60 protein-coding genes (1 of these 60 cut by a window edge) are annotated in these 54,473 nt (G+C 70.6%); 30 read left to right on the forward strand and 30 right to left on the reverse strand.

The annotated features are described in order from the left end of the window. The 3 genes in view from ABD268_RS19485 to ABD268_RS19495 are tightly spaced (at most 31 nt apart) and all read right to left on the reverse strand, a layout consistent with a single transcriptional unit that may run on beyond the window. Positions 1-360: the 5' portion of a TerD family protein gene (locus ABD268_RS19485; RefSeq protein WP_344156348.1), read on the reverse strand. The gene continues 207 nt to the left of window position 1, outside the view; 360 of the gene's 567 nt are visible here — the first part of the coding sequence; it begins with the start codon at positions 358-360; the stop codon falls past the left edge of the window. A 31-nt stretch (positions 361-391) separates the two neighbouring features. Beyond that, positions 392-1,159 (reverse strand): DinB family protein, encoded by a 768-nt coding sequence (locus tag ABD268_RS19490; protein ID WP_344156350.1) that lies wholly within the window; start codon positions 1,157-1,159, stop codon positions 392-394. A 16-nt stretch (positions 1,160-1,175) separates the two neighbouring features. Continuing rightward, a complete protein-coding gene (locus tag ABD268_RS19495) occupies positions 1,176-1,532 on the reverse strand; it encodes a VOC family protein (RefSeq protein WP_344156352.1) in 357 nt (118 codons plus the stop codon). Positions 1,533-1,649: 117 nt separating this feature from the next. On the opposite strand from ABD268_RS19495, the gene ABD268_RS19500 reads away from it, so the two are divergent. After that, a complete protein-coding gene (locus ABD268_RS19500) occupies positions 1,650-2,063 on the forward strand; it encodes a VOC family protein (RefSeq protein WP_344156355.1) in 414 nt (137 codons plus the stop codon). Between the two features lie 20 nt (positions 2,064-2,083). Here ABD268_RS19500 and ABD268_RS19505 read toward each other — a convergent pair whose 3' ends face one another. Together ABD268_RS19505 and ABD268_RS19510 are read right to left on the reverse strand one after the other, a co-directional pair. Continuing rightward, on the reverse strand, positions 2,084-2,533 hold the full coding sequence (locus ABD268_RS19505; protein WP_344156358.1) for a hypothetical protein: 450 nt from the start codon (positions 2,531-2,533) through the stop codon (positions 2,084-2,086). Positions 2,534-2,618: 85 nt separating this feature from the next. Beyond that, a complete protein-coding gene (locus ABD268_RS19510) occupies positions 2,619-3,278 on the reverse strand; it encodes a class I SAM-dependent methyltransferase (RefSeq protein ID WP_344156363.1) in 660 nt (219 codons plus the stop codon). A 75-nt stretch (positions 3,279-3,353) separates the two neighbouring features. Here ABD268_RS19510 and ABD268_RS19515 point away from each other — a divergent pair, with 75 nt between their 5' ends. Both ABD268_RS19515 and ABD268_RS19520 read left to right on the forward strand, forming a co-directional pair. Then, the gene (locus ABD268_RS19515) at positions 3,354-4,139 is read left to right on the forward strand and encodes a methyltransferase domain-containing protein (RefSeq protein ID WP_344156366.1); all 786 of its coding nucleotides are present in this window, start codon (positions 3,354-3,356) and stop codon (positions 4,137-4,139) included. Positions 4,140-4,158: 19 nt separating this feature from the next. Further along, positions 4,159-5,163 (forward strand): serine hydrolase domain-containing protein, encoded by a 1,005-nt coding sequence (locus ABD268_RS19520; protein WP_344156369.1) that lies wholly within the window; start codon positions 4,159-4,161, stop codon positions 5,161-5,163. Between the two features lie 8 nt (positions 5,164-5,171). Here the strand turns inward: ABD268_RS19520 and ABD268_RS19525 are convergent, their stop codons facing one another. Further along, the gene (locus ABD268_RS19525; RefSeq protein ID WP_344156371.1) at positions 5,172-5,966 is read right to left on the reverse strand and encodes a class I SAM-dependent methyltransferase; all 795 of its coding nucleotides are present in this window, start codon (positions 5,964-5,966) and stop codon (positions 5,172-5,174) included. A gap of 39 nt (positions 5,967-6,005) precedes the next feature. Between ABD268_RS19525 and ABD268_RS19530 the strand changes: the two genes are divergently transcribed. Then, positions 6,006-6,752 carry a class I SAM-dependent methyltransferase gene (locus tag ABD268_RS19530; RefSeq protein WP_344156374.1) on the forward strand — a complete coding sequence of 249 codons (747 nt, stop codon included), beginning with the start codon at positions 6,006-6,008 and terminating at the stop codon, positions 6,750-6,752. 43 nt (positions 6,753-6,795) lie between these two features. Here the strand turns inward: ABD268_RS19530 and ABD268_RS19535 are convergent, their stop codons facing one another. From ABD268_RS19535 to ABD268_RS19550, 4 genes are all read right to left on the reverse strand, one after another. Next, positions 6,796-7,155 (reverse strand): hypothetical protein, encoded by a 360-nt coding sequence (locus ABD268_RS19535; protein WP_344156377.1) that lies wholly within the window; start codon positions 7,153-7,155, stop codon positions 6,796-6,798. Between the two features lie 146 nt (positions 7,156-7,301). Beyond that, a complete protein-coding gene (locus tag ABD268_RS19540) occupies positions 7,302-7,712 on the reverse strand; it encodes a hypothetical protein (RefSeq protein WP_344156380.1) in 411 nt (136 codons plus the stop codon). 321 nt (positions 7,713-8,033) lie between these two features. Then, positions 8,034-8,324, reverse strand: coding sequence for a hypothetical protein (locus ABD268_RS19545; protein ID WP_344156383.1), 291 nt, complete (start codon positions 8,322-8,324; stop codon positions 8,034-8,036). 225 nt (positions 8,325-8,549) lie between these two features. Further along, on the reverse strand, positions 8,550-9,092 hold the full coding sequence (locus ABD268_RS19550; protein ID WP_344156386.1) for a CG0192-related protein: 543 nt from the start codon (positions 9,090-9,092) through the stop codon (positions 8,550-8,552). A 995-nt stretch (positions 9,093-10,087) separates the two neighbouring features. Here ABD268_RS19550 and ABD268_RS19555 point away from each other — a divergent pair. Then, the gene (locus tag ABD268_RS19555; protein ID WP_344156389.1) at positions 10,088-10,717 is read left to right on the forward strand and encodes a hypothetical protein; all 630 of its coding nucleotides are present in this window, start codon (positions 10,088-10,090) and stop codon (positions 10,715-10,717) included. Positions 10,718-11,490: 773 nt separating this feature from the next. Here ABD268_RS19555 and ABD268_RS19560 read toward each other — a convergent pair. The 4 genes from ABD268_RS19560 to ABD268_RS19575 form a co-directional block, all read right to left on the reverse strand. Next, the gene (locus ABD268_RS19560) at positions 11,491-12,372 is read right to left on the reverse strand and encodes a hypothetical protein (RefSeq protein ID WP_344156392.1); all 882 of its coding nucleotides are present in this window, start codon (positions 12,370-12,372) and stop codon (positions 11,491-11,493) included. 198 nt (positions 12,373-12,570) lie between these two features. Next, the gene (locus ABD268_RS19565) at positions 12,571-13,014 is read right to left on the reverse strand and encodes a VOC family protein (protein WP_344156395.1); all 444 of its coding nucleotides are present in this window, start codon (positions 13,012-13,014) and stop codon (positions 12,571-12,573) included. Between the two features lie 106 nt (positions 13,015-13,120). Next, on the reverse strand, positions 13,121-13,708 hold the full coding sequence (locus ABD268_RS19570) for a GNAT family N-acetyltransferase (RefSeq protein WP_344156398.1): 588 nt from the start codon (positions 13,706-13,708) through the stop codon (positions 13,121-13,123). 178 nt (positions 13,709-13,886) lie between these two features. Next, positions 13,887-14,051 (reverse strand): hypothetical protein, encoded by a 165-nt coding sequence (locus ABD268_RS19575; RefSeq protein WP_344156401.1) that lies wholly within the window; start codon positions 14,049-14,051, stop codon positions 13,887-13,889. A 75-nt stretch (positions 14,052-14,126) separates the two neighbouring features. Between ABD268_RS19575 and ABD268_RS19580 the strand changes: the two genes are divergently transcribed. The 4 genes from ABD268_RS19580 to ABD268_RS19595 all read left to right on the forward strand — a co-directional run bounded on the left by ABD268_RS19580 (position 14,127) and on the right by ABD268_RS19595 (position 17,329). Further along, on the forward strand, positions 14,127-14,402 hold the full coding sequence (locus tag ABD268_RS19580) for a hypothetical protein (protein WP_344156404.1): 276 nt from the start codon (positions 14,127-14,129) through the stop codon (positions 14,400-14,402). A gap of 1,327 nt (positions 14,403-15,729) precedes the next feature. Continuing rightward, positions 15,730-16,164 carry a hypothetical protein gene (locus ABD268_RS19585; protein WP_344156407.1) on the forward strand — a complete coding sequence of 145 codons (435 nt, stop codon included), beginning with the start codon at positions 15,730-15,732 and terminating at the stop codon, positions 16,162-16,164. 188 nt (positions 16,165-16,352) lie between these two features. Continuing rightward, positions 16,353-16,739 (forward strand): hypothetical protein, encoded by a 387-nt coding sequence (locus ABD268_RS19590; RefSeq protein WP_344156410.1) that lies wholly within the window; start codon positions 16,353-16,355, stop codon positions 16,737-16,739. Between the two features lie 293 nt (positions 16,740-17,032). Next, positions 17,033-17,329 carry a PKD domain-containing protein gene (locus ABD268_RS19595; protein WP_344156413.1) on the forward strand — a complete coding sequence of 99 codons (297 nt, stop codon included), beginning with the start codon at positions 17,033-17,035 and terminating at the stop codon, positions 17,327-17,329. A gap of 92 nt (positions 17,330-17,421) precedes the next feature. Here ABD268_RS19595 and ABD268_RS19600 read toward each other — a convergent pair whose 3' ends face one another. Further along, a complete protein-coding gene (locus ABD268_RS19600; protein ID WP_344156416.1) occupies positions 17,422-18,306 on the reverse strand; it encodes a phosphatase PAP2 family protein in 885 nt (294 codons plus the stop codon). A gap of 694 nt (positions 18,307-19,000) precedes the next feature. Between ABD268_RS19600 and ABD268_RS19605 the strand changes: the two genes are divergently transcribed. From ABD268_RS19605 to ABD268_RS19620, 4 genes are all read left to right on the forward strand, one after another. Next, positions 19,001-19,405: an NUDIX domain-containing protein gene (locus tag ABD268_RS19605; RefSeq protein WP_344156419.1), complete on the forward strand. Its 405-nt coding sequence runs from the start codon at positions 19,001-19,003 to the stop codon at positions 19,403-19,405. A gap of 77 nt (positions 19,406-19,482) precedes the next feature. Then, a complete protein-coding gene (locus ABD268_RS19610; RefSeq protein WP_344156422.1) occupies positions 19,483-19,929 on the forward strand; it encodes a hypothetical protein in 447 nt (148 codons plus the stop codon). Between the two features lie 295 nt (positions 19,930-20,224). Beyond that, positions 20,225-20,671 carry a hypothetical protein gene (locus ABD268_RS19615; protein ID WP_344156425.1) on the forward strand — a complete coding sequence of 149 codons (447 nt, stop codon included), beginning with the start codon at positions 20,225-20,227 and terminating at the stop codon, positions 20,669-20,671. A 56-nt stretch (positions 20,672-20,727) separates the two neighbouring features. Continuing rightward, positions 20,728-21,216 (forward strand): GNAT family N-acetyltransferase, encoded by a 489-nt coding sequence (locus tag ABD268_RS19620; RefSeq protein ID WP_344156428.1) that lies wholly within the window; start codon positions 20,728-20,730, stop codon positions 21,214-21,216. A gap of 32 nt (positions 21,217-21,248) precedes the next feature. On the opposite strand, the gene ABD268_RS19625 is transcribed toward ABD268_RS19620, so the two are convergent. From ABD268_RS19625 to ABD268_RS19640, 4 genes are all read right to left on the reverse strand, one after another. Next, positions 21,249-22,094, reverse strand: coding sequence for a phosphotransferase family protein (locus tag ABD268_RS19625; protein ID WP_344156431.1), 846 nt, complete (start codon positions 22,092-22,094; stop codon positions 21,249-21,251). 30 nt (positions 22,095-22,124) lie between these two features. Beyond that, entirely contained in the window at positions 22,125-23,249 is a 1,125-nt protein-coding gene (locus ABD268_RS19630; RefSeq protein WP_344156434.1) for a patatin-like phospholipase family protein, read from the reverse strand. Between the two features lie 68 nt (positions 23,250-23,317). Then, on the reverse strand, positions 23,318-24,487 hold the full coding sequence (locus ABD268_RS19635; RefSeq protein WP_344156437.1) for a GDSL-type esterase/lipase family protein: 1,170 nt from the start codon (positions 24,485-24,487) through the stop codon (positions 23,318-23,320). Positions 24,488-24,539: 52 nt separating this feature from the next. After that, on the reverse strand, positions 24,540-24,944 hold the full coding sequence (locus ABD268_RS19640; protein ID WP_344156440.1) for a VOC family protein: 405 nt from the start codon (positions 24,942-24,944) through the stop codon (positions 24,540-24,542). 71 nt (positions 24,945-25,015) lie between these two features. Between ABD268_RS19640 and ABD268_RS19645 the strand changes: the two genes are divergently transcribed. Together ABD268_RS19645 and ABD268_RS19650 are read left to right on the forward strand one after the other, a co-directional pair. Continuing rightward, a complete protein-coding gene (locus ABD268_RS19645; RefSeq protein ID WP_344156443.1) occupies positions 25,016-26,023 on the forward strand; it encodes a hypothetical protein in 1,008 nt (335 codons plus the stop codon). A 33-nt stretch (positions 26,024-26,056) separates the two neighbouring features. Beyond that, positions 26,057-27,028, forward strand: coding sequence for a magnesium transporter CorA family protein (locus tag ABD268_RS19650; RefSeq protein ID WP_344156446.1), 972 nt, complete (start codon positions 26,057-26,059; stop codon positions 27,026-27,028). A gap of 3 nt (positions 27,029-27,031) precedes the next feature. On the opposite strand, the gene ABD268_RS19655 is transcribed toward ABD268_RS19650, so the two are convergent. Further along, positions 27,032-27,913, reverse strand: a complete 882-nt coding sequence (locus ABD268_RS19655; protein WP_344156449.1) for a MaoC/PaaZ C-terminal domain-containing protein — start codon at positions 27,911-27,913, stop codon at positions 27,032-27,034. A 1-nt stretch (position 27,914) separates the two neighbouring features. Continuing rightward, positions 27,915-29,657 carry a 3-oxosteroid 1-dehydrogenase gene (gene kstD, locus ABD268_RS19660; protein WP_344156452.1) on the reverse strand — a complete coding sequence of 581 codons (1,743 nt, stop codon included), beginning with the start codon at positions 29,655-29,657 and terminating at the stop codon, positions 27,915-27,917. A 26-nt stretch (positions 29,658-29,683) separates the two neighbouring features. Here kstD and ABD268_RS19665 point away from each other — a divergent pair, with 26 nt between their 5' ends. Genes ABD268_RS19665 through ABD268_RS19705 form a run of 9 tightly spaced genes read left to right on the forward strand, consistent with a single transcriptional unit; the run spans position 29,684 to position 37,235 of the window. Beyond that, positions 29,684-30,481 carry a 2-keto-4-pentenoate hydratase gene (locus ABD268_RS19665; RefSeq protein ID WP_344156455.1) on the forward strand — a complete coding sequence of 266 codons (798 nt, stop codon included), beginning with the start codon at positions 29,684-29,686 and terminating at the stop codon, positions 30,479-30,481. A gap of 49 nt (positions 30,482-30,530) precedes the next feature. Beyond that, entirely contained in the window at positions 30,531-31,448 is a 918-nt protein-coding gene (locus ABD268_RS19670) for an acetaldehyde dehydrogenase (acetylating) (protein WP_344156457.1), read from the forward strand. Next, positions 31,445-32,515 (forward strand): 4-hydroxy-2-oxovalerate aldolase, encoded by a 1,071-nt coding sequence (dmpG, locus tag ABD268_RS19675; RefSeq protein WP_344156459.1) that lies wholly within the window; start codon positions 31,445-31,447, stop codon positions 32,513-32,515. The genes ABD268_RS19670 and dmpG overlap by 4 nt, the downstream gene beginning before the upstream one ends. A 37-nt stretch (positions 32,516-32,552) precedes the next feature. Next, positions 32,553-32,936: a VOC family protein gene (locus ABD268_RS19680; protein WP_344156461.1), complete on the forward strand. Its 384-nt coding sequence runs from the start codon at positions 32,553-32,555 to the stop codon at positions 32,934-32,936. Between the two features lies 1 nt (position 32,937). Further along, complete coding sequence (locus tag ABD268_RS19685) at positions 32,938-33,540, forward strand: DinB family protein (protein WP_344156464.1); 603 nt, start codon at positions 32,938-32,940, stop codon at positions 33,538-33,540. A gap of 34 nt (positions 33,541-33,574) precedes the next feature. Next, complete coding sequence (gene hsaA / locus ABD268_RS19690; protein ID WP_344156467.1) at positions 33,575-34,741, forward strand: 3-hydroxy-9,10-secoandrosta-1,3,5(10)-triene-9,17-dione monooxygenase oxygenase subunit; 1,167 nt, start codon at positions 33,575-33,577, stop codon at positions 34,739-34,741. A 1-nt stretch (position 34,742) separates the two neighbouring features. After that, positions 34,743-35,663, forward strand: coding sequence for a 4,5:9,10-diseco-3-hydroxy-5,9,17-trioxoandrosta-1(10),2-diene-4-oate hydrolase (hsaD, locus tag ABD268_RS19695; protein ID WP_344156470.1), 921 nt, complete (start codon positions 34,743-34,745; stop codon positions 35,661-35,663). Further along, positions 35,660-36,559 carry an iron-dependent extradiol dioxygenase HsaC gene (hsaC, locus tag ABD268_RS19700; protein WP_344156473.1) on the forward strand — a complete coding sequence of 300 codons (900 nt, stop codon included), beginning with the start codon at positions 35,660-35,662 and terminating at the stop codon, positions 36,557-36,559. Before hsaD ends, hsaC begins: the two co-directional genes overlap by 4 nt. A gap of 34 nt (positions 36,560-36,593) precedes the next feature. Beyond that, the gene (locus tag ABD268_RS19705; RefSeq protein WP_344156476.1) at positions 36,594-37,235 is read left to right on the forward strand and encodes a flavin reductase family protein; all 642 of its coding nucleotides are present in this window, start codon (positions 36,594-36,596) and stop codon (positions 37,233-37,235) included. A gap of 2 nt (positions 37,236-37,237) precedes the next feature. Here ABD268_RS19705 and ABD268_RS19710 read toward each other — a convergent pair whose 3' ends face one another. Genes ABD268_RS19710 through ABD268_RS19720 form a run of 3 tightly spaced genes read right to left on the reverse strand, consistent with a single transcriptional unit; the run spans position 37,238 to position 40,018 of the window. Continuing rightward, the gene (locus ABD268_RS19710; RefSeq protein ID WP_344156479.1) at positions 37,238-37,621 is read right to left on the reverse strand and encodes a cupin domain-containing protein; all 384 of its coding nucleotides are present in this window, start codon (positions 37,619-37,621) and stop codon (positions 37,238-37,240) included. A 1-nt stretch (position 37,622) separates the two neighbouring features. Further along, positions 37,623-39,122, reverse strand: a complete 1,500-nt coding sequence (locus ABD268_RS19715; protein WP_344156482.1) for an amidase — start codon at positions 39,120-39,122, stop codon at positions 37,623-37,625. Next, complete coding sequence (locus ABD268_RS19720) at positions 39,122-40,018, reverse strand: AMIN-like domain-containing (lipo)protein (RefSeq protein WP_344156485.1); 897 nt, start codon at positions 40,016-40,018, stop codon at positions 39,122-39,124. The genes ABD268_RS19715 and ABD268_RS19720 overlap by 1 nt, the downstream gene beginning before the upstream one ends. 156 nt (positions 40,019-40,174) lie before the next feature. Between ABD268_RS19720 and ABD268_RS19725 the strand changes: the two genes are divergently transcribed. Beyond that, positions 40,175-42,316 (forward strand): MMPL family transporter, encoded by a 2,142-nt coding sequence (locus tag ABD268_RS19725; protein ID WP_344156488.1) that lies wholly within the window; start codon positions 40,175-40,177, stop codon positions 42,314-42,316. A gap of 60 nt (positions 42,317-42,376) precedes the next feature. On the opposite strand, the gene ABD268_RS19730 is transcribed toward ABD268_RS19725, so the two are convergent. Genes ABD268_RS19730 through ABD268_RS19745 form a run of 4 tightly spaced genes read right to left on the reverse strand, consistent with a single transcriptional unit; the run spans position 42,377 to position 47,110 of the window. Then, the gene (locus ABD268_RS19730) at positions 42,377-43,375 is read right to left on the reverse strand and encodes an acyl-CoA dehydrogenase family protein (protein WP_344156491.1); all 999 of its coding nucleotides are present in this window, start codon (positions 43,373-43,375) and stop codon (positions 42,377-42,379) included. Further along, positions 43,375-44,379 (reverse strand): acyl-CoA dehydrogenase family protein, encoded by a 1,005-nt coding sequence (locus tag ABD268_RS19735; protein ID WP_344156495.1) that lies wholly within the window; start codon positions 44,377-44,379, stop codon positions 43,375-43,377. Before ABD268_RS19735 ends, ABD268_RS19730 begins: the two co-directional genes overlap by 1 nt. After that, positions 44,376-45,554 (reverse strand): acyl-CoA dehydrogenase family protein, encoded by a 1,179-nt coding sequence (locus ABD268_RS19740; protein WP_344156498.1) that lies wholly within the window; start codon positions 45,552-45,554, stop codon positions 44,376-44,378. The genes ABD268_RS19735 and ABD268_RS19740 overlap by 4 nt, the downstream gene beginning before the upstream one ends. Beyond that, complete coding sequence (locus ABD268_RS19745) at positions 45,554-47,110, reverse strand: FadD3 family acyl-CoA ligase (protein WP_344156501.1); 1,557 nt, start codon at positions 47,108-47,110, stop codon at positions 45,554-45,556. Before ABD268_RS19745 ends, ABD268_RS19740 begins: the two co-directional genes overlap by 1 nt. A gap of 54 nt (positions 47,111-47,164) precedes the next feature. Here ABD268_RS19745 and ABD268_RS19750 point away from each other — a divergent pair, with 54 nt between their 5' ends. The 4 genes from ABD268_RS19750 to ABD268_RS19765 are packed head-to-tail and all read left to right on the forward strand — an operon-like array spanning position 47,165 to position 50,977. Further along, on the forward strand, positions 47,165-48,376 hold the full coding sequence (locus ABD268_RS19750; protein ID WP_344156504.1) for an acyl-CoA dehydrogenase family protein: 1,212 nt from the start codon (positions 47,165-47,167) through the stop codon (positions 48,374-48,376). Next, on the forward strand, positions 48,376-49,194 hold the full coding sequence (locus ABD268_RS19755; RefSeq protein ID WP_344156507.1) for an SDR family oxidoreductase: 819 nt from the start codon (positions 48,376-48,378) through the stop codon (positions 49,192-49,194). Before ABD268_RS19750 ends, ABD268_RS19755 begins: the two co-directional genes overlap by 1 nt. Positions 49,195-49,230: 36 nt before the next feature. Next, positions 49,231-49,821 carry a TetR/AcrR family transcriptional regulator gene (locus tag ABD268_RS19760; RefSeq protein WP_344156510.1) on the forward strand — a complete coding sequence of 197 codons (591 nt, stop codon included), beginning with the start codon at positions 49,231-49,233 and terminating at the stop codon, positions 49,819-49,821. Continuing rightward, positions 49,814-50,977 carry an acetyl-CoA C-acetyltransferase gene (locus tag ABD268_RS19765; RefSeq protein ID WP_344156513.1) on the forward strand — a complete coding sequence of 388 codons (1,164 nt, stop codon included), beginning with the start codon at positions 49,814-49,816 and terminating at the stop codon, positions 50,975-50,977. The genes ABD268_RS19760 and ABD268_RS19765 overlap by 8 nt, the downstream gene beginning before the upstream one ends. Positions 50,978-50,997: 20 nt before the next feature. Here ABD268_RS19765 and ABD268_RS19770 read toward each other — a convergent pair whose 3' ends face one another. Continuing rightward, positions 50,998-51,768 (reverse strand): maleate cis-trans isomerase family protein, encoded by a 771-nt coding sequence (locus ABD268_RS19770; protein ID WP_344156516.1) that lies wholly within the window; start codon positions 51,766-51,768, stop codon positions 50,998-51,000. A 291-nt stretch (positions 51,769-52,059) separates the two neighbouring features. Here ABD268_RS19770 and ABD268_RS19775 point away from each other — a divergent pair, with 291 nt between their 5' ends. After that, positions 52,060-54,099: a M4 family metallopeptidase gene (locus ABD268_RS19775; RefSeq protein ID WP_344156519.1), complete on the forward strand. Its 2,040-nt coding sequence runs from the start codon at positions 52,060-52,062 to the stop codon at positions 54,097-54,099. A gap of 88 nt (positions 54,100-54,187) precedes the next feature. Here ABD268_RS19775 and ABD268_RS19780 read toward each other — a convergent pair whose 3' ends face one another. Further along, positions 54,188-54,442: a hypothetical protein gene (locus ABD268_RS19780; protein ID WP_344156522.1), complete on the reverse strand. Its 255-nt coding sequence runs from the start codon at positions 54,440-54,442 to the stop codon at positions 54,188-54,190. Positions 54,443-54,473: the final 31 nt, after the last annotated feature.

Genomic DNA, 54,473 nt, shown 5'->3' on the forward strand with positions numbered 1-54,473 from the left:
CTCCAGGCTGTGGCCCTGGTAGCTGCTCACGAGGAACACGATCGTGTCGACCTTCTCGTAGACGCGGCCCAGGTCGACGGCGAGGACCTCGTCGTCACCCTCGCCCCGGCCGGTGAGGTTGTCACCCAGGTGGATCACCGACCGGTCACGGGTCTGCAGGTTGTTGTAGAACGCGAGATCGAAGAGCTGGCCACCGGCGAACTCCACGGCCGTGGCGTCCAGGTCGACGTCGGGCGCACCCGTGCCGATGAACCCCGCGGTCCGTTCCTTGTCCCAGCCCAGACCCATCTGCAGCCGGGTCAGCGGCTCTCCGTCCTCGGTGGCCAGAGCCAGCTCCTGGCCTTCGGTCAGCTCGATCACGGTCGGCCCTCCCGTCGGTGGTCCTTCGAACCTACCCGGCCAGGACGGCGAGGTCCCGCTCAGCGAACTGCCGATGGTGCCACTCCTCGTTGAGGACGATGAGCAGGCACTCGCGCACCGGGAAGCTCCGCGGCGGTGGCCAGCCGGCCCCGTCGACCGGCTCGGTCTGGGCCGCGAGCGAGGCGTCGGTCAGGCCGTCGACCAGCGTGCGCACTGTCGCCATCCGGTCGCGGCGCAGCGCCACGACCTCGTCGAGCGACGGGCGCACCTCGCGGTCCCGCGGGATCCCCGGGGTGTCCGGCATCCCGTCCCACGGCAGGTCCAACGGGTCCCAGGGAGAGGGATCGCCGAGCACGGCCCGTCGTACCCAGGCGTCGGTGGCGAAGGCCAGGTGGCGCAGCGTCTCGATGAACGACCACTCGCCGTCCACGGACTCGTGCAGGAGCTCGGGGGCGAGGCCGCGAGCCCGCGCGAGCGTGCCGTCCCAGAGCCGCTCGACGATGTCCCAGGCCTCCCGGAAGCCGGCGGGGTCGGTGGGGCGCATCCGGGCCCGGTCGGGGTCACGCCGATCGAGCTCGGCCTCGACCAGCGGCGCCACGTCGACCCCGTTGACCACGAGGTGGTGGATCTCGCCGTCGATCTGCGCGTCGACCAGCTCGACTCCGCGCATGACGACTCCGGTCAGGTCGACGTCGCGGAGCCGGGCGCGGGACAGGTCGACGTGGCGGAGCTCCGCACCGGTCAGGTCGACGCGCTCGAAGCGCGAGCCGGTCAGGTCGTCGCCCGTGAACTCCGCCATGACGCCCGCCCGCCGCTCAGTCCAGGCAGAGGCAGAAGGGGTGCCCCGCCGGGTCGAGGAACACCCGGAACGACGTCCCGGGCTGGTGCTCGTGCCTGGTCGCGCCGAGGGCGAGCACCGCCGCCTCGCCGACATCGAGGTCCTCGACGTTCACGTCGAGGTGCATCTGCTGGGGCACCTCCTGCCTCGGCCAGTCGGGCGGGGTGTAGTCCGCCACCTGCTGGAAGGAGATGCACTGGCCGTAGTCCGCGCGCACCTCGGCCCAGTCGGAGGAGATGTCGACCTTCCAGTCCAACATCGCGCCGTAGAACGTCGCGAGAGCGCCCGGGTCGGGGCAGTCGATGACGATGCTCGGGAATCGTGCGATAGCCATGCGGGCACGGTACGCGTCATTGCGGACGATCCACGTCCGAATCGGCGGTCGTGCCGAGCACTCGCCGTACCCTGAGCGGACGCCGTTACGGGCGCGTCGGAGAGGAGCCGGTCTTCCATGGGTGAGTACCCGCAGCTGCTGCACACCGCCATCGACACGACGGACGCGCGAGGGCTGGCGGAGTTCTACCGTCGGCTCCTGGGGCTGGGGTACCGACCCGGGGACGAGCCCCCGGCCGCCGGTGTCCCGGACGTCGCGGACTGGCTGGTCCTCGTGGACTCGAGGGGTGCGCGCAGGCTGGCGTTCCAGCAGGTGGAGCGGCTGGAGCGGACGACGTGGCCCGAGCCCGGCGTACCGATGCAGATGCACCTCGACTTCACGGTGCCGAGCTCCGAGGAGCTGCAGCGGCACCGCGAGCGGGCCGAGTCGCTAGGAGCGCAGCTCCTGCTGGACCGGACGGAGGACCCGAACGAGCCCCTCTACGTCCTGGCGGACCCCTCGGGGCATCCGTTCTGCCTCTTCGTCGCCTGACCGCCGAAGAGTCCGCGCCGTCACCCGTGCTCGATCAGGCGTTGCACCCTCCTGGGCAGCGACCGGAACGACGTCAACGGGTCGCCAGGCACGTAGATCACGTCGCGGGGGTAGCCCTCGCGGGCGAGCGCCTGGCTGCCCGGGATGCCCTGGATCCGCCGGAGTGTGGCCGGCCCCGGTTCCTCGGGGCTCCCACAGGTGCGCCCGGCGGAGTCGTGGTCCTCGCACTCCCTCTGGACTCCGGTCCGAGGCTGCCCGACCAGGTCACGGTCCAGGTCGTCGGCGAGGGTCCAGCTCGTCCACGGGCGGCCCCCGACGGTCAGCACGTCGGCGCAGGACGCGTGGCCCGTGACCGCCGCCCCCTCGGCACACCGGTCACCCGGGCCGAGCTGGGAACCCCAGACGAGGGCCACGAGCGTCAGTGCGACCCCGAGGGCCTTGGCTGCGGTCGTCGAGAAGATCCCCCTCATGGCGACAGCATCGGGCGCGGGGTGCAGCCCACGGCGAGACCCGGGGCATCCGTGACGAACTCGTGACGTCTCCGTCCGCGCCCGTTCAGGCCGGAGCGCGCGGTCCGAGCTCGGCGACCAGGTATCCCTGGGGCTGCTGCTCGTCGGGATCTGCGGGCCTCTCCGCCCAGAAGACGACCCGGAACCCGGCGTCGGTGAAGCGGCTCTCGACCTCGTGGCGGGACATCCAGTAGATGTCGAACCCGATTCCCAGATCGAGTGAGCGACCTCCGCGGCGAAGAGCGTCGTCACCCATCTTGAAGGCCATGGCCACGTGGCCACCCGGCTTGAGCACGCGCGCGAGCTCACCGAAGGCAGCGCCCCTGTGCTCCGGCGGGAGGTACATGAGCGAGTACCACGCCACCACGCCGTCCAGGCTGGTGTCCTCGAACGGGAGTGCGCGCAGGTCGGCCACCTGGAAGGGGAAGCCCGGATAGTCCCGCTGCGCGACCCGGATCATCTCCGGTGACAGGTCGACTCCGCGCGGCGACAGTCCCCGCGTCGAGAGGTACGGCGCCAGGCGGCCGGTGCCGCAGCCGATGTCGCCGACGTCGGTGCCCGTGCCGCCCTCGCGCACCAGGTCGGCGAACAGTCCGAGGACCGCTCGTTCGATCGGCATCTGGTCCAGGATGTTCGCCAGGCGGTCGACGTACACGGCTGCCAGCACGTCGTGGGCCTCGCGCAGCTCCTCGGTCCTCGGGTCCACGGCGGCACCATACCCAGCCCGCGTCGGCCGTGTGTTGCGATCGGAGGACCCTGCCGGCAGGAGAGGGTGGGGACCGTGGACAAGCACCCTTTCGACGAGAAGCTGGCTCAGTGGCAGGCATGGTGTCAGGCGCCGTGGGGACGCCTCCGGTTCGCGGTCGTGCGCGAGACGCTGCGTCGCCAGGCCGAGGCGATGGGTGCGGCCCGCGGTGGACTGCGGGTGCTCGACGTCGGTGGCGGTGACGGCCGCGACGCCGTGGCGCTCGCCGAGGCCGGACACCAGGTCACGCTGCTCGACCCGGCGCCGTCGTGGTTGGTCGAGGCCCGGCGTAGGGCCGAGGAGGCCGGGGTCTCCGACCGACTCCGCACGGTCGAGGGGTCGATCGACGACCTGGCGCGAGGAGGGGCCGACTACGACCTGGTCCTGTGCCACTTCGTCCTGCACTACCGTCCGGCGGACGCCGGCGACGTGGACCGCCTTGCCGCTGTGGTCCGGCCGGGCGGCCGGCTCTCGGTGATGGCTCCCAACGCGGCCGCCCGGGTGATCATGCGGCTGACACGGGAAGGCCCCGAGGCTGCTCTGGCCGAGCTGGAGTCGGATGCGTTCGACTCGGCGACCTTCGCCACCGCCGGGCGGAAGGTGAGTGCCGAGGAGGTCGAGACGGCGATGTCCGACGCGGGGTTGGTGGTGCTAGGCCGTTACGCGGCCCGGGTCGCCAACGACTTCGTCACCGACGACACGCTCAAGGACGACCCCGACTACTACTCGGCGCTGGAGAGGCTCGAGCTGGCGCTGTGCGACCGGGAGCCGTTCGTGCGGCTCGGAGGGATGTGGCAGCTCGTCGCAGAGCGCCCCGGGTGAACCGGGTTAGGTTCGGTGCATGCAGTCGCTCCAGGACGCGGTGGCCGAAGCGGCGGACCGTGATCGGTTCTCCGGCGTGGTCCGGCTCGATCGCGCGGGGGCGACCGAGCTCTGCGCGGCCCACGGGTTCGCCGACCGCGCTCACGGGGTCCTCAACACCGAGGAGACCCTGTTCGCCACTGCGAGCGGGACCAAGGGCCTGACGGCACTGACGGTCATGAGCCTGGTCGAGCGCGGGACCCTCGAGCTCGGCACGACCGCCCGTTCGCTGCTCGGCGAGGACCTGCCCCTGATCGCCGACGACGTGACCGTCGAGCAGCTGCTGGCCCACCGGTCCGGGATCGGCGACTACTTCGACGAGGACGCCATCGACGACGTCGGCGACCACGTGCTGCCGGTGCCGGTGCACGAGCTCGCGACGACCGAGCAGTTCCTGCCGGTGCTGGACGGCCACGAGACCGTGTTCCGCGCCGGCGAGCGGTTCGCCTACAACAACGGCGGGTACGTCGTGCTCGCACTGCTGGCCGAACGGGCCAGCGGCGTGGACTTCCCGCAGCTGGTGCGCACGCTGGTCTGCGAGCCCGCGGGCATGGTCGACACCACGTTCCTGCGCTCCGACGAGCTGCCGGGTCGCGCCGCCCGCGGCTACCTCGCCGCCGACGGCCTGAGGACGAACGTGTTCCACCTGCCCGTGCTCGGCAGCGGCGACGGGGGCATCTACTCGACTGCTGCCGACTTCCGGGCCTTCTGGGACGCGCTCTTCTCCGGACGGATCGTTGCGCCGGAGCTGGTCGCCGAGATGGTGCGACCCCGCAGCGACTGGCCGGAGGAGTCCAAGCGCTACGGCCTCGGGTTCCACCTCCACGCGACGAACGACGGGGTCTGGCTGGAGGGGTTCGACGCGGGCGTGTCCTTCGCCAGCCTGCACCAGCCGTCGACATCGATCACCTACACCGTCATCTCGAACTGGTCGCGTGGTGCCTGGCCGATCGTCGGGCTGCTCGACGCCCGGCTCGGCACCTGAACGGCCGGCTACACGACCCGTGCCATCCCCATCATGTGGTTGGTCAGGTCCCGGACGCCGGGTAGGTGCCCCACCGCACGCACGATCCGCAGCGCGGCCTGGTGCAGATCCTCGTCGACCTCGCGCAGCTGCTCCAGGGCGAGGCCGTCCGGTCCCTCGATCGCGCAGACACTGACGTCGACGAGGCCGGCCTGCCGGAGCTCCTCCTCGAGCTCCTCTGCCGTGTGGAAGTGCGCGCCGGGAAAGCGCCCCCAGTCGGGCGGATCGCCGTGCTCCAGCAGCGAGACCCAGCCAGGGGGATAGGGATGTGGGACGCCCTCAGCCCGGGTCAGGACGGCATGGCGTGCGAAACGAGGGATGGCCGCCGCAAGGACCCAGCCCTCAGGGCGCACCACACGCCGTGCCTCGCCCAGGGCCAGCAGCCGGTCCTCCCGCGTCGCCAAGTGGTACAGCGGCCCGAACAGGAGCGCCGCATCGAAGGAGTCGTCCTCGAGCTGCAGGTCCCGGGCGTCTCCGACGACAGCCTCGAACGTCCCGTGACGGAGCGCCTCTTGCACCTGCGCCGGCACCGGGTCGATCAACACGACCTCATGGCCCAGCGCCGCCAGGGCCGCGGCGTGCACTCCGGTCGCCCCGCCGACGTCGAGGATCCGCGACCCCGTCGGGACGTGAGCAGCGATCAGCTCCTGGACCCGCTCGAACTCCAGGCGACCCTGGGCAGAGCGCGCTGTGAGGCGGTCCGCCTCGACGAAGTGGTGCGCGTAGTAGGCCTGGATGCGAGCGCCCAGGTTCGCCTGGTCCATGCCGGGCACAGTAGCCGGGCGAGTGGGAGGGTGTGCGGCATGACGCCGATCGACATGAGTCGCGCACTGGTCTTCGGACGGACCGCCGAGACCTATTCCAGGTCGCGCCCGACGTACCCCGCCGAGGCCGTCGCCTGGCTGGTTCCCGGCGCTGCCGGGCGAGTGGCCGACGTCGGGGCCGGCACGGGGCAGCTGACCGGGTCGCTGCTCGAGCGAGGTCTGGCGGTCGACGCCGTGGAGCCGGACCCGGCCATGCTCGACGTGCTGCGTCGCCTCCACCCCGGAGCCACCGCGCACTGCGCACCGTCCCATCGACTCCCGGTGGTGGACCACAGCCTGGACGCGGTGCTCGTGGCCGACGCGTGGCACTGGTTCCCGTTCGACGAGACGGTCGCCGAGGTACGTCGAGTGCTCAGGCCCGGCGGGAGTCTCGGGCTCGTCTGGAACAAGGTCACACCGCGCCGGCGCTGGGAGCTCGAGCTGGCGGGGATCGACCCGGACCTGAAGGGCACCGGCGACGACCGTCCCGTCGACCTACCCTTCCCCGCTGATGAGGCGCAGATCGCCTCGTTCCCCCACGTGTGGCGCGTGACCCCGCAGCAGTACAGGGACTGCCTGTCCACGAACTCCGCCGTCATCCTGATGACTGACGAGGAACGCAGTCACCGGCTCGACAGCGCCGAGGCGCTGCTCGCGGACGTCTGCCGCCGCGAAGGCACCGCGACGGTGGACCTGCAGCAAGAGGCCTTCTGCATTCGCTGGACCCCCGGATCTCCCGGGTCCTGAGGTCAGAGCACCCGTTCCGCCGTCATCGCCCGCGCGACACAGCTCAGAGCGCGCGGACCTCGAGGATGAGCTCGGAAGGCTCCTGCTCGTCGTTCCCCCAGACCGTCAGGAGCACGTTGCCCGGATCGACGCCGGCTGCTTCGTACTCGCGGTTGTAGACGTCGCGGATCGACAGCATCCCCTCAGTTTCGAGGGTGAACTGACCAAGCTGATGCAGGTCGTCGCGTGCTGTCTCAAGAGCGAAGCCTGCGAGTGTCGGCGCATCGTCGACACTCACCACGCCGATCGCGACGCAGTCCGTCGTCGAGGCGCAAGCCATACCGTTGAAGGTTGAGGGAGGCGTGAAATGCTCCCGGCCCACGACAAGGAGCACCGAGTTGGGCGGTTCGATCAGCGGGGCCACTCGCGAATCCTTGCACCATGTGCCGCCCACTGCGGCTGACGCCACCAATCGCTCATCACCGGGACCGAGCGGATCCCGTCATGACAGTGCGTCCTACGACGTGTACTGCTTGCTCCCGTCACGGTAAGTCCAGGGGACGTACCGGATCAGCCGAGCGGCCTGACGTCCAAGGTCAGGACTGTCGCCTCGTCTCGGCTGTCTCCGAGCTGGTTGACCGTCACGGCGTAGCCGTTGACCTCGCCGGTGGCGCTGCACAGGGCCACCCGGGCGAACCTGTTCGGACGCGGCTGGCAGTCACCGTGTGGTTGCAGCGCCCAGCCGGACGCGGTCATGAGGCCTTCGAAGGCGGTCCGGTCGATTCGGGACGGGAGGTTCCAGCTCTTGAAGAGGCTGGGGCACGGGCTCCCGCCCAGGCAAAGGAGTCTCCTGGGCGTCGCACGCTCTTCGAGCGGGGCGGCGTCCGGCGGTGCTCGGAACTGTTCGGCCACGGATCGGACGCCGGAGGAGCCGAGCGGAACACAGGCGGCGACCAGGACGCCGAGCACGATAAATGCCACGAGGGTGAGCCAACGTCCCATACCGCCATCCCCTGGGTCCGTGAAAGTCGTCGCCGAGCGTAGACCGGGAGTTCGTGCGGTAGCGGACGAAGTTCCCGAATTGCTCCACGCGCCACACGCGAGGGCAAGGGCGAGGGTCCGAGGGCGCTCTCGAGCTAGTCAGACACCTCATCCCGGCACTCTTGGAGCGAACTGCTTGATACTTCCCAAGCGCGGAATGCGGCAATGGCGTGCGCCTGGCGGCGCCCGGCTCGCGGCTGGTCGGAAACTACGCCCCGACAGCGGCATGATCCGTTCACCGGCCATTGCCGGTGCTGCTGGTCAATCCCCCGTAGGCATGTGCTGCAGAACGACCCTGGCGTAGTCGGCTGCCAGCGTTATCTCGCTGACGGCGACATATGCATCGCTAGGGTGCGGCGCAGCTGACTCAGAACCCGCCAGCCAGGCCCACACTGAATCAGGCAAGGCTCCAACAGCCTCTACGAGTTGGCGGAGCGAGTCCGGGTTCGCTGTCTCGATCGCCAGGCCAAGGTCATAGTCGTCGCCGATCGCCCAGCCTCCGAAGCCCGCGAGAAGGGAGTTGACCGCCGCGTCGTGTTCATCCTCAGCCATGCTCACCTCCCAACAACGCGAGGCCATAGTTCCACGCATATCGACCCGAACCGATGTTCAGTCTCGACATCAGCACGATTCGATCCGTCCTCAACTCGGCAGAACCGCGCGATCAGCGGCATGAGCGTGCACATCCAGTTCGACCAGGGTTGCGCTGCGGTCAGTCTTGAGTCCTGCGAGCGCCGCGTCGGAGAACGCACCAGCGCGACCCGGAACGGTCCCGCCTCAGCGCGCGGCCACTACTGCCTCCCCATCCCGCCAGGTCGCCACCAGCGTCTCGCCGCCGTGGAACACCTCGTCCAGTGCCTGCACCAGTCGGAGACTACCCACGGCTGAGGCGGCGTCCACTCGACGGTGAATCCGGACAGTCGGCTCACGGCGGGCAATGAGGTCGTCACCGTCGTAGAGGTCCAGGGTCGCTTGCTTCTGCTGACCCGACAATGCCCGGGCGAAGCACGCCACCGCCACCGGGTCGTTGATGGCTTCATAGATCCACCGTTTGCCCAGGACCGAGTGGTCCATGGTCCCGATCAGGTGTGCCTCCGCGCCGTCGAGTGCAGCGCCGCGATAGGTCATCGGCACGTGGAAGAGGCTCGATCCCCGGCTGACGATCAACGCCTCCACACCGACGGCGCCCTCAGGGTCATCGAACCGATAGCTCCCGATCACCTCGACCTCACCCACACCACCCCACGACTGCCGGTCGAGCCAACATGCGACGAGCTCAGTCTTGGTGGGTGTCACCGTTGCACGATGCAGGATCGCCATTGCCACAACCTAGATCACGAGCCAGGTCCGCGCGGATCGCGGCAATTCAGGACATCGAACTACTGCTTTCGCCTCATCTTGTTCCAGCGGATTGCCGAGACAACAGCCAGCACGGCGAACCCTGCTGCTAGTAGCCAGTCGACGGCCGAACCACGGCTCAATGCCAGAAGGGTCTGACTCACAGTTAGAGCGGACCAGAGGAGAGCCATGACCGCATAGAAGCGAGACGACTGGCTCAATGGCATGACGGGAGTCTAGGGACTCACGGTGCGCTCGTCGGCTGGAGTGCACTCGCTGCGGCAAGAGCGTGCGTTGCGGTTCTGTCACTTCGCTCTCAGGCGGGCCCGGGACGTAGTAGTACTCAGGACATGGCTGTGGGGTGGCGACGGTCAACGACCGTCACCGTGCTGGTGTTCGGGGTGGCAGCCATGCCCCTTGCAGGGTGCAGCGACGCGTCGCGACGAGCGAGCGCTCCACCCTCGCATCCGGCGCCCACAGGCTTTGCCAGCTGCAACGACCTTGCCCCTCAACGTGCCGACGGCTTCGTGGTCATCGGCTCGGACTGGTCCGGTGAGCAACACGCTTACGGGGAGGAGGCGACGGTGTTTGCCTGCGTCTACCCGCCCGCGGGAGGCGTTGTCAGGCTGGTGGTGTCGGGACAGGCAATCCACGTCCACCCACTGCGCGAGCGGGTCAGCGCCTTTCCGAGTGGCGTAGTCCCCTTCCGCGTGCGGGTCGACCCTGGTGGCTCCGGGGACATCGACGTGCGACAAGACATGACCAGGGGCAGCTACTCGGCCGCTTCTGGTCCGACAATCGAGTCCGGGGACGACGGCTGGCGCTTCATCTGGGATGACAGCCACTAGCCCGCACATCGGCTGATCCGAGCGGATCCAGTCATGTCCGGACGCCTTGCCGGCCTTTCGCTGATGGAACCAGCCGGTCGCGCCTAGGGTCCAACCATTCACCTGGAGGTGCACCGATGGAGGTCAGCGATGCAACGACTCGTCCTGCTGAGCATCAGCGTTGCGCTGGTCGTGCCCCTTGCCTCGTGTGCGGGAGGTGAAGGTGTTGCCTCGGCGCCCGCGCAGCCCGTCAACGCTCAGGGCGTCGGCGACGACGAGACCGAAGTTCGCGGAAACCCAACAGCAGGTCACACCGGCCCTCTTCCGGCCGGGGGTGCTGCCTCTTGTGTCGAGTCATACGCACCCAAGACCCTCGCCGGCCGGGCGTTCGCTTTTGACGGAGTGGTGCTGGACATCGGTGCCTCCGTCTCCGACCGAGGCGACGACGCCGACATGAAGCTGCCGGGAGTGACGTTCGAGGTGCGCGAATGGTTCTCCGGCGGCCGGGGCGACACCGTCGCAGTGGACATGCAGCCGCCCACCACAGGGTCGAACAGCGCGGAAGACCCCGGGGATGCCTACGGCATCGGTTCACGCCTCCTCGTGAGTGGTGAGGCACGGTGGGGCGGCTCACCACTGAATTCGCCCATCGCTTGGGGCTGCGGGTTCAGTCGCTACTACGACCCTCAATCGGCGACGGCTTGGCGCGACGCCTTTGCCCGAAGAGCGCCAGCCAAATCGGACGCGGCACACGGGCATGTGTCCTCCTCGCGGCAGTAGCGTGCGTCAGCGAGCACGCGCATTGCGGCACAGGAAGACGTCGAGCGGGCATGACCTCGCGCCATGAGGTCGGTGGACAAGTATCCGGCGGAGCGGCCCGCCGCGCCCGATGGAGCTTGGCGTGGACGCTACGCCGAACTGGCCGCCCAGCTGCAGCAGGCTCTGGGATCCACATGGCTCGTGGAGCACGTCGGCTCGACCTCAACATCGTCACCGCCGAGCAGCGGCCGGAGGCCCATGTGCGACTGTTCGCGGACTGGTTGCGTGCGCACCGTGTCGACCGGGACAGGTACGCCGCCTTGAAGATGAACCTGGTGGCCCGGGGTGGTGGGGCACCGACAACACGAGCGCCAAGGCAGTGTTCGTCCTCGAGATCGTGAAAGAGCCCGACGGGCACATGGGCTACCTAGCCTGTCGAACCTCAGCTCACATCGGTGCGCGATCCGCGGACAGCGGCACATCCGTGAATCGCTGGTTTCTTGCATCGCCCAGGATCAGACTGGCTCCATGACTCCTGGAGCCGCGGCAGCTGTGCTGGCCTTTGGCTCGCTGCTGTTGGCGCTCATGGCTCTCACGGCAGCTGGAGAGCGCCGGAGAGGCGGGGGCGTCGTTGTCGCAGCGCTGGCGGGGTTGTGCTTCCCGTTCACATGGACGGTCTGGTACCTGAGAGACGAGCATCCCTACCGGGACCCGCACCGCGCTTGAGATCGCATCGTGACGGACCGCCACCCTTTGGCCGCCATCCCAAGCGCTCGCCGACGCGAGTGCTTGCCTCAACCGCGCCGTGACGCGCTGACACCAACCACGCGCGGCAGCTCAGCAGGCGAGGCGGCGGCATGAAGCCCCGTTCCTCCGGGAGGCCTGACGGTGACGTCGTCGCGCACGTCGAAGGTCCAACCACCGGGGCTCAGTACGGCAGTCACGTGGCCCGAGACATCCCCGAGGAGGCCGCAGTACGGCAAGAGAAGGACGCGGTCGGAGTCGCTCCAAGCGAGGGTCTTGGCACTTCGCACGAAGCCCTTGGATGTGCAGAACGCAACTGCTTCATCACTGACAGCGATCACTTCGCCGGTGGCGCGATCGGCGATCTCGAGCCGGACCCGGCCCCAGCCGTCATCGGCGGTCAGTCGGTAGACCGCGCGGGCGCGGTGTCGCCGGTCGGGGCTGGCCTTCCATGCGCTGTGCCAGTGGTACGTGAAGTCTTGTTCCAGAACGTGCTTGTAGCAGCTCTGGAACTGGGCGGGGTCCCAGTCGCGGTAGCTGGCCAACTGCCGCACGGCCGTGTGCACCACCTCCAGCACCAACCGTGCCCGGTCCCGGGCGTTGAGCCTCCCCACCGACGAGGACGCGTGAATCGCGCCCATCTCGCCCGGAAGGTCGGAGGGCTTCTCGGGCCATACGACGACGTGGATCTCATCCGGGCCCTGGTTCGGGTCACGGCCGCCGTGCTGGTCCTCGGGAAACCAGGCCGTCAACCTGAGCACGGACTTGTAGCCCTGAACGTCCAGCTTGTCGAGGCCCTCGGCGTACAGCTCGCACACCGGTCGACTCGCTCGGAGAAACGCATCCTTGACGGGCGTGCTCTCCGGCCAGCTCATGAACCGGTCAGGGGAACCCGTCGAGGGATACACCTCGACGTAGGTGAACCGAGACATGCCCGAATCCTCACATGTGTCAGCGCGTCGTCTTGATCAAGCAGTTGGCCTTCCCCAAGCACAGTCGATGCTGTCGCAGCGGCCCCTACCGCTTGACCCGCGGGATTGCCTCGGAGACGCAGCTTGGGTTCCCGTTCCCCGTGCAGCAGGCCGACGGCTGGCGGATCCTCAGCGGCGCGCCTCTCCGGGACCATCGATTCACGGTTGGTCCTTGTTCAGCTCCTCGGCGAGCATCACGATGATGCCGGAGGGGCCGCGGACATAGGTGAGCTTGTAGATGTCCTCGTATGTCGCCACGCCCCGCAGTGGGTGGCAGCCGTGCCTCGCAGCGATCTGGAGGGCCTCGTCGATGTCGTCGACCGAGAAGGCGACGCGGTGCATACCGATCTCGTTGGGCCGGGTGGGCTCCGTCTCGATCGCGTCGGGGTGGATGTACTCGAAGAGCTCGAGGCGACCGTTGCCGTCTGGTGTCTGGAGCATGGCGATGTTCGCGTGGTTGCCGTCGAGGCCGACGGCGGTGTCGGTCCACTCTCCGCCGACCGTGTCCCGGCCGAGGACGGTCAGCCCCAGGTCGGTGAAGAAGGCGATCGTCGCTTCGAGGTCGCGGACGGCGATTCCGACGTTTTCGAGCTTGATCGGCATGCGCTGCAGGTTACCGAGTCGCGCCGAGCCGTTCAGGCCGACGCTTCCCCGAGTCCCGGAAGGAACCCAGAACGGGAACGCGGGCCGCGTGGAGCGCTGGACCGGTTCAGTCGCGCGTGCTCGGGGCCACCTCGCGCACCATCACGCAGTTGCCCAGGCCCTTGGGCCGGTCGTAGGTGAAGCCCTCGCGCTCGTACATCCTGCGGGTGCCGTTGTAGAGGAACGACGAGTTCTTCTTCCGGACCCCGCCGGTGTCGTGCGGGTAGCCCTCGACCAGGCCGCCGCCGGCCTGCGCGACCAGCTCGACGGCCCCGCGCAGGGCGATCGCCGCCAGGCCCTGACCGCGAAGGCCGCGCTCGACCAGGATGCAGGTGACCCGGTAGTCGGGCAGTCGCTCGGCAGTGGCGACGTACTCCTTGCGGTGATGGATGTCGGGCAGCTCCTCGGGTGATCCGTACTCCGCCCAGGCGACGGCCCGGTCGCCGTCGTAGACCAGCGCCGCGTGGGCGATCCCATCGGCCACCAGACGTTGCTTGAGCGCCCGGTTCCCCTCGGCGCTCTGGCCCTTCTCCGCGCAGTCGGGATGGAACTTCGTGCACCAGCAGCTGGCGAACATGCCCTTGTTCCGCTCGACGAGAGCGGCGAAGTCGTCGAACGTCTCCGGCGTGAGCGCCTTGATCGTGAAGTCGGACATGCCGGCAACGTACCCCGGATTGCGGACGTTCGGCGTCCGGTAGCTCGCCCTGCCAGGGCGCCGTACGCGCCGTCGCGGGCGAGGGGCTCGACCGGCGTGCCGAGCTGGACGACTCGACACGCCTCGAGGACCGCGACCTGGTCAGCGCCGGCGACCGTGGAGCGCCGGTGCGCGTTGGTCAGCTTGGTCCGGCCCGGGCACAGTGGTCGAGCGCCTGCTGCAGTGCTTGCCACCGGAGAACCGGTGACCGCGCGCCCCCGACGACGGTCTCCGGGCCGTCCGGCAGGGCCGCGACGGTGTCGGCCACCTTGGCCGCGTTGAGCGCCGCCCACAGGGCACGCAAGTTGCTCCACCTGGAAACCCGCGCCGACATCGACCCGATCACCCTGGGAAACGTCGACGACCACCCTGCGGTTCCGTGCGAGGCGAGCTGACCCTGCGCGGTGACTGTCTGATGCTGGGCGATGCCGTGGTGTTCTGGCCCGCCGGCACCTCGTGGGTCGCCGAGAGCCATTCGGTGGTGTTCTCGGGCGACTTCGACGGATCCGTGTCCGTCGGCTCCCACTTCGAGAGTGGCGGCGGCGTCTACTCCCTGACCGACGACTTCCTGCGCGGCATGGGTGCCGCCGGCGATGTCCTGCGCGACTGCGTCGAGGCGACGGGTGCACGGGACCTCGTGCTGGCCTACCCCTGACGCACCGCCCTGGTCCTCGTCCAACCGCACACGACGGCTCGCGTCCTGAAGCCCTTGATCACGCCCGCTTTTCGGCAGGATCGAGCCAACAGCGGCAGATCCCGAATGATCGAAAGTCGCTGGCTGTGAGGGGTGGACTGCTCGTTAGGCGGTCTCGCTGGTCGCGCTAGACCGCACCAATTGCGGCATGAGCGTGCGGTCGATCGGTCACTTCGAGCGCCACTCGGGTGATCGACGAGCGGGCCGACCTTAGTAGTGGACCGGGTTGGCGAAAGCCCGGAATGATTGCTCACCAACGGTGACCTGCGCGGGTTGCCATGGGCTGATCCATTCGCAGATCCACAGCGGCTCGAAGAACACGATGGGCGGAGTCTGGCCGTCGTCCAAGGTCACGGTGACTGGGCCGTGTCGAGCGTCACCGTAGATCACCCACCAACTGGGTCCAGTGCCGCGACCGGGGGCCCACTGCGCGCGCCCCCCGGTGCCGACAGGGGCCTCGGCAGGCGTCCACTCGTCGAGTCCGGGTACGTGGTCGCCCGACTCTTCAGCGTCATGCTGAGACGCGGTCACACAACGCCACCGGCCATCCGGTTGCCTCTGCCACCGCAGCCCGGACAGCGGCAACTGAACCGTCTCGATGCCAACTCCTGTCACGACTCGATCAAACCGCACCCTGCTTCGCAGCGCACTCACATCGGCAGGACCGCGCGGATCGCGGCATGTCCGGATCGATCAGTCGAAGGAAACAGCCATCCCCGTGATGGCGTAGGGACGAGCAGCGGGCGGGGCCGATCGGTAGCACATCCGCAGAAGAGAATCGGTTTCGGTGATGTGGTCGCCTCGATGGGGAACAACAGGCCAGTACAAGCATTGGAGGTCGGGATAGGACCCCACCGACCGCCCGTCCCTGCTCTCGGACGTCTTGTTCGCTGCGGCGAAGAGCGATTCGAGGAGCGCGTTGCCCGGCGTGACGAACTCGTGCACGTCTTACCACGTCGGACCACCGTTGTCCGACCACCGGTTGGCGACGTTCGCCGGCAGCGTCAGCACGCGATCACCGTCAGCGCCCGCCTGCCGCCGTGCCGCAGCAATCTCGTCGGTGTAGTCGACATCATTTCGCCTGTCCAGGAACTCAAGGCTCCCTGCAGCGAGCGCCAAAAACCCCGACGGCTGCCGCTAAGGCGAGAATCGGTCGAACACGCATCACTCGTACATCATCGGCCACAGTGCTGCGTCGGCGTGCATCGACAGAAGCGCACCATCTGCGGCACGAGCGTACGTTGAACGAAAGACGCCCTTTCGCGCGGTCGGAGCGCATACTGCGACTGTGCGGTGGCTGGTGAGGCTCGGCATCGGGCTCGCGACGGTGGCGGTCGTGATCGCACTGACGCTTGCCCCGCGCCCGGACCCGTCGGAGGCGACCGGCGTCGTGGACGGGCCGGTGGTGGCGTTGCCGTATCCAAACGGCATTCGCCCAATGGCGGACGTGTGGGGCGAGCTGACCCTGCGCGGTGACTGCCTGATGCTGGGCGATGGCGTGGTGTTCTGGCCTGCCGGGACCTCGTGGGACGCCGAGAGCCAGTCGGTGGTGTTTTCGGGCGATTTCGACGGGTCCGTGTCCGTCGGTTCGCACTTCGAGGGCGCCGGCGGGGTCTACTCCCTGACTGACGACTTCCTGCGCGGTCTGGGTGACTCCGGCGATGTCCTGCGTGACTGCGTCGCGGCGACGGGTGCACGGGACGTCAGGCTGGCCTACCCCTGACGCACCGCCCTGGTCCTTGTCCGACCGCCGTTTGGATCACCACGGCTCGCGTCCTGAAGACTCTTGTGACGCCCGATCATCGGCACGACCGCACACTCTGCGGCGTGAGCGGACGTCCAGGGGCGGCGAGAGCGGACGTCCAAGGGGCGGCGACAGACTCGTCCTGCCGTTCATCGATCATGAACCTCATGGAGGACCAGCAGGCGCCGCAGCCGGCCGAGGGTGAGGCGAAGGTCGTCACGCTCTGCGGCTCGACCAAGTTTGAGGCTGAGTTCGCGGAGGTCAACCAGCGGCTCACGATGGAAGGTTGCGTCGTGATCAGCGTCGGGATGTTTAGCCTCCCCGATCTGCCGGACTACGACTGGACAGCCGACAGCTCGGACCTGAAGGGGCGGCTCGGCGGCGTGCACTTCCAAAAGATTCGCATGGCTGACGAGGTGTACATCGTGGATCCGGGCGGCTACGTAGGTGAGTCAACCCGACGGGAAATTGCCTACGCGGAGTCGCTCGGCAAGCCGGTTCGGTATCTGAGTCGCGAGCGCGCGGCTCGAACGGGAGACGGCCCCCGAGAGTGAGTCCGACCGGGCGGTCCGCTCATCGGATGAGTGCAGGCGCTCGCAGCCGATGAGTCGCTTGCCTGTGTACCACTTCACACGCTGCGAGACTCGCGGCATGCCATCTGTGCGCGTTGCCCGGATCGCCTGGCTTCATGTCATCCTGCTGAGCTGAGTGGTTGCGCAACCCCGGACGGGGCAGCTCACGGGCCTTTGGCTGGCCGACATCAGACATCTGCCACGTCACCTCTCCAGAACAGGGCACCTGGACCGTCACCCTGCGAGCCGCGCGGGTCGCTCCTCAGGGAGCCGAAGTGTGGTTCAACGCGGACCAGGAGAAGACCCCCATCATCGCCCCGCTGATGAGTGTCGAGCAGTCGTTCGACGGACGAACGGTCACCATGGAAGTAGCCGCCACGCCCGGTCCTGGTCGGCGCATAGTGGGGTACATCTGGGAGTTCGTGGACGGCGCCATCACCCGCGGGTCAGACCTGCGAACCGTGCAGCACACCTACACCGAGCCTGGCGAGTACCTGGTTTCCGTGGCAGTAAAGGACGACAAGGGCTGCTGGGGTGTCGGGCACGGGTCGACGACCGTTGTCGTCGAGTGACCCGCCACTGACACCGGCTCCCATCGCCGACGAGTCGCTCGCGGAGCTGGCCCAGGTGTAGCGGTGTTGCCGGGAGGACGTTCCCGCCTTGGCTAGCGTCCGGTCCCTGCGAGGTCCACGGCCCGCAGGATCCCGAGCATGGCGGCGAACGCGCCGCCTACGACGAGCAGCACCCCGCCGAGCAGGGCCGTTACGGTCGCCGGTGTGCTCGTCGAGTCGCGCCCGGGCAGCGCGAGCAGCACCGACACCGCCGTACCGGCGGCGACGCCGACCAGGGCGATCCTTGCGGTGCGACCCGGCGGCCGCCAGCCGTCCTCGCCGGGCACCGCCTGGTCACTGCCGCGCAACACGACCCAGGCCGCGACCACGGACCAGAAGCCGACCACGCAGAACGCCGCGAGCGCGTCGCCTGCGCGGTGCCACCCGGCCGACATGGTCGCGACCGCGACGAGCGCGCCGACGGTTGCCCCGCTGACGGCGGCGGCCCGGCGCAGCGCGACCGGAGCCACGAGGACGAGCGCCGCGGCCGCGCTGAACGCGGCGGTGGCATGCCCGGACGGCAGGCTGTTCAGCGTCTCCGGGGCGGCCTCGCGCAGGCCGAGGTCGGGACGCGAGAACAGGTAGTTCTTGAGCAGCCAGGTGCTTACGTTGGCTGCGGCCAGCAGACCGATCGAGACGACGGCCGCGCGACCGGCCAGCCGGAGCAGCGCGATCACCACGACGGCCGCCGTCGCCACCGCGAGCGAGCCCACCGACACCACGTCGAGGACCGCCTGCACGCTGTCGGAGACGGCCGAGCGAGTGCTCAGCGCGCCGCGCAGCGCCGCGTCGCTGACCAGCCGGCCAGGAACGGTGCGCACGGTCAGCACGTAGGCGGCGGCGAGCGCAATCAGGTAGGCGGCGCCGAGCCCGCCGAGCACCAGTCGGGGGCGGATCCGGTCGGGCACGTGCCCGGTGGGCAGCAGCTGCGTGGTCACGGAACCCGTATACCCCTCGGGGGCCGCGCGCTCACCTACCGTCTCACCAGACGCGTGGTTGGCTCCGCCACATGCGCTACGCCATCACCGGCGTGGCCGACGGAATCGGCACGGGTGGTCATCGGGGTGGATCCGCACACGAACGGTCGGTGACCATCGAGGTGATGACCGCCGACTAGACAGTCCTGGGTGGCGCCAGGTACGGCACCGACGTCGAGGGGTTCGCCGCGATGAGGCGCCATTTCAGCCAGCTCCCGGACCGCATCTGGGCCATCGAGGGCTGCAACGGCATCGGCCGTCACGTCGCCCTGCGCCGCTTTGATGTCAGGGGAGCACGTGGTCGACGTACCGCCCAAGCTCTCGGCGCGAGCACGGGTCTTCTCGACCGGGCAGGGCCGCAAGAGCGACGCCACCGACGCCCACTCCGTCGCCCTGGGAACTGGTCGCCGCCACCGGCGCCAGCCTCATGGCGCTGCATGGCGTCGGCCCCTCGCGGGCGGCCGGCTGCTGGTCGAGGTCGGCGACAGCAAGCGATTCCCGACCGCGACCACTTCGCGTCCTGGAACGGCCCAATGACGGCTCATCGGGGTAAGCCACTTCCCGGACCCGCCACCAGCCAGCTGAGACACCACTTCGCAGGGCTCGTTGACACAGAGGGGAGTCAACAGAGTGCGTTCGCGCCTAGTGTGCCGCCATGGTCGCCCAGATTTCGATCTCAGTCGCGGCACTTGTGCGCGACGGTCTCGTGCTCCTGATGCATCGCCATCCATCGCGTCGGGTGTATCCCGACTGCTGGGATCTCGTCGGCGGACACGTCGAGTCGGGCGAGTTGCCTCACCAGGCCGTCAGTCGGGAATGCTTCGAAGAACTCGGTGTCCACGTCCACGACCCCCTGCCCATCCCGATGACGGTCAGCGACCCCACCCTCGACATGCACGCGTTCCTCGTCACGCGCTGGGAAGGGGAACCTGTCAACGCCGCACCCGAGGAGCACGACGATCTTCGCTGGTTCCGGCCCAGCGATCTCGCAGACTTGAAGATGGCCAACCCGGCCGGCCTGTCGAGCATCCTGAGCGCCGTCCGGGTCGCAGCCGATTAGCCGCTACGAACCGTCCGCTCATCCGCTATGACGGCTCGGAACGCGGCTGGGCGCGTTTCGCGGCTTATGCTCCGGCTGTGAAGGGCTGGAGCGGTCGTCAAGCCATTGCGGCAGGAGCGGTGGTGGCGAGCCTTCTGTTGGTGGCAGGCGTCTCGGTCTGGCAGTGGTGGCCTGCCAAGGTTGCACCAGAACTGACACCACAGATGGTCAAGGCGATCGGTCACTCGCAGCAGACCGTCACGTTGGTGGGCGGGGGATCACGCGAGGACGCACACACGCTCTGGGAGCGCTATCACGACCGCGGCCCCAACGGGCATCCGCCAGAGTCACCGCGACTTCTCGGCATCTCGCTCGCAAAGGTGGAGACCGATAGCGCGCCTGGTAGCGGCACCTACTGGGTCGTCTATTTCGACAGGGTCTGGAACCAAGCCTTCGGTCCCGACGCCAGTGCGAGCGGCTTTGGCCGCGAAGTCACCCTCGTGGACCCGGGATCACTGCGCGGACTCGGCGCCACGTTGTTCTGACCGAGCAAATGTGCGGCAGCGACGTCGTTTGGACAGCGGCCAGGATCGCACTATCCGCGGCAGCTCCGGTCGCCTCGGCGCCGGGCATTGCGGGACGTCATACGGGGTGGCTTGCCCAGCGACCGGAATGTCTGACCTTGCCTGGGACGTCATCCCAGGTGGCGGCCAGGTCGACTGGAACGTATGACGTCCCGCCGGAGGCGTGCCCTCACATCGCCAGATTGGTGCGCATTCGCGGCAGCAGCGAACGTGGCCCGTACGGTGCCCCCGACACGCTCCGGGACATGGGGCCGCGATGATCTGCGCGCGAGCCCGGGACGCTGTCCAGGGCACGGTGATCCCGGCCCCGCTGTGCCGCGCGATCGCCTCGCAGCCGGACGCCACCTGGTGCCGGATGCTGACCGACCCGGCCGGACGGATGATCGAGCTGGACCACCGCCGACCCTGGCCGGAGGGGCAGACCAGCACCAGCGAGGTGTGGCCGGCGTGCAAGACCGGGCACACCGCCAAGCATGCCCCGGGGTTCGGGATCGAGCAGGACGAGACCGGGTCGTTCCTGTTCGTCACCGGCGCCGGGTTCCGGCACCCGATCACCCCGACCACGCACCCGGCCAGCGAGGAGTGGCCCGAGCTGCCGGAGATTCAGTGCACCGGGACTGAACTTCTCCAGGCACCCGGTTCGAGGACCTCACGGTCTGACTGGGGGTGTCCCGGCTTCCGACTGGTCCAGCCCCGGCGCTGAACGCACCGTCAGGCCGATGGGCGGGCGAGGGGGCCGGTCATCGATAGGTTGTGGGAATGCTCGAGCTGGTCCTCCCCGACGTCGCTCGACACTCGGCCTGGCTTGCGTCCCACAGGGAGTGGGGACCTGGCTTGCACGAGGACGGGTTCGGCCTCGGCCCGGACGATGACGTCGAGAGTGCTGAGGGATTCTCCGCCTGGGTGAGTCGCATCGGGTCACTGCCTGCCGCGCGGATGTGGTGGATCGTGGACGGCGATGCCGTGCTGGGAGGCATGGCCCTGCGCACGGCGACCGACGACACGATTCTGCGACTGGGGCACGTGGGGTACGGCATCCGTCCGTCGGCCCGTGGACGCGGGGCCGCGACCTGGGCGCTGGGTGAGCTCCTGCCCCGCGCGCGGGCGGTCGGGTTGAGCCGCCTCCTGCTGGTGTGCCGTGATGACAACGTGGGCTCGATCAAGACCATCGAGCGGCACGCTGGGGCCCTCGAGAAGGTCGTCGACGAAGACCACGGGCTGGTGAGGCGCTACTGGATCGATCTCTGACCAAGGGCTCGGACGGGCGTGACCTGCAGCGGTCAACCCAGACCAAGTGCTTGGGCGATCATCCGGTGCCCCTGTGCCTCGAACGGCTCGTCACCGAACTGGTAGGCCCACACGGCCGTGGCGATCGCCTCGCGCAGCAGGGTGCGCTGCCAGGCCGCGGTCTCACGCGGGTCACCGCCGTACCCGGCCAGGAATGCCTCCTCGAGGTCCGGGCGGCCCTGCCACTCCTGACGGGCCAGTCGGGCCAGGTCTGTCAACGCCGGCCTGAGGTCGGCTCGACCGAGGTCGATCACGCTGACCCGGCCCTCGTGGACGAGCCAGTTGCGTGGCTGCCAGTCACCATGGGTCGGCACGAGCTCCGCGGGCTCGTGGTCGTGCGTGGCGATGGCGTCCCGGAGCCGGGTCTCGGTGACGGCGTCGATGCGGTGTTCGCTGTCCAGCCAGGCGAGCGCCTTGGCGTCCATGGTGGACTCGTAGTCCAGCGACACCGTGGACTCCTGGGCGTGGAAGCGGGCCAGCAGCTCGCCGGCCTGGCGGTACGTGTCGGGGTCGTCGGCCGCAGGGTGTTCCTTCACCAGGGTGCCCGGGAGGTAGCCGGTGGCCAGGATGTTCAGCTCGCGGTCGGCATGCAGCAGCCGCGCGGAGCGGCCGCTCTCCCGCCACGGGGTCGTCCACCGCTCGTGAGCCGTGATCTCTCGCCCGATGTGGTGGTTCGCCGGGCCGCCCGCCTTGATGATCGACCGGGTCCCGTCATGGCGCACGTGCAGGACCACGGTGTCGGTCAGGCCCCAGCTGAGGTCGGCGATGACCTCGACGGCGGGGAACCACCTGCGGACGACGTCGTCCTGGGCCGGCGACAGACGTGGTGAGGAGGGCATCGCGCCATCGTAGGGCGCAGGACGGTGGTTTCACCTCCGGCGGCGCGCCGCCTCGAGCCGCAGCGCGTCGAGCATCGAGGACCGGCCGGCGCGCATGAACTCGGGCCACTCCGCGGTGTCGAGGAACTGCTCGTAGAAGCCCGTCCCGGCCACCTTCTGGTAGGGCACCGGCTCGACCAGCACGGTGTCGGCCGCGGCCCGCAGCCGGGCGATGTTCTCCCGGGCGAGCTGAACCTGTTGGGACGTGCGCACCTGGGCCGCGGCACTCACGATGCTGAGCGGCCGGTGCTCCCACCCCGTGGCATCCTCGCCCTCGAAGTCGTGGGGGTAGAAGCCGTTCACCGCGATGGCGTGCTCGACCGCAGGCTCCAGGTCCAGGACCGGGTGGACGGGGAAGATGTCCACGATGCCGCCGTCGCACCAGGAGAGGCCGTCGAGGGTCACGGGCTGCACGAACAGGGGCAGTGAGACCGCCATCCGGATCGCGCGCGCGACCGGCAGGTCGGGGTAGGTCCGAGGGCCGAGGTAGTCCAGCCGGTTGTGCTCGACGTTCCAGATCGGCGCGTACGTCGGGACCGCGAGCTGCCCCAGCGTGAGGTCGCCGAGATGGCGTCGGTAGAACGACTCGATCTTGTCCCCGCGGAGGAGGCCCGCCCACCCGCGTCCGAGCGTGGGCACCAGGAGCGCGAGGTCGCGCCAGCCCGGGTCGACGTACTCGCGGGGCACCATCGAGGCCGTGAGCTCGGCGACCTCCTGTGGCGACATGCCGGCGCCCAGGGGGAAGCCGAACAGTGCGGCGCCCGAGCACACGGAGTAGACCGAGACGGCGGTGCCCGTCTCCTCGAGCGCGCGTGCGACGCCGACGACTGAGGCGAGCGCGCCGCTGCCGCCGGTGGTGACCACGGCGACCCTGCCGCCGAGCCCGGGGGGCATCGGGGCGGAGGGCTCGTCGAAGACCCGGGTGGGCGGTGGACGGAGGTCGATCGGCAGCGGCAGCAGTCCGCGGCGGAGGGTGCCGACGAACCGCAGGTCCCTGGTGGCCGAGGACGCGACGTCGCGCGCCCGGACCACGACGTCGAAGTACTGCCGCATCCGGAAGACGTCGAGTACGGCGTCGAGTGGGCTGGTGTCGCGGGCCCGGTTCGCGGACGTCATGTCGGATCGCCTCCTGCTCGGAGGCTCGCGTCAGGAGGGACCGACCGCCCAGAGGCGAAGGTCCACGCTCAGTCGCGCTTGGCGCAGAGCGGGCCGCCGTCGCCGAACGCCCGGTCTGCGAAGCGCTCGCCGATGAGGCGGTGGGTGGCGGCGTCCGGGTGGATCTGGTCGGGCAGCGGCAGCTCGGCGAAGTCCGCCCGGCCGTAGAGCTCGCGACCGTCGAGGTAGTGCAGGTGCGGGTCCTCGGGCGCTCGCGCGGCCGTGATGCGGGAGAGCTCGTCCCGGATGCGGTCGAGCGTCAGGCGGGTGCGGTCCGCGGGGTCGCCCGTGGCCAGGAAGGTCAGCCTCCCGGCGCCGAGACTGCTGAGGTCCGGCGCGGCCGGGCCGGGCGTGTGCTCGTGGATGGGGCACAGGATGGGGGAGACGACCAGCAGCGGCGTGGTGGGATGTCCCTCGCGGATGGTGTCGAGGAAGCCGTGGACGGCCGGGCCGAAGGCGCGCAGACGCATCAGGTCGGTGTTGACCAGGTTGATCCCGATCTTGACGCTGATCAGGTCCGCGGGGGTGTCCCGCATGGCTCGCGCTGTGAACGGGTCGAGCAGGGCGCTGCCGCCGAACCCCAGGTTGACCAGGTCCACGCCGCCCAGGCAGGCGGCCAGCGCGGGCCAGGTCGTGGAGGGGCTCTCGGCGTCGGAGCCGTGGCTGATCGAGCTGCCGTGGTGCAGCCACACCGTGCGGCCGTGTGCCGGTGCGTCCTCCAGCGGGGCGTCGGTGCGCAGGGCGACCAGCTCGGTGATCTCGTTGTGCGGCAACCAGATCTCGACGTCCTTCACGTGGGCGGACAGCGAGGTGAAGCGGAGCGTGCCGACCGGACCGGGCTGCGTGACCGCGGACCCGGTCGCCATGTCGAGGGTGCGGACATTGCCGCCGGACGCACTGGCCCGGGCGACGAGGCTGCCGTCGACACGCAGGTCGTACACGCCGTCGGGCCGAGGTGGGGCACCCGCGTAGGCCATCTTCGTGCGGAGCACATCAAGCTCGATGGCGGTGGCCCGCGTGCGCAGGACCAGGCGTACCCCCGAGGGCTGCGCCTCGGCCATGGCCAGCTGCTCGTCGGGGACCTGCCTGCGCGCCCGGGCCGGCAGCCGGTGCGGCAGCACGCCGTGCGCGGTGCGCTCCAGGTCCAGGGCGCCGCGCAGGAGATGCTCGGTGATGGGCGTGCTGGTCCAGCCGGTCATGCGCCCAGCCTGCCAACCGCGGGAGCGGCGTCGGCGACCGGGTCGCGGCGGACTAGGCCGGCGGCGTCTCCACCACGGCGATGTGGTTCCCGTCCGGGTCGCGCAGCATGAACAGCAGGGGAGCGCCCGGCGTGCGCATCGGCTCCGGGTCGAGGTCGATGCCGCCGATGGCGCTCAGGCGCTCGTGCTCGGCCAGGACGTCCGCAGTCTCCACGCCGATGCCGCCGCCGCCGGGCTCGCCACCCATGGGCGGGTTGAGGGCCAGCCGCGCCCGGGAGCCGGGCGGGGCCACCTCCAGCCAGCGCATCTCGTCGTGCTCCCCGAAGCGGGTGTCACTGCGCACCTCGAAGCCGAGCTTCTCGGTGTAGAAGGCAAGGGCCGCGTCCTGGTCGGCGACCGCGAACATGGCCACTCCGATGTTCGAGACGGTGGTGGGGCTGTGCTTGGTGTCGGTCATGACTGATGAGACCTGCCGACCGGTGAGAACTCATCGCTGTTCCCGCGGCCGGCCTGCGCCAGACTGACGGCATGCTGCCCGACAACGCGCCCCGGTTCCGCACGGGCACGGACCACGTCGAGTCGTGGTTCGTGCGCGCCAACGATCCCGGGCGACCGCGGGCGGTCTGGCTCAAGGCCACCGTGCTCACGAGGGCGGACGGGACGGCGGTGAGCCAGGCGTGGTTCAGCGCCTTCGACGGTGACCGGACCGCGGGCTTCCGGCACGACGTACCCCTCGGGGACTCCACCTTCGAGAGCACCGTGACCGACCTCGGGGTCCGGGTCGGGCCGCTGAGCCTGGACCTGGGCGCGTTCGACGGTACGTCGTCCGGGGCCCTGGAGTCCGACGCCGGCCGGGTGACCTGGGACCTGTCCTTCACCCGGGCGCCCGGGCCGTTGGGCGCTCCGATGTGCCTGCTGCCGTCACGACGCCTGGTGGACGCACGGTTCCCGAAGAACAAGCTGCTCTCGCCGTTCCCGGTCGCCGCGTTCCTGGGCGAGATGCTGTGGGACGACGAGCGGTGGGACCTCGACGGCTGGACCGGCATGCAGGGGCACAACTGGGGTGCGGCGCACAGCCCCGAGTACGCGTGGGGCCAGTGCGTGTTCCTCGACCAGCGGGGCACGCCGTACGCCGTCCTGGAGGCTGCGTCCGGCCGCATCGAGCTGGGCAGCCGACAGTCACCGCTGCTGTCGATGCTCGTCGTACGCCGCGGTGCCCGCGAGTACCGCTTCGACCGGGTCGCCGACCTGTGGCGCCAGCGGCCGACGCTGGACTTCCCGCGGTGGTCGCTCGGAATGAGGGGCCGCGACGGGGAGGCCACCCTCGAGATGGTCGGGTCGCCGAGCGCCATGGTGTGCCTGGGCTACCAGAACCCCGCCCGCTCGCTGAGCCACTGCCTCAACTCCAAGACCGCCGGGGTCCGGCTCCGGCTGGCCCCGAGGCAGGGGGAGCCGTTCGAGCTGCACAGCGGTCACGGGGGAGCGTTGGAGTTCCTCCGGCCCGACCCGATCCCCGAGGTCCAGCCCGTCGTCTGATGCCAACACAGCGTGTGAGCAATACTCGGTGTCGTGGCTCGCACCCGCTGTTACCGCAAGGGGGTCCTCACCGATGAGGACTTCCCGCTGGACGACGTCTCCGAGCACCTCGAGGACGAATCCGCGATGGTGTGGGTGGACCTCTGCGGCCCGGAGCTGGCCGAGCTCGAGCACGTGGCCGAGGAGCTCGGGCTGCACTCGCTGGCGGTGGAGGACGCCACCAGCGGGCGGCAGCGGCCGAAGTTCAACCGCTTCCAGGGCCACGACTTCCTCGCCGCCTACGCGGTCCACCTGGATGCCGCGTCCGGCGAGCTGGTGACCGGCGAGATCGCCGCCTTCATCACCCCCTCGGCGCTGGTCACGGTGCGGACCGACGACGCCTTCCCGATCGACGGGTTGCTTCGGCAGTGGGACGACAACGTCGACCTGACCCAGTTCGGCATCGGTGCCCTCGTGCACGGCCTCCTCGACTTCGTCGTCGATGGCCACTTCGACGCCGTGCAGTCCCTCGACGACGAGATCGAGAAGCTCGAGGACCTGCTCTTCGACGACCGGCCGCGCGAGAAGGACGTCCAGCGCCGCAGCTTCCAGCTGCGCAAGAGCCTGGTCCTGCTCCGCCGGGTCGTGCTGCCGATGCGGGAGGTCGTGAACACGATGATGCGCCGCGACGTCGGCCTGGTGCCGGTGGAGATGACCGCGTACTACCAGGACGTCTACGACCACGTGCTGCGGGTGGCGGAGTGGACCGAGGGCCTGCGAGACCTCGTCGCCACGATCGTCGAGACGAACCTGACCATCCAGGGCAACCGGCTCAACGTGATCACCAAGAAGGTCACCAGCTGGGCGGCGATCATCGCCGTGCCCACGGCGATCACCGGCTTCTACGGCCAGAACCTGCCCTACCCGGGCTTCGCGCGGATGTCGGGGTTCTACACCTCGACGTTGCTGATCGTGCTGCTCTCCGGTGGGCTGTACGTCGCGTTCAAGCGGTGGGACTGGCTCTGATCCTCAGGCGGGGGTCAGCAGGCAGTCGGCGAGCACCGGCGCGCCGTCGCGCTCGCCCCGGCCGGCGACGGTGGCCGAGACCACGATGGCGGCGTCCTCCCGCCAGGCGCGGACCCGGATCGTCTCGCCCGGGAACACCACGCCCGCGAAGCGTGCCGTGAACGCCGCCACCCGGCTGGCGTCGCCCTCGAGCAGGTCGTCGGTCACGGTGCGCAGCACGATGCCGTAGGAGCACAGCCCGTGCAGGATCGGTGCCGGGAAGCCGGCGGCCCGGGCGAACTCGGGGTCCGCGTGCAGCGGGTTGCGGTCACCGCACAGGCGGTAGAGCAGCGCCTGCTGCGGTGTCACGTCGTACGCCGTGTCGGCATCGGGTGAGCGGTCGGGCACCGCGACGGGCTCCGACGAGCCCCGGTCACCGCCCCAGCCGCCCTCGCCGCGGATGAAGATGGAGGAGCGGGTGGTCCACAGCTCCGCCCCGGTCTCGGAGGTCGCGACCCCCTCCTGCCAGATGACCGCCGCCCGGCCCTTGTCCCAGACGTCGCTGATCCGGGTGCGCAGCGTGGCTGTCCCCGTCGGCGGGAGCGGGCCGGAGACGGCGACCGACTGCGAGCCGTGCACGACCCGGGCGAGGTCGATGTCGCAGCCGGGCAGGTCCAGCGGCGGCGGGTTCGTCTCGTGGAACGTCGGTGCCACGATGCCGAACGAGGGGAGCACCTGGAGCGACGGACCGTCGACGGTGTAGCGCAGCGCGGCGGGGGAGATGTGGTCGCCGGGACGCGAGCCGGCCCCGATCGCGAGGTGGTAGAGCAGCACGTCGCTGCTGTCCCACGAGAACGTGCGGTCCGGCAGCTCGGCGCCGACGGCAAGGCCGGGATCGATCGGCATGTCAGTCCTTCGTGGTGGCGACGGGCTCGGCCACCGCGGCGGCGATGTCCTCGGCGGCCAGGTAGCCGAAGGTCAGGGCCGGACCGATCGTGGCGCCGGGGCCGGCGTACGTGCGGCCCATGACGGCAGCGGAGACGTTGCCGGCGGCATAGAGCCCGGGGATCACCGAGCCGTCCGGGCGCAGCACGCGGGCGCGCTCGTCGGTGACCAGGCCGCCCTTGGTGCCGAGGTCGCCGGGCACGATCTTCACGGCGTAGAACGGCGCCCGGTCGATCGCGTGCAGCGACGGGTTCGGCTTCACCGTGGGGTCGGAGTAGTACCTGTCGTAGGCGCTCTCGCCGCGGTGGAAGTCCTCGTCCACGCCGGTGCGGGCGAAGCCGTTGAACCGCTCGACGGTCTCGCGCAGCGCGTCGGCCGGCACATCGATCTCGGCCGCCAGCGCCTCGAGCGTGGCGGCCCTGCGCACCACACCGGACTTCATCCAGTGGCCGGGGAAGGCCTGGCGCGGCGAGAGTCCGGCGAACAGGTAGCGGTTGCGGTAGCGCTGGTCGATGACCATCCACGCCGGCACGTGCGGCACGCCGGTGGCCTCGCCCCGGTAGATCTCGTGCACGGCCTCGACGTACGGCAGCGCCTCGTTCATGAACCGCTGCCCGGCCGCGTTGACGATCATCGACCCGGGCAGGTTGCGCTCGGCCAGGCAGAACCACGGGCCGGACGGCAGCGGGATCGTCGGGCCCCACCAGGCGTCGTCGAGGAGGTCGGTGTCGGCGCCGGCCGCGATGCCCGCCAGCACCCCGCCGCCGGTGTTGAACTGCGACCCCGTCGTCCAGTCGACCGAGGTCGGCGCGGGCTGGTGCTTCTCGCGCATCTCGAGGTTCCTCTCGAAGCCGCCGCTGCCGAGGACCACGCCGCGACGGGCGCGGACGACGTGCTCGGTCCCGCCCGTCCCGCGCCGCACTCGTACGCCGACCACCCGGCCGTCCTCGATCACCAGGCCGGTCAGCTCGGTCTCGTAGTGCACCGGCACACCGGCGTCGATCAGCCCCTGCCGCAGCCCGATGGCCAGCGCGTTGCCCATCGCGTACATCCGGCGCTTGCGCAGGACGCTCACCGTCCGCCGGGCGAGCACCTTGAGCATCGTGACCGGGCCGCGGAGGGTGCGCAGGCCCAGGCTGATCCTGCGGAAGTCGGCCTGCGTGACGATCAGGTTCGCCGGCGCCTTGGTGTACGCCGGGTGGAGGCGGTCGAGCTCCTCGCCGAGGAACCGGGCGTCCATCGGGACCGGCTCGACGCTGCGCCCCGCGGCCCGGCCGCCGGGTGCCTCGGGGTGGTAGTCGGCGTACTGCGGGACCCACGCGAACCGGACAGGCGTCCGTTCCCTGAGGAAGTCCATGACCTCGGGGCCGCGGTCGATGAAGGTGTCGCGCCGGACCTTGGGGACCACGTCACCGACGATCGCGTCGAGGTAGTGCTTGGACGCGGCCAGGTCGCGGGGGAGGTCGTCGGCCTGGCCCGCTGCGCGCAGGGCGTAGTTGCCGGGGATCCAGACCCCGCCCCCGCTCCGCGCGGTGGAGCCCCCGAAGTAGGGGCTCTTCTCGAGCAGCACCGTGTCGAGGCCGTGGCAGGCGGCTGCGAGGGCGGCGGTCATCCCGGCGCCACCCGCACCGACGACGACGACGTCGACCTCGTCCGGGAGGGGTGCTTCGCGACCCGGTGGTCGAGCCTGTCGAGACTCCGTCATGGCGCAAAACTGTAACAGGTTCTAGCATGGTCGACATGCTCCCGCCCGACGTACGACGCGAGGTCGCCGACGCCCTGGAGGCCGCCGAACGTGACCAGCGCCCGATCCCTCCGCTGCGCGAGACCTGGCCGGGGCTCGACGTCGTCGACGCCTACGAGATCCAGCTGCTCAACATCCGCCGGCGCCTCGCGCACGGCGCGGAGGTCCGGGGCCACAAGGTCGGTCTCTCGTCGCGGGCGATGCAGGAGATGATGGGCGTCGACGAGCCGGACTACGGGCACCTGCTCTCGGACATGGTCCTCTCCGAGGACCGCCCCGTGAGTGCCGGCCACTACTGCTACCCGCGGGTCGAGGTCGAGGTCGGCTTCGTCCTGGGGGCCGCGCTGCCCGGCGTCGACTGCACCGAGAAGGACGTGCTCGTGGCCACCGAGGCGGTGGCGCCGGCGATCGAGCTCATCGACAGCCGGATCCGTGACTGGGACATCCGGATCGGCGACACCATCGCCGACAACGCGAGCTCGGCCGGCTTCGTGCTCGGCCCGGAGCGGGTCCGGCCCGCCGACATCGACCTGCGCGGGATCGAGGCGAGGTTGACCCGCAACGGCGAGCAGGTGGCCGCGGGACGCTCCGACGCCGTCCTCGGCAACCCGGTCACCGCGGTGGCCTGGCTCGCCCGCAAGGTCGCGGCGTACGGCGTCACCCTCGAGGCTGGCCACGTCGTCCTGCCCGGCAGCGTGCACCGCGCCGTCGACGTACGCCCCGGCGACGACTTCGAGGCGGTCCTCGACGGCCTCGGCACCCTCCGCGTGTCCTTCACCGACTGACACCCCTTCGGTGGTCGAGCTTGTCGAGACCACGGACGAAAGGAAGCACATGTCCAAGCTGACCGCGGCGATCGTCGGCCCCGGCAACATCGGCACCGACCTGATGTACAAGCTGCTCCGCTCCGACCTGATCGAGCCGCGCTGGATGATCGGCGTCGACCCCACCAGCGAGGGGCTCCGGCTGGCCGCCGACCGGGGGCTGGAGGCCAGCCACGAGGGCGTGGACTGGCTGCTGAAGCAGGACGAGCTGCCGGACCTCGTCTTCGAGGCGACCTCCGCCTACGTGCACCGCGAGTACGCCCCTCGCTACGAGGAGGCCGGCATCCGCGCCGTCGACCTCACGCCCGCGGCCGTGGGGCCGGCGGTGATCCCGCCGGTCAACGGTGAGCAGCACCTCGCCGCGCCGAACGTCAACATGATCACCTGCGGCGGCCAGGCCACGATCCCCATGGTGGCGGCGGTCTCGAAGGTGGCGACGGTGTCGTACGCCGAGATCGTGGCGTCGGTGTCGTCGGTCTCCGCGGGTCCCGGCACCCGCGCGAACATCGACGAGTTCACCCGGACCACCAGCCGCGGCGTCGAGCGGATCGGCGGCGCCGAGCGGGGCAAGGCGATCATCATCCTGAACCCCGCCGAGCCGCCGATGATCATGCGCGACACGATCTTCTGCGCGGTGCCCCCGGACGCCGACCGGGACGCGATCGTCCAGTCGGTCGTGGCGATGGAGCGGGCCGTCCAGGAGTACGTCACCGGCTACCGGCTTCTCCAGGAACCCCAGGTCGACGACCCGTCCCCGGCGACCCAGGGGCAGACCAAGGTCAGCATCTTCGTCGAGGTGGAGGGCGCCGGCGACCACCTGCCGCCGTACGCCGGCAACCTCGACATCATGACCGCCGCCGCCACCCGGGTGGGGGAGACGATCGCCCGATCCATGGCGGCCCGCTCGATGACCGGGAGGGCGCTGTGAACCACCTGACCCGCACCTGGAAGGACCAGCACGGGGGCGACCTCGACCTGCGCCTGACCGACACCTGCCTGCGCGACGGCTCGCACCACAAGCGGCACCAGTTCACCGCCCAGGAGGTGCACGACATCGTCGAGGCGCTGGACGCCTCCGGGGTGCCGGTCATCGAGGTCACCCACGGCGACGGCCTCGGTGGCTCGTCGTTCAACTACGGCTTCTCGCGCACCCCCGAGCAGGAGCTGATCCGGATCGCGGCGGAGACCGCGAAGCGGGCCCGCATCGCGTTCCTGATGCTGCCCGGGGTCGGCACCAAGGACGACATCCGGGCAGCGCAGGACAACGGGGGCGAGATCTGCCGGATCGCGACCCACTGCACCGAGGCCGACGTCTCGCAGCAGCACTTCGCGCTGGCGCGGGAGCTCGGGCTGGAGACCGTCGGCTTCCTGATGATGAGCCACACGCAGCCCCCGGAGGTGCTCGCGAGGCAGGCCCGCATCATGGTCGACGCCGGCTGCCAATGCGTCTACGTGGTCGACTCCGCCGGCGCGCTGATCATGGAGCAGACCGCCGACCGGGTCTCCGCGCTCGTCGCCGAGATCGGTCACGAGGCCACCGTCGGCTTCCACGGCCACGAGAACCTCGGCCTCGGCGTCGCCAACACCGTGATCGCGGCCCGTGCAGGAGCCACCCAGATCGACGGCTCGGTGCGCCGCTTCGGAGCCGGCGCCGGCAACACTCCGCTGGAGGCGTTCGTGGGGGTCGCCGACTTGCTCGGCTGGCGGACCGGGATCGACTTCCTGCAGATCGTCGACGCCTCCGAGGACGTCATCAGGCCGGCCATGCCCGAGGAGTGCCGGCTGGACCGGATGACCCTGATGATGGGCTACGCCGGCGTCTACAGCTCCTTCCTCAAGCACGCCGGCAACGCGGCCGAGCGGTACGGCGTCTCCGGCGCGAAGGTCCTGCTCGAGGCCGGGCGCCGCAAGCTGATCGGCGGCCAGGAGGACCAGCTCATCGACATCGCCCTGATGCTGAGGGCGGAGGCCGAGAAGGAGGCGGCCGACAACTAGGTGGGCAGGAGTCGGTGCCGACTGGCAGGGTGCCGTCATGGCATCCAGAGCATCCAACTTCTGCATCGACGCCCACGACCCGTGGTCCCAGACCGTGTGGTGGTCCAAGGTCCTCGACGACTTCGTCCTGCCCGAGGACGACGACCAGGGGCCCGGCGACGAGGAGTGCGGCCTCGTCGGTCCCGACGACCGCTACCTGCTCTTCCTCAAGGTCCCTGAGCCCAAGACGGTCAAGAACCGGATGCACATCTGCCTGCGGCCCACCGACCGCAGCCGCGACGAGGAGATCGACCGGGTCCTCGGCCTAGGCGCCACGCTGGTCGACGACCTGCGCAAGGGTGACAAGGGCTGGGCCGTGCTCGCCGACCCCGAGGGCAACGAGTTCTGCGTGCTGACGCCCTACCGGCCCCAGGGCGCCTGAGATGTCCCTCCCCGATCCGAAGCAGACGCTGGTCGACTACCTCCAGGGCGCCCGCGACGCGATCCTGTGGAAGCTCGACGGCCTCTCGGAGTACGACGTCCGCCGGCCCATGACCCCGACCGGCACCAACCTGCTCGGCCTGGTCAAGCACCTGGCCAGCGTCGAGCTGGGCTACTTCGGCGACACGTTCGGGCGCCCCTCGGGCATCGACCTGCCGTGGTACCGCGACGACGCCGACCACAACGACGACCTCTTCGCCACCGCCGAGGAGTCCCGGGAGTGGGTCGTCGACCTGTACCGGCGCGCGTGGGCGCACGCCGCGGAGACGTTCGAGGCGAACGACCTCGACACGGTCGGCCACGTCGCCCACTGGGGCAACGAGCCGGTGACGCTCCACCAGATCCTCGTGCACGTGGCCACCGAGACCCACCACCACGCCGGGCACGCCGACATCATCCGGGAGATGGTCGACGGCTCCGCCGGCTTCCTCCGGGGCAGCAGCAACCTGCCCGACGACGGCTACGACTGGCCGGCGTACGTCGCCCGCGTGGAGGCGGCGGCGCGCGACGCCGGGAGTATCGACCAAAACAAGAACGTGTTCTAGTATCGGTCCTGTCCCACCACGACAGGAGACATCGATGTCCCAGGCTGTTCTCGACGGTGTCCGCGACCTGCTGCCCTCGCTCCGGGAGCGAGCGGACGAGGCCGAGCGGCTCCGCGTCGTCCCCGAGGCGTCGATCAAGGAGATCGAGGAGACCGGCTTCTTCCGGTTGCTGCAGCCGCGGCGGTTCGACGGCCTGGAGTCCGACCCGGTCGACTTCTACACCGCGGTCCGCGACCTCGCCGGCGCGTGCGGCTCCACGGGCTGGGTCTGCAGCGTGGTGGGCGTCCACCCCTGGCAGATCGCGTTGTTCTCCGACGAGGCCCAGCAGGCGGTCTGGGGCTCCGACACGGCCACCCGGTTGAGCTCGTCGTACGCCCCCACCGGCAGGGCGGTGCTCACCGACGGCGGGTACCAGCTCTCGGGCAAGTGGAGCTTCTCCTCCGGCTGCGACCACTGCAGCTGGGTGCTGCTGGGCGGTCTGGTGTTCGACACCGAGGGCCAGGTCGTCGACTTCCGCACGTTCCTGGTGCCGCGCGAGAAGTACCAGATCGTCGACGTCTGGAACGTCGTCGGGCTGCGGGGCACCGGCTCCAACGACATCGTGGTCGAGGAGACCTTCGTCCCCGAGGCGTTCACGCTCTCGATGGGCGACACCGGCCGCTGCTTCGGTCCCGGCCAGGAGCAGAACCCCTCCGACCTCTACAAGCTCCCCTTCCACTCGATCTTCACCGGCACCATCACCACGCCGATCATCGGGATGGCGGCGGGCGCCTACGCCGAGCACGTCGAGATGCAGAACAAGCGGGTGCGGGCGGCGTACCTCGGGGAGAAGGCCTCCCTGGACCCGTTCGCCGCGGTGCGGATCGCCCGCGCCTCCTCCGACATCGACGCGGCCTGGGCGCTGCTGGTCAACAACGTCCGCGAGGAGCAGGCGCACGTCGCCCGGGGCGAGAAGATCCCGCTGCGGCTGCGCCTGAAGGTGCGTCGCGACCAGGTCCTCGGCACCCAGCGTGCGATCGACGCGCTCGACTCGCTCTTCGAGGCCTCCGGTGGACGCGCGCTCGCCGAGGGCACCTACCTGCAGCGGGCCTGGCGCGACGCGCACGCCGGCCGGGTGCACGCCGCCAACGACCCGGAACGGGCGCTGCAGATGTTCGGCGCGCACGAGTTCGGGCACAAGATCGACCCGGGGATGTACTGACGTGACGCTCACCAGGGAGTCGACCCAGCGGTTCGCCGAGGTCAAGTCCGAGGCGGCCGGCGACGCCCGGCTGGCCTACCACGAGGCGGGGCCTGATCTCGACAAGCTCGATCAACGAGGGCGGTTGCCGCTGGTGATGCTGCACGGCGGTGGGCCGGGCGCGAGCGCCTGGTCGAACTTCGGTACGGCGCTGCCGCGCTTCGCGACGTCGTTCCGCACGCTGCTGGTCGACCAGCCCGGCTTCGGAGGCTCCGACAAGCCGCCGGTCGTGGGCAACTACTACCGGTTCGCCGCCGACCTCGTGGTGGCGTTGCTCGACGAGCTCGGCCTCGACCGCGTGCACCTGCTCGGCAACAGCCTCGGCGGCGGCACCGCGATGCGGCTCGCGCTCAGCCACCCCGACCGGGTCGGCCGCCTGGTCCTGATGGGCCCCGGCGGCCTGTCGCTCAACCTCTTCCACGCCGATCCGACCGAGGGCGTCCAGCGGCTGATGGACTTCGCGGGCGACCCGAGCCGCGAGACGCTGCGGGCGTTCATCTCCACCATGGTCGTGAACCAGGACCTCGTCACCGACGAGCTCGTCAAGGAGCGGTACGCCGACGCCACCGCGCCCGGGGCTCGCGAGGCGATGGCCTCGATGGGGATGTCGTTCTGGAACCCCGAGACCGCCGAGGACGGGATGCTCTGGCGCGAGGCACACCGGCTGCGCAAGCACACGCTGCTCACCTGGGGCCGCGAGGACCGGGTGAACCCGGTCGACGGTGCCTTCGCGGCGCTCAAGCTGATCCCGACGGCGTCCCTGCACGTCTTCCCGAACTGCGGGCACTGGGCGCAGGTCGAGGCCGCCGAGGAGTTCGCGGAGATCGCCACCGCGTTCCTGGCCCGCCACACCGAAGCTCGATCACCGACGGAGCAGCGATGATCGACATCAAGTCGTTGGGGTACGTCCGCGTCGAGAGCACCGACCTCGAGCAGTGGCGCCAGTTCGCCGGCAAGGTGCTCGGGCTCGTCGAGTGGCGCGGGACCGACCCCGAGCACCTGTACTTCCGGATGGACGAGGTCTCCCAGCGCCTCGTGGTCGAGCCCGGTCAGCAGGACCGTCTCGCAGCGATGGGCTGGGAGGTCGCCGACCACCGGGCCCTGTCCGCCGCGGTCGACCACCTCAAGCACCACGGCGTCGACCTCCACGAGGCCACGCCCGAGGAGCTGACCGAGCGCCGGGTCGAGGGGATGGTCCGCTTCGAGGACCCCTTCGAGAACGTCTTCGAGCTCTTCCACGGCGCGACCTACGAGTCGCGGCCGCTGGTCACGCCGTACGCCAACCGGTTCGTCACGGGGGAGCAGGGCCTCGGGCACATCGTCGTGCCGGTGACCGACGACGAGGAGGCGCTGCGGTTCTACGCCGAGGTGCTCGGCTTCCGGCTGCGCGACTCGATGCGGATGCCCGGCGAGCTCGTGGGCAAGGAGCCGGGGAGCACGGCCTGGCTGCGGTTCCTGGGCTGCAACCCGCGGCATCACTCGCTGGCGTTCCTGCCGATGCCCAACCCGTCGAAGTGCGTGCACATCATGGTCGAGGTCGAGGAGCTCGACGACGTGGGGCGGGCCCTCGAGCGGGTCCGCAAGCACGGCGCCCGGCTCTCCGCGACGCTCGGCCGTCACATGAACGACCAGATGGTCTCGTTCTACGTGAAGTCGCCCGGCGGCTTCGACGTCGAGTACGGCACCGAGGGACTCACCGTCGACGACGAGAAGTGGGTCGCCCGGGAGAGCACCGCCGTCTCCTACTGGGGCCACGACTTCTCGGTCGGGGCCCACTGAGCTGCGCTGGTACCCCGTGACTACCGTTGGGAGCATGAGCTCGGAGGCCGGACGCGAGATCCCGGAGGGGATGAACCCCGACGCGCGCGAGAACTGGCCCAGCACCGACCTGATCAGCTCCTGGCTCGGCGACGCCGAGATCGACTTCGAGTTCCGGCCCGGCGAGGCCAGCCCGGTCCACGCCGAGGACCCGGAGGCGGTGGCGGCCGCGCGGCGGTTCCGCGACGTGCTGGGCCGCTTCGCGTCCGGGGTCACCGTGGTGACCGCGACCAGTGGCGGAGAGCCCGTGGGGATGACCTGCCAGTCGTTCTCGAGCGTCTCCCTCGATCCGCCGCTCGTGCTGTTCGTGCCGGCCAAGACCTCACGCGCGTGGCCGCTCATCCAGCGGTCCGGCAGGTTCTGCGTGAACTTCCTCGGCGTCGACCAGGCCGAGGTCTCCAACATCATGGCCAGCCGCGGGGTCGACAAGTTCGCCGACGTGAAGTGGCAGCCTTCGGAGGCGACCGGCTCACCGATGCTGGACGGGATCCTCGGCTACGTCGACTGCACGATCTACGCCGTCCACGAGGCCGGCGACCACTACGTGGTCATCGGTCGGGTGCTCGACCTTGCGATGACCGACGCCGAGGACCCGCTGCTGTTCTTCCGCGGGCAGTACACCACCACCGACGGCTGACCTCAGCCGCGATGGGGGTACGGCGGCTCGTCGACGTTCACGGTCGGGATCCCGTCGCCCGCGCGGGCGATCACGACGACCGATGTCTCGCCGGTCGGGTTGGACTCGCGGTGGACGGTGTGGGCGGGCACGTGCACGAAGTCGCCGGGGCGCGCCTCGACGTAGCCCTCCCGGCCCTCGAACTCCAGGCGCACCACGCCCGACACGACGTACAGGCTGGACTCGTTGACGTCGTGGTGGTGCCAGCCGGAGGTGGCCCCCGGCTCGGTCTCGAGCCTGCCGGCCCAGAGTCCCGGGACCCGGAAGGCCAGCGTGCGATGCATGCCCGGCGTCGGGTCGGCCGGGGCCAGCTCGTCGGCCCTGACCACCCGTATCGGTTCGCTCATGTCACCAGTCTGCCGGGTCCGTCATCGGGTGCTGGTGATCGAGGCAACGCGCGGAGACCGGCGGCCACACCTCGGCCCACGGGCGCGCGGACTCCAGCTGGGTGGCCAGCCGGAACAGGGTCCCCTCGTCCCCGAACCGGCCCATGAAGTTCATCCCGACGGGCAGGTCGTCGCTGCTCCAGCCGAGCGGCACGCTCATCGCCGGCCGCCCGGTGAGGTTGGCGGCGATCAGGGGGAACGCCACGAACGCCGCGGCGCGCTCCTCGGCGACGCTCGGGTCCTCCTCGGTGGCGACCAGCTCGCCCAGCCGGGGCGGTGGTTCGGCGAGCGTGGGCGAGAGCCAGACGTCGAAACCGCCCGGCCCGTCGTACGCCGCCGCCACCTCGCGCGCGAACGCCTGCACCGTGGTGACCGCCATCATCAGCTCGCCACCTCGGACGTCGCGCCCGCGGGCCCAGTAGAGGCGGGTCAACGGCTCGAGCTCACGCTGCTCGGGGAAGCGCCCGGTCTCCCGGACCCAGTAGCGCACCGCCCAGTCGACGAACGCGCCGTACATCCGGCCGATGGCGCTGCCGACCTCCGGGGTGAGCTCGGTGAGCTCGCGCTCGACGACCGTGTGGCCCAGGGACCTGAGCAGGTCCACGGTCTCGTCCAGCACGGCGAGGCAGTCCCGGTGCACCGGCCGGCCATCGGAGGCCTGTCGGCTGACCGCGATCCGGAGGTGCCCGGGCGGCCAGAACGCCTCGGCCGTCCACGAGCCCTCGTGCGGCGGGGCGAAGTACGGGTCACCCGGCGCGGGGCCGGCGGTCACGTCGAGCAGGGCCACGCTGTCGCGCACGCTCCGGGTCAGCACGTGCTCGGAGACCATGCCGCCGAAGACGTCGCCGTAGCGCGGCCCCAGCGGGTTGCGGCCGCGGGTGGGCTTGAGGCCGAACAACCCGCAGCACGACGCGGGGATCCGGATAGAGCCGCCCGCGTCGTTGCCGTGCGCCACCGGCACCATCCCGCTGGCCACGGCGGCTGCCGACCCGCCGCTGGAGCCTCCGGTGGTGCAGGTCGTGTCCCACGGGTTCACGGTCGGCGGACCGTCGACCGGCTCCACGGTCGGCGACATCCCGAACTCCGGTGTGCTGGTCTTCCCGAGGACCACGAAGCCCGCGCGCCGGAGCCGGGCGACGTACTCCTGGTCGTGGCCGGAGACCACGTGGCGCAGGAACCCCGAGCCCTCCCGCATCGGGAGCCCCTCGACCTCGGCGCACAGGTCCTTGACCAGGATCGGCACGCCCGCGAAGGGCAGGTCGGGGTCCAGCCGCCGGGCGCCGTCGACCGCACGGTCGAAGTCGGTCGCGACGACCGCGTGCAGCAGGGGATCGAGCCGCTCGATGCGGGTGATCGCGTCGAGGACGAGGTCGACGGGGCGCAGCTCGCCGGAGTGGACGAGGTCGGCCTGGGCCACGGCGTCGAAGTAGCCGGTGGCCAGGTGGGTCTCCTGGGTGGGCATCAGGGCTCCAGGCAGGTAGGGATCGAGTCGGAGTGGCCGGTCGGTGTCTCGGTGTCGCCCTGCGGGTCGTAGATCTTGACCCAGTCGACCGACGCGAACTGGCGCAGCGTCGGCATGAGCTCGCCGGCCACGGTGACGGTGGAGCCACCGCTGCTGCAGCTGCCCTGCATCCGGACCCGGGCGACGCCGTCGCTGATGTCGGGGCCGCTGACGCCGGTGGCGCGGGACCGCAGCAGCCTCAGCCCGTCGGCGCGCTCGCTGCCAACCGGTCCCGCGAAGAGCCGGTCGAGGACGCCGCGGGCGGGGGTGGCCGGCAGCACCGGGCGCGACCGCGCGACGAAGAACGGCGGCTTGTTGTCCACGAAGTTGTCCTGGTCGAAGAAGAACACCTTGCGGGGCACGGTCCGGAAGCCCGCCTTGATGTCGACCACCACGCGGTCCGGGTCCTGCAGCGTGAACACGTGGAACGGGGTCCGCTTCGCCAGCCCGATGCCGTACGTCGTCACGGCCTCGAAGTCACCCGCACGCACGGCGGTCATCACGTTCGGCAGCGGGAACGCGACGCGGCGTGGGGCCGTGGCACTGCCGGACGCGTCGTGGGCGTCGGCGGGCTCCAGCCGCACGCTGAGGATGGCCCGTCCGGCGATGCGCACCTTCTTGCCGGAGCCGTCGGCGATCAACCGCTTGACGTAGTGGGCCCGGACGCTCGAGGGCAGCCCGCCGCGGAAGTCGAGGACGACCCGGTCGAACCCTGCGTGGTGGGCGGCGCGAACCCCGACCAGCCTCGGCACCGGCGGGACGGCCGCTGCCGACCCCGGGACCGGGGTCGTCGCTCCGGCGGCGACCAGTGCCGGACCGAGCAACACCAGCGGAGCCAGGAGACGTGACAGCTTCACGGTTCCACGGTCGAGCAGCCCGCCGGGCCCCGTCAGAGCCGAAGGTCCCGCGAGCCGGTGCTTCCTCACGGTCGGAAGATCCCCGCGATGGACGAGGCGCGGATGCCCCCGGCTCGCTAGCGTCGATCAAGGTCCCCGCATGACAGGAGTACGTCGATGGGCAGCTGGGCCGAGTTCGTGCTGCGGCACCGCCGCTGGGTCGTGGCGTTCTGGCTGTGCGTCCTCGTCGCCGGCGGGATCGCGGCGGGGAGGACCAGCGACCGGCTGACCGTCGACTTCTCGCTGCCTGGCCAGCCCGGCACCGAGGCCACCAACCAGATCGTGGCCGCCGTCCACAACGGCGGCAACACGACGCCGATGCTGGTCACGGTGACGATGCGGCCGGGACAGACCATCACCGGCCACGAGGACGAGGTCGCCAAGGCGTTCGACGCGGTCCAGCGGGGCGTCCCCGACGTCCGCGTGCTCGACGAGGCCAACACCGGTGACCGCGCGTTCCGCACCGACGACGACCGCACGGCGTACGCGATGGTCTTCTACCCGTTCCCGCAGACGTTCGACGCGAAGCTGCCCACCGAGCCGATCCGCACGGCCGTCGAGGGCGCTGCGCCCGCCGGCGCGACGGTGGGGGTCACCGGCATGGACGAGCTCGCGGTGGGCGACGACACCGGCGGCCCGGGCGTGCTGGCGGAGACCCTGATCGGCGCGTCCGGCGCCCTGCTGGTGCTCATCTACGTGTTCGCGTCGATGCTGGCGCTCCTGCCGCTGGCCGTCGCGGCGGTGTCGATCCTGGCGACCTTCCTGATGCTGTACCCGCTGACCTACCTGACCGACGTCTCGTTCATCGTGCAGTTCCTGGTCGCGCTGGTCGGCCTGGGCGTGGCGATCGACTACTCGCTGCTCTTCGTCACCCGCTGGCGCGAGGAGAGAGACCACGGCAGGAAGAACCACGAGGCGGTCGTGGCGGCGATGGAGACCGCCGGCCACGCCGTGCTCTTCAGCGGCATCACGGTCGCGATCGGGCTGCTGGCGCTGGTCGTGCTGCCGGTGCCGTTCATGCGGAGCATCGGCTACGGCGGCGCGCTGATCCCGGTCGCCAGCGTGGCCGTCACGCTGTCGCTCACCCCGGCGATCCTCGGGGGCATCGGGCCGCGGGTGGACTGGCCGAAGATCCGGCACGAGAGCAGCGCCAGCCCGGGGTGGACCCGCTGGGCCCGGCTCGTCGTGCGTCACCGGGTGGCCGCCCTCGTCACCGCCTCGGCGATCCTCGGCCTGCTCATCCTCGCCTTCCTCGGCATCAAGATCGGCGCCGCCTCGTCGGACTCGCTGGCGCAGGCCGGGCCCGCCGTCACGGCCCTGCACCGGCTCGAGCAGGGTGGGGTCAGCACCGGTGCGCTCACGCCCATCGAGGTGCTCGCCGACCGCAACCAGGCCCGGGACGTCGCCGACCGGCTCGGCCAGGTCGACGGCATCGACGCCGCGCTGGTCTCGACGGGGGCGTCCAGCAGCGCCGACGGGCAGACGGTGGTCGTGCTGATCCCGGACGCCGAGACCGTCAACTCCAAGAGCGTGGACGTGGTCCGGCGCGTCAAGGACGTCGCCGACCAGACCCCCGGCGTGATCGGCGTCGCCGGACTCGGCACCGCGCAGGTCGACTTTCTGCACGCCGTCTACGGCAACTTCCCGCTGATGCTCACGATCATCGCCCTGCTGACCTTCGTGCTGCTCGTACGGGCCTTCCGGTCGCTGCTGCTGCCGTTCAAGGCCGTGGTGCTCAACCTGGTCTCGCTCACCGCGGTCTACGGCGCGATGGTGCTCTTCTGGCAGGAGGGCTACGGCTCCGACGCCCTGTTCGGGATCCCGGAGACCGGCGCGGTCACCTTCTGGGTGCCGCTGATGGTGTTCGCGTTCCTCTTCGGGCTCTCGATGGACTACGAGGTCTTCATCCTCTCCCGCATCCGCGAGGAGTACGACGAGGGGCGCTCGACCGACGAGGCTGTGATCGAGGGCATCGGCCGCACCGGACGGCTGGTGACGAGCGCTGCGCTGATCCTCTTCCTCGCCTTCGCCGCGCTGGCCTCGGGCCCCGGCACCGACCTGAAGGTGATGGCGACCGCGCTGGGCTTCGGCATCCTGCTCGACGCCACGGTGGTCCGGTCCCTGCTGGTGCCGTCGTTGGTGTCGCTGTTCGGCCGGTGGAACTGGTCCCTGCCCGACCGGGTCGCCCGGCTCCTGCGCGTCCAGCCGTCGCACCCGCACACCGAGCGGCGGGAGCCGGCGCTCGCCCGCGACGACTGAGGCCAACGTGTTGCCCGCGGCATCCAGCTCGCCCGGAAGTAGCCATGCGGGCCGAGGCTGTCAGAGCTCGAGCGCCGCCCGGTGCTCGTGCGCCGAGCCGAACAGCTCGCCCAGGGCGTGGGCCCGCTTGAGGACCAGCTGCGCGTCGTGCTCCCAGGTGATCGCGATGCCGCCGTGCAGCTGCACGGTCTCGGCAGCGACGTGGGTGAGCGCGTCACCGCACCACGCCTTGGCGACGTGGGTGAGCTCGGTGGCGTTCTCCGCACCGCTCGCGACGGCGTACGACGCGGCCCGGGAGGCGGAGCGCGAGGTCTCGACCTCGACGAGCATGTCGGCCATCCGGTGCTTGAGGGCCTGGAAGGACCCGATCGGCCGGCCGAACTGCTCCCGCTCCCTGGAGTACGCCACGGTCATGTCGAGGGCACGGGTGGCAGCACCGGTCTGGAGGGCGGCCACCCCGACGGACCCGACCAGCGCCGCACGCTCGCGCGCGGGTGCCGCGTCCCTGGCGATCCGGGTGGCGCGGGCGAGGTCGACCGAGACGTCGGCGAGCCGGATCGTCTGGTCCATGGACGGCGTCCAGCTCCGCTCGGCCGTCGCCGGGTCCACCTCGAAGAGCCCGTCGCCGGTGGCGACGACCAGCACCGTGGCCCGGTCGCCGTCCAGCACGAGCCGCGCGCTGCCGCCGTCGGCGAAGGCGCCGACCTCACCAGCGGCGAGGCGGGGGAGCAGCCGGGCGCGGGCCTCCTCGTCGGCGCCCGCGAGCAGCGCCTCGGAGGTCACCAGCGTCGAGAGCAACGGCGAGGGCGCCAGCGAGCGGCCCAGCTCCTCCAGGACGAGCAGCGACTCGAACAGCGAGAAGCCGGCGCCGCCGTGCTCCTCCGGAATCGCGAGACCGGCCACGCCGACCTGCTCGCACAACAGCCGCCACAGCGCGTTGTCGTAACCCCGCTCGGAGTCGGCGGCCTGCCGGACCGCCCGGCTGTCGGCGTGCCGCTCGAGCAGGGCCCGGATGATCGAGGCGAGCTCGGACTGCTCCTCGGAGAGCGCGAACTCCATCAGCGAACCTCGTTGGTCGAGCCCGCCGAGACGAGCGAGTCGAGGACGCGAGCCCGGTGGAACGCCGGCGTGCCCCAGGCGCCCACAAGAGCGCGGACCTTGGTGATCCAGAGGCTCAGGTCGAGCTCGGCGGTGTAGCCGACGGCGCCGTGCACCTGCAGCGCGGCCCGCGAGGCGAGGTACGCCGCGTCCGCGCACGAGACCTTGGCCGCCGACACGTCGCGCGCCCGGTCCACGGAGCCGGCCGCAGACAGGGCGGCTCCCCAGAGCAGGGGGCGGGCGAAGTCCAGGGCGATCCGCACGTCGGCGAGCCGGTGCTTGATCGCCTGGTAGGACCCGATCTCGCGGCCGAACTGCCGGCGCTGCTTGACGTAGGCGACCGAGTCGGCCAGGAGGCGCTCGCCGCAGCCGAGGAGCTGCGCGGCGGTCGCGAGGGCGGCCAGGTCGAAGGCCCGCCCCAGGTCGCCCGGCTCGGGATGCTCGGTCTCGGTGGTCGAGCCTGTCGAGACCACCTCGAAGAGCCTGCGGGTCCCGTCCACGGAGCGGTGCGGGTTGCCGGCGGTCGCCGCGCGGATGGCGCCGGCCCCGTCGGTCGATCCTGTCGAGACCAGGAACACGTGCTCGGCGACGTCGGCGTCCAGGGCGTACGGCGTGTGCGGCGGCACCGCGACGGTGCGGACTGCCCCGTCGGTGAGCGGGCCCGGATCGGCGAGGGCGTGGGGGAGGTAGGCGGCCGTCTCGACCCACGGGCCCGGGACGGCGTGCCGACCCAGGACCTCGAAGGCGAGCGCGAGCTCGACCGGGGTCGCGCCCAGGCCGCCGGCGCGCTCCGGGACGACGAGCGCGGAGACGCCCTGCTCCGCGAGCCGGGACCACAGCTTCAGGCCCGGCGCGGTGTCGCCCGCGGCCCAGGCCCGGGCGGCGACCAAGGCGTCGGACCCGTCGAGCAGCGTGTCGAGCACCGCGGCGAAGTCGCGCTGCTCGTCGGAGGGGGTGAACCTCATCGCGCCACCCCGCTCGACCGGTCCGCCGGTCTCGGGTCCCGGGGGAGGCCGAGCATCCGCTCCGCCACGATGTTGCGCTGGATCTCGTTGGTGCCGGCATAGATCGGGCCGGAGAGCGAGAAGACGTAGCCGTCCAGCCACGGGGACTCCAGCTCGGCGGTCGGGCCGAGCAGGTCGAGCGCCGTCTCGTGGAGTGCGATGTCGAGCTCGGACCAGAAGACCTTGTTGACCGACCCCGCGGCGCCCAGGTCGCCCCCGTCGGCGAGACGGGTGACGGTGCCCCAGGTGTAGAGCCGGTAGGCCTGGGCCTTGATCCACGCGTCGACGACGCCGTCCGCGGCGCGAGCGGCGAGCGAGGAGGCCCGGCGTTCGGCCCACAGGTCCACCAGCCGGTCGGCGGCGGCGCAGAACCGGCCGGGGGAGCGCAACGACAGCCCCCGCTCGTTGCCGGCCGTGCTCATCGCGACCCGCCACCCGTCACCGGGCGCGCCCAGCACGTCCGCGTCGGGCACGAACACCTCCGAGAAATGGACCTCGGCGAAGCCGGCCTCGCCGTCGAGCTGCGCGATCGGGCGGACCGTGATCCCGTCGGCGTCGAGCGGGAACAGGAAGTAGGTCAGGCCGGCGTGCCGCTGCGCCTGCGGGTCGGAGCGGAACAGTCCGAAGCCCCAGTGAGCGAACGCCGCCCGTGAGGACCAGGTCTTCTGCCCGTCGAGGACCCATCCGCCCCGGTCGTCGTCGCGCCGGGCCGTCGCGCGCAACGAGGCGAGGTCGGAGCCGGCCTCGGGCTCGGACCAGCACTGGGCCCAGATCCGCTCCCCAGTGGCCATCGAGGGCAGGAAGCGGTCCTGCTGCTCGGGAGTCCCGTGGTCGAAGAGGATCGGCGCGAGCAGGAAGATGCCGTTCTGGGAGACCCGACCCGGTGCGCCCGCCCGGTGGTACTCCTCCTCGAAGAGCACCCACTCGACCAGCGAGGCCTCCCGACCGTGGTAGGCCTCCGGCCACGACACCACCGACCAGCGTGCGTCCGCGAGCCGGGCCTCCCACTCCTGGTGGGCGCGGAAACCGGCCGCGGTGTCCATCGAGGGCAGCGGCCCGGCCGGCACGTTGGCCTCGAGCCAGGCGCGCGCGTCGTCGCGGAACGCGCGCGCCTGGCCCGACAGGTCGAGGTCCATCAGGTCCCCCTCAGCTCGGTCTTGAGCACCTTGCCCGACGGGTTCCGGGGGAGCGCCTCGACCAGCTCGACGTGTCGCGGCACCTTGAAGTTGGCCAGCCGCTTCCGGGCGAACGCGAGGACGCCGTCGGCCGTCAACGCGGGGTCGGCGGGCACGACGTACGCCTTGCCGACCTCGCCCATCCGCTCGTCGGGTACGCCGACCACCGCGACGTCGGCGACGCCCTCGAGCCGGGCGAGCACCTGCTCGACCTCGGCGGGGTACACGTTGAAGCCGCCGCTGATGTACATGTCCTTGAGCCGGTCGGTGACGGTGAGGTTGCCCTGCTCGTCGAGGGTGCCGACGTCGCCGGTGTGCAGCCAGCCGTCCGCGTCGATCGCCTCGGCGGTCGCGGCGGGGTCGTCGAGGTAGCCGAGCATCACGTGGTCGCCGCGCAGCAGCAGCTCGCCCCGGTCGCCGATCCGGGTCTCGATGCCCGGGACGGCCCGCCCGCACGTGGTCGCGACGAGCTCGGCGGGGTCGTCCTCCCGGCACATCGTGGCCACCACGCACTCCGTCATCCCGAAGGCGGTGACCACGTGGTCGATGCCCAGACCCTCGGGGGGAGCCGCGCGCATCCGCTCGATGAGCACCACCGGCACGACGGCCGCGCCGGTCACGGCCAGCCGCAGCGAGGACAGGTCGTGCGTGGCGCGCCCGGGCGCCGTCAGCAGCGACTGGTAGATCGTCGGGGCGCCCGGGAGCACGGTGATCCGCTCCCGCTCGACCAGCGCCATCGTGGCCTCGACGTCGAAGGTGGTCATCGGGTGGATGGTGGCCCCGGTCAGCAGGCCGGTGATGATCCCGACCTTGTAGCCGAAGGAGTGGAAGAACGGGTTGACCACCAGGTAGCGGTCCTCGCTGCTCACCCCGCCGAGCTCGCCCCAGACCGCGGCCACGCCGATCGTCTGCCGGTGCGCGCTCATCGCACCCTTGGACCGGCCGGTGGTGCCGGAGGTGAAGAGGATGTCGGCCACGTCGTCGGGGGAGACCGCGTCCGCGCGACCCTCGACCTCGGCGTCGGTGACGTCCTCGACGTGCATGTCCTCCAGCACCGAGAGATCGACACGCGCCTGGGTCGGATGCATGCGGAACGTGAAGACGGACTCCACGGAGGGGAGGTCGGAGGCGTCGGACAGCTCGTCGAGCTGGTGGCGCCCGAGGAACCCGTCCTCCACGAACACGAACTTCGCGCCGCAACGCTCGATGATCTCGGCGGCCTCGGGCCCGGTGTAGCGCGAGTTGACCGGCACCAGCGTGCCGCCGGCATAGGTCACGGCCAGGGCTGCGACGACCCACTCCACGCTGTTCGGCCCCCACACGACGACCCGGTCGCCGGTCTCGAGCCCGAAGCTGATCAAGGACCGGGCCACGTTGTGCACCCGGCCGTGCAGCTCGACGAACGAGACCGCCCGGCCGTGCTCGACGTACGCCGGGTGGTCGCCGAAGCGTGCCGCGGCCGCCCGCAGCACCGCGGGGATCGTCCGGTTCTCGTCGGTCGAGCCTGTCGAGACCACTGCACTCCTCACCACGTCGTCCCAACCAAACAATTGCTTGGTAGGCTACCACTCGTGGACCTGACCTACTCCGCGGCCGACCAGGCCTTCCGCGCCGAGGTGCGGAGCTGGCTGGAGGAGCACCTGCGCGGCGACTTCGCCGGCCTGCGGGGACTCGGCGGGGCCGGCCGCGACCACGAGGCCCACGACGAGCGGCTGGCCTGGAACCGGCACCTCGCCGCGCACGGCTGGACCTGCGTCGGCTGGCCGGAGGAGCACGGCGGCCGCGGCCTCGGCCTGGTGCAGCAGGTGATCTTCCACGAGGAGTACGCCCGCGCGGACGCGCCCGCCCGGGTCAACCACCTCGGCGAGGAGCTGCTCGGGCCCACCCTGATCGCCTTCGGGACCCAGGCTCAGCAGGACCGCTTCCTGCCCCGGATCAGGGCCGTCGAGGAGCTGTGGTGCCAGGGGTACTCCGAGCCCGGCGCCGGCTCGGACCTCGCGAGCGTGCAGACCAGGGCGCGACTGGCCCCGACCCCGCGACCGGAGTGGGTGGTGGACGGCCAGAAGGTCTGGACCTCCAACGCCCACCTCTCCGACTGGATCTTCGTCCTCGCCCGCACCGAGCCGGGGTCGACCCGGCACCACGGACTGTCGTTCCTGCTCGTGCCGCTGGACCAGGAGGGCGTCGAGGTCCGGCCGATAGAGCAGCTGACCGGCGGCTCGGAGTTCAACGAGGTGTTCTTCGACGGCGCCCGCACCGACGCCGACCTCGTCGTCGGCGAGCCCGGCCGGGGCTGGGCCGTGGCCATGGGCCTGCTCGGCTTCGAGCGTGGGGTCTCGGTGCTGGGCCAGATGGTGGGCTTCCGCCGCGAGTACGACGCGCTGGTGGCCCTGGCCCGCGAGAACGGCGCCATCGACGACCCGGTCCTGCGGGACCGGCTGGCCGGCGCGAAGGTCGGCCTCGAGGTGATGCGCCTGAACGCGCTGCGGGGGCTCTCCACCGTGAACGGCGGCGAGGACTCCGCGGCCGGTGGTGGCGCGGCCTCGATCGCCAAGCTGGTCTGGGCGACCTGGCACCAGCAGCTGGGCCGGCTGGCCATGGACGTGCTGGGCCCGGCGGGGCTGGTCGCGCGGCCCGGCAGCACGTCGTACGACCTCACCGAGTGGCAACGGCTGTACCTCTTCTCGCGTGCCGACACGATCTACGGCGGCAGCGACGAGGTCCAGCGCAACATCCTGGCCGAGCGGGTGCTCGGCCTTCCGCGAGAGCCCAGGGGGGCCTGATGACCAGCCACGGGACCACGCAGGATCGACCCGAGCAGCCCGCGCCGGACTACGTGCCCGGCCACGACCTGCTGGCCGGGAAGGTCGTGGTGGTGACGGCCGCCGCCGGGGCGGGCATCGGTGCCGCGGTGGCCCGTCGCGTCCTCGAGGAGGGTGCCCGGGCGGTGGTCCTCGGCGACACCCACGAGCGCCGGCTCGTCGCGGCCGAGGAGGAGCTGGGGGCGGAGTTCGGCGCCGGCCGGGTGCGCCGGGTCGTCTGCGACGTCACCGTCGAGGAGCAGGTGCAGGCGCTGCTCGACGCCGCCGACGAGCTCGGCGGCGTGGACGTGATGGTCAACAACGCCGGCCTGGGCGGCACCGAGGACGTCCTGTCGATGACCGACGAGCAGTGGAGCCGGGTCATCGACATCACCCTGACCGGCACCTTCCGCTGCGTCCGAGCCGCCGGCAACCGGATGGTCGCCGCCGGCAAGCGCGGTGTCATCGTCAACAACGCCTCGGTCGTCGGCTGGCGCGCACAGGAGGGGCAGGCCCACTACGCCGCCGCCAAGGCCGGCGTGATGGCGCTGACCCGGTGCGCCGCGCTCGACCTGGCCCCGCACGGGATCCGCGTCAACGCCGTCTCCCCGAGCCTGGCCATGCATCCGTTCCTCGCCAAGGTGACCTCCGACGACCTGCTGCACGAGCTCAAGCAGCGCGAGGCGTTCGGCCGGGCGGCGGAGCCGTGGGAGGTGGCCAACGTGATGGTCTTCCTCGCCAGCGACTACGCGTCGTACCTCACCGGTGAGGTCGTGTCCGCGAGCAGTCAGAGAGCATGACGTGAGCCGAGCGACCGTCGAGTGCAGGAGAGTGGCATGACCGTGGAGAACACCCAGACCCGACGCGCGGAGCTGCTCGCGATCGCCGCCGGGCTGTTCGCCGAGAAGGGCTTCAAGAACACCACGGTGCGTGACATCGCGGACGCGTCCGGGATCCTCTCCGGCAGCCTCTACCACCACTTCGACTCCAAGGAGTCGATGGTCGACGAGATCCTCTCGACCTTCCAGGAGGAGTTGTTCGCGGCGTACGACGCGGTGCTGGCCGGCGACGACGACGCGCGGACGAAGATCGAGAGGGCGGTCCGGCTGTCCTTCGAGGCGATCGACCGGCACCGCCACGAGGTCGCGATCTTCCAGAACGACGCCGACCACCTCGGGAAGTTCGAGCGGTTCGGCTACCTCGCCGAGCGCAACCGGCAGTCGCGGGAGGTCTGGATGACCCTGCTGACGGAGGGCGTCGAGTCCGGGGCGCTGCGACCCGACCTCGACGTCGAGCTCACCTATCGCTTCATCCGCGACACCGTCTGGGTGGCGGTGCGGTGGTACCGCCCGGGCGGCAAGCTCACCCACCGCGACATCGCCGACCAGTACCTCACCATCCTGCTGGACGGCATCGCCCATGCCTGAGGCCTACATCGTCGACGCGGTCCGCACCCCGGTGGGCAAGCGCGGGGGAGCGCTGGCCGAGGTGCACTCCGCCGACCTCGGGGCGCACGTGCTGTCCACCCTGGTGCGTCGTACGGGCGTGGACCCGGGGGCCGTCGACGACGTGATCCTCGGCTGCTGCGACACGATCGGCTCCCAGGCCGGCGACGTGGCGCGTACGGCGTGGCTGGTCGCCGGCCTGCCCGACCACGTGCCGGGGGTGACCATCGACCGCCAGTGCGGCTCCTCGCAGCAGGCGGTCCACTTCGCCGCGCAGGGCGTGATGTCGGGGACCCAGGACCTGGTGGTCGCCGGGGGCGTGCAGAACATGAGCGCGATCCCCATCTCGGCGGCGATGCTGGTCGGACAGCAGTACGGCTTCTCCACCCCGTTCGCCGAGTCGCCGGGCTGGCTCGCCCGGTACGGCGACCAGGAGGTCAGCCAGTTCCGCTCCGCCGAGACGATCGCCGAGAGGTGGGACCTCGGCCGGGAGGAGATGGAGGCCTTCGCCCTCGCGTCCCACGAGCGGGCGCGCACCGCGATCGCCGAGGGTCGCTTCGACAGGGAGATCGCGCCGGTCACGTTGCCCGACGGCACGACCTTCTCGGTCGACCAGTGCCCGCGCGAGACCTCGCTGGAGAAGATGGCGGGGCTCCAGCCGCTGGCCGAGGGCGGCCGGATCACCGCCGCGGTGGCCTCCCAGATCTGCGATGCCGCCAGCGCGATGCTGCTCGCCTCCGAGAAAGCGGTCCGCGAGCACGGCCTGGCTCCCCGGGCCCGGGTCCACCACCTGAGCGTGCGCGGCGACGACCCGGTGTGGATGCTGACCGGCCCGATCGCGGCTACCCGCCACGCGCTCGACCGCAGCGGTCTCTCGATCGAGGACATCGACCTGTTCGAGTGCAACGAGGCGTTCGCCTCCGTGGTGCTCGCCTGGATGAAGGAGACCGGAGCGCCGCACGAGCGGGTGAACGTCAACGGTGGCGGCATCGCGCTCGGCCATCCGATCGGCGCCACCGGCACCCGGCTGATGACCACCCTGCTGGCCGAGCTGGAGCGGACCGGCGGCCGTTACGGGCTGCAGACCATGTGCGAGGGCGGCGGCCAGGCCAACGTGACGATCATCGAGCGCCTCTGACGGCACCGCCGGCCGCCGCGTCACTCGGTCAGTGTGAACAGCCGCCCGTACCCCTCGACCGTGATTCGTGATCTGGTCGCTTGCAGCATCCCCCACAAGAGCACTTGGTTGGCCGTCAGCACCGGCCGCGCCAGGTCCTCCTCGAGGGCAGCGATGACGCCAACGCTGCGAAATCCGTTCCCGCCGACGAACACCGCCTCGCAGCTGTCGGGTACATGGGTGAGGATCCACTGGTAGAGCTGAGATGGATTGATGCCGTGCTGGTCGCTCGGAAGGTCGCAGGCAGCACGGAAGGGCACCTCGAACCCCTGCGACAAGAAGTATTCCGCGCCGAGTCGGTTGAGCTCGTCGTCGAACCAAGGTGGATCGATCAGGGCGATGCTTTCCGCCTCGAGCCGACGAAGCGCACTCACGGCAGCAGCGCAGGTGGCAACGACCGGTGTGCCAGAGCTCCGGGTCTGAAGGCGGTCGACCAGCCTCTCCTCTGCCTCGGCGCCGGTGACGTAGGCCGAGCTCGTGAAGCCGATCCCGATCACCGCGACCGGCGCGGCGGCCAGCAACGAGACGGCGTCGTCGATGTGAGGTGGTTCGACGAATGCCGCGACCGGTGCCAGGGGGATGGTGGGGTCCATGGCGCCACCGGTCGCCATGGCTCCGAACGGCACCCGCGCCGCGTGCACGCCCACCGTTGCGGGGGCCATTGCCCTGATCTCCGATTCCGGACCGACGTCAGCGTGTGGTGTCAGCACCCCGATCCGACTCCGCACCTCCCAGCCGTCGCGCTGCCACATCACTTCCCCCTCCCGCCAGCAACTCCTGGGCCGACCAAGAAAAGCCGCTCTCATCACAGCACGGCCTTCTCGGCCCGCACCACCCCTCATCGGCACGAGGGTGGGTCGAACATTTGCGTGTTGATGCAGTGCACACTCCTGCATTTTGAACCCGTTGACCGGGTGCCTCGCACGGCGCAAGAGTTCGCGCGGTTCTCGTTCTCGGGTGGAAGACCTCCAGCAGTTCCGGGCCTGAGCCGACCCTTTCCCTCTCGGTGGGCTCCTCAGTGAGTCCGGAACAAGGAGTGTCGAGTGAAGAAACTCGTCGCTGGGGCCCCGCGCCAGCTGATCCTGGCCAGCGCAGCAGCCCTCATCTCGGCCGTCGCGGTCGTCTCGGTGCCAACAGGCAGCCAGGCGGCCTCGTCGACCCAAGCAGCAACCCAGGATGCGCGTGCCCAGGCCGCGCAGTCGGCGCGGGCCCTCGTGGCGGACCGGCCGGCCCGCCTGCATCCCAGCACGTACGACGCCTTCCGGGCGCTGCCCGTGCAGTCGTCCGCCGGGCTGCAGTACGTCCCCTACGAGCGCACCTACCGCGGTGTGCCGGTCGTCGGCGGTGACTTCGTCGTCGCGACCGACAGCGAGGGCAACGTCCTCGGCACCACGGTCGCCCAGACCCGCGCCACCCAGCTGTCGTCGGTCACCCCGACCGTCGACCGGGGCGCCGCCCGGGCGACCTCGGCCCGGCAGGTCCGGGACGCCCGGCTCGAGGCGACCCGCCTGGTCGTCCTCCAGCGCGCCGCCTCGGCGCTGGCATGGGAGACCACCGTCAACGGCGTCCGCGACGGCGGGCCGTCGCGGCTGACGGTCTACGTCGACGCCCAGTCCGGCCGCGTGCTCACCACCAAGGAGCACGTCGCCGAGGGCTCCGGCAGCTCGGCGTGGAGCGGCTCGGTCTCGATCCCCACCACGCTGTCGGGCTCGACGTACTCGATGAGGAACCCGAGCGCCACCACCATGGTGTGCCAGGACGCCGCCACCAATGTCACCTTCTCCGGGAGCGACGACTCGTGGGGCAACGGCGACGCCACCAACCGGGAGACCGGCTGCGTGGACGCCTACTACGGCGCGGACAAGGAGCGGCAGATGCTGTCGTCCTGGCTCGGCCGCAGCGGCATGGACGGCTCCGGCGGCTGGGTCCCGATCCGGGTCGGCCTCAACGACGTCAACGCCTACTACGACGGCACGCAGGTCCAGATCGGCCACACCCAGACCGGCGGCAAGTGGATCGGCGAGATGGACGTGATCGCCCACGAGATGGGCCACGGCATCGACGACCACACCCCGGGCGGCATCTCGGGCAACGGCACCCAGGAGTTCGTGGCCGACACCTTCGGCGCGATGACCGAGTGGTACGCCAACAACCCCGTCGACACCCCCGACTACAAGGTCGGCGAGATGGTCAACCTGGTCGGCTCCGGCCCGATCCGCTACATGTACAACCCCTCGCTGGCCGGTGACGCGAACTGCTACTCGTCCTCCACCCCCACCTCCGAGGTCCACTCGGCGGCCGGGCCGGGCAACCACTGGTTCTACCTGCTCGCCGAGGGCACCAGCCCGACCGACGGTCAGCCCACCAGCCCGACCTGCAACGGCACCTCGATCACCGGCATCGGGATCCAGAAGGCCGCCAAGATCATGTACAACGCGATGCTGATGAAGACCTCGTCGTCGTCGTACCTGAAGTACCGCACCTGGACGCTGACCGCCGCGAAGAACCTGTACGGCGCCACCAGCTGCACCGAGTTCAACGCGGTGAAGGCGGCGTGGGACGCGGTGAGCGTGCCGGCCCAGACCGGTGACCCGACCTGCTCCACCGGCGGGGGTGGGGGCACCTGCAGCAGCCCCGGCCAGAAGCTGGGCAACGCCGGCTTCGAGACCGGCTCGGCCGCTCCGTGGTCGGCCTCCTCGGGCGTCGTGGACAGCAGCACCAGCCAGCCGGCGCACAGCGGGAGCTGGAAGGCGTGGATGGACGGCTACGGCACCACCCACACCGACACGCTCTCGCAGTCTGTCTCCATTCCCTCCGGGTGCACGGCGACGCTGTCGTTCTGGCTGCACATCGACACCGCGGAGACCACGACCAGCACGGCGTACGACAAGCTGACGGTGAAGGCCGGTGGCACCACCCTGGCGACGTACTCGAACCTGAACAAGAACTCCGGGTACGCGCAGAAGTCGTTCGACGTCTCGTCGTTGGCGGGCCAGACCGTCACGATCAGCTTCAGCGGGACCGAGGACAGCTCGCTCAGGACGAGCTTCGTGGTGGACGACACCGCGTTGAACGTCAGCTGACCTGAGACCACGGCGGCCGTCACCCTTCTGCGGGGTGGTGGCCGCCGTGCTGTGTGTGGCGGCGACTGCCGCGAAGCGTGGGCGGTCCTCAGTCGACGCGGGCCAGCACGACGGCCCCTGGCTCAGGTGCGACCTCGCCGGTCTGAACTCCCACCAGGCAGGCGCGGCCGCTCTCGGCGTCTGCCGTCAGGAGAACCGCGTGCACGGTGAGGTCCTCGGGTGCAGATGTGCTATGCGGGTCCGGGGGATGCCCGGTGGTGACGATGTGGGGGAAGGTGCCGATCAGCCTGATGTGCAGGAGTCGGTCCGACTCGCAGGCGACCCCGAGGTTCGGGTGGGTCACGACGCCGTGGCCCACTGTGACGGTCGCACTC

It is taken from the genome of Nocardioides koreensis (assembly GCF_039531775.1).
In the GTDB taxonomy this organism is placed as follows: Bacteria; Actinomycetota; Actinomycetes; order Propionibacteriales; family Nocardioidaceae; genus Nocardioides; species Nocardioides koreensis.

Excerpts from the sequence above, each read along its gene's own strand:
- ABD268_RS19490 (WP_344156350.1), bottom strand. The coding sequence starts at position 1,159 with ATGGCGGAGTTCACGGGCGACGACCTGACCGGCTCGCGCTTCGAGCGC.
- ABD268_RS19495 (WP_344156352.1), bottom strand. The coding sequence starts at position 1,532 with ATGGCTATCGCACGATTCCCGAGCATCGTCATCGACTGCCCCGACCCG.
- ABD268_RS19500 (WP_344156355.1), top strand. The coding sequence starts at position 1,650 with ATGGGTGAGTACCCGCAGCTGCTGCACACCGCCATCGACACGACGGAC.
- ABD268_RS19505 (WP_344156358.1), bottom strand. The coding sequence starts at position 2,533 with ATGAGGGGGATCTTCTCGACGACCGCAGCCAAGGCCCTCGGGGTCGCA.
- ABD268_RS19520 (WP_344156369.1), top strand. The coding sequence starts at position 4,159 with ATGCAGTCGCTCCAGGACGCGGTGGCCGAAGCGGCGGACCGTGATCGG.
- ABD268_RS19525 (WP_344156371.1), bottom strand. The coding sequence starts at position 5,966 with ATGGACCAGGCGAACCTGGGCGCTCGCATCCAGGCCTACTACGCGCAC.
- ABD268_RS19530 (WP_344156374.1), top strand. The coding sequence starts at position 6,006 with ATGACGCCGATCGACATGAGTCGCGCACTGGTCTTCGGACGGACCGCC.
- ABD268_RS19545 (WP_344156383.1), bottom strand. The coding sequence starts at position 8,324 with ATGGCTGAGGATGAACACGACGCGGCGGTCAACTCCCTTCTCGCGGGC.
- ABD268_RS19550 (WP_344156386.1), bottom strand. The coding sequence starts at position 9,092 with ATGGCGATCCTGCATCGTGCAACGGTGACACCCACCAAGACTGAGCTC.
- ABD268_RS19555 (WP_344156389.1), top strand. The coding sequence starts at position 10,088 with ATGCAACGACTCGTCCTGCTGAGCATCAGCGTTGCGCTGGTCGTGCCC.
- ABD268_RS19560 (WP_344156392.1), bottom strand. The coding sequence starts at position 12,372 with ATGTCTCGGTTCACCTACGTCGAGGTGTATCCCTCGACGGGTTCCCCT.
- ABD268_RS19565 (WP_344156395.1), bottom strand. The coding sequence starts at position 13,014 with ATGCCGATCAAGCTCGAAAACGTCGGAATCGCCGTCCGCGACCTCGAA.
- ABD268_RS19570 (WP_344156398.1), bottom strand. The coding sequence starts at position 13,708 with ATGTCCGACTTCACGATCAAGGCGCTCACGCCGGAGACGTTCGACGAC.
- ABD268_RS19590 (WP_344156410.1), top strand. The coding sequence starts at position 16,353 with ATGGAGGACCAGCAGGCGCCGCAGCCGGCCGAGGGTGAGGCGAAGGTC.
- ABD268_RS19605 (WP_344156419.1), top strand. The coding sequence starts at position 19,001 with ATGGTCGCCCAGATTTCGATCTCAGTCGCGGCACTTGTGCGCGACGGT.
- ABD268_RS19615 (WP_344156425.1), top strand. The coding sequence starts at position 20,225 with ATGATCTGCGCGCGAGCCCGGGACGCTGTCCAGGGCACGGTGATCCCG.
- ABD268_RS19620 (WP_344156428.1), top strand. The coding sequence starts at position 20,728 with ATGCTCGAGCTGGTCCTCCCCGACGTCGCTCGACACTCGGCCTGGCTT.
- ABD268_RS19625 (WP_344156431.1), bottom strand. The coding sequence starts at position 22,094 with ATGCCCTCCTCACCACGTCTGTCGCCGGCCCAGGACGACGTCGTCCGC.
- ABD268_RS19630 (WP_344156434.1), bottom strand. The coding sequence starts at position 23,249 with ATGACGTCCGCGAACCGGGCCCGCGACACCAGCCCACTCGACGCCGTA.
- ABD268_RS19635 (WP_344156437.1), bottom strand. The coding sequence starts at position 24,487 with ATGACCGGCTGGACCAGCACGCCCATCACCGAGCATCTCCTGCGCGGC.
- ABD268_RS19640 (WP_344156440.1), bottom strand. The coding sequence starts at position 24,944 with ATGACCGACACCAAGCACAGCCCCACCACCGTCTCGAACATCGGAGTG.
- ABD268_RS19645 (WP_344156443.1), top strand. The coding sequence starts at position 25,016 with ATGCTGCCCGACAACGCGCCCCGGTTCCGCACGGGCACGGACCACGTC.
- ABD268_RS19655 (WP_344156449.1), bottom strand. The coding sequence starts at position 27,913 with ATGCCGATCGATCCCGGCCTTGCCGTCGGCGCCGAGCTGCCGGACCGC.
- kstD (WP_344156452.1), bottom strand. The coding sequence starts at position 29,657 with ATGACGGAGTCTCGACAGGCTCGACCACCGGGTCGCGAAGCACCCCTC.
- ABD268_RS19665 (WP_344156455.1), top strand. The coding sequence starts at position 29,684 with ATGGTCGACATGCTCCCGCCCGACGTACGACGCGAGGTCGCCGACGCC.
- ABD268_RS19670 (WP_344156457.1), top strand. The coding sequence starts at position 30,531 with ATGTCCAAGCTGACCGCGGCGATCGTCGGCCCCGGCAACATCGGCACC.
- ABD268_RS19680 (WP_344156461.1), top strand. The coding sequence starts at position 32,553 with ATGGCATCCAGAGCATCCAACTTCTGCATCGACGCCCACGACCCGTGG.
- ABD268_RS19685 (WP_344156464.1), top strand. The coding sequence starts at position 32,938 with ATGTCCCTCCCCGATCCGAAGCAGACGCTGGTCGACTACCTCCAGGGC.
- hsaA (WP_344156467.1), top strand. The coding sequence starts at position 33,575 with ATGTCCCAGGCTGTTCTCGACGGTGTCCGCGACCTGCTGCCCTCGCTC.
- hsaC (WP_344156473.1), top strand. The coding sequence starts at position 35,660 with ATGATCGACATCAAGTCGTTGGGGTACGTCCGCGTCGAGAGCACCGAC.
- ABD268_RS19705 (WP_344156476.1), top strand. The coding sequence starts at position 36,594 with ATGAGCTCGGAGGCCGGACGCGAGATCCCGGAGGGGATGAACCCCGAC.
- ABD268_RS19710 (WP_344156479.1), bottom strand. The coding sequence starts at position 37,621 with ATGAGCGAACCGATACGGGTGGTCAGGGCCGACGAGCTGGCCCCGGCC.
- ABD268_RS19715 (WP_344156482.1), bottom strand. The coding sequence starts at position 39,122 with ATGCCCACCCAGGAGACCCACCTGGCCACCGGCTACTTCGACGCCGTG.
- ABD268_RS19725 (WP_344156488.1), top strand. The coding sequence starts at position 40,175 with ATGGGCAGCTGGGCCGAGTTCGTGCTGCGGCACCGCCGCTGGGTCGTG.
- ABD268_RS19730 (WP_344156491.1), bottom strand. The coding sequence starts at position 43,375 with ATGGAGTTCGCGCTCTCCGAGGAGCAGTCCGAGCTCGCCTCGATCATC.
- ABD268_RS19735 (WP_344156495.1), bottom strand. The coding sequence starts at position 44,379 with ATGAGGTTCACCCCCTCCGACGAGCAGCGCGACTTCGCCGCGGTGCTC.
- ABD268_RS19740 (WP_344156498.1), bottom strand. The coding sequence starts at position 45,554 with ATGGACCTCGACCTGTCGGGCCAGGCGCGCGCGTTCCGCGACGACGCG.
- ABD268_RS19755 (WP_344156507.1), top strand. The coding sequence starts at position 48,376 with ATGACCAGCCACGGGACCACGCAGGATCGACCCGAGCAGCCCGCGCCG.
- ABD268_RS19760 (WP_344156510.1), top strand. The coding sequence starts at position 49,231 with ATGACCGTGGAGAACACCCAGACCCGACGCGCGGAGCTGCTCGCGATC.
- ABD268_RS19765 (WP_344156513.1), top strand. The coding sequence starts at position 49,814 with ATGCCTGAGGCCTACATCGTCGACGCGGTCCGCACCCCGGTGGGCAAG.
- ABD268_RS19770 (WP_344156516.1), bottom strand. The coding sequence starts at position 51,768 with ATGTGGCAGCGCGACGGCTGGGAGGTGCGGAGTCGGATCGGGGTGCTG.